Below are 57,043 nucleotides of genomic sequence, written 5' to 3' on the forward strand. Positions count from 1 at the left end.
GCGACGAGCTGCTCTAGGAGGCGACGATGAGCACCTTACGTGGAGCCGGCACTGGCAGGGCCCTGGAACAAGCCTCAAAGAAGTCGTTAGGCCGAACGCTCAGCATAGGACCTGGAGGGTTGGCTAGACGGGAGGCCCTTACCGCCTACCTGGCACTGCTCCCCACCCTCCTTGGGATCGGAGTGCTGGTGTGGTACCCTTTCGTCAGCAGCTTCTACCATAGCTTCACCCATTGGGACGGCTACAACTCCAGCTGGGTGGGGCTCCACAACTACACCGATATCATCACCAACGGCGACCTGTGGATGCTGCTGCGGACCAACACCGTGTTCCTGCTGTCGGTGCCTGGCATACTGCTGATCTCACTGGTAGTGTCTGTGCTGCTGTACGAGCACGTCCCCGGCTGGTGGCTCTTCAGGTCGGTATACTACCTACCGACCATCCTGTCGGCCGTGGTGGTGGGCATCCTGATGAAGACCATGTTCTCTCCCATTGGCGCAGTGAACCAGTTGCTGAAGGCCCTTGGACTAGGCTTTCTAGCGACCGAGTGGCTTAGCTCCACGCCCACGGCCTTCATGGTGCTTATATTTGCCTTCTACTGGCAGACGCTTGGGCAGGGCGTGTTGATATTCCTCTCGGGCCTGGCCAATGTATCAACCGAGCTGTTTGAGGCCGCTAGGATCGATGGCGCCAGCTGGTGGCAGAGGTTCTGGAAGGTCACCCTGCCCCTGCTCGTGCCCACCATAGCTTACTTCGTGATCATCAACGTGATATGGATCTTCGTCGGCCTGTTCGCCCTGGTCTACACTGTCACGGGAGGCGGGCCTGGGTACTCCACTACGCCGATCGACTACATGATCTACCTGAAAGCTTTCCAGGCCGGGGACATGGGTTACGCCTCGGCGCTGGCGGTGATCCTGTTCGTGATCGTGGCGATCGTTTCAGGCGTGCAGCTAAGGATATTCGACAAACTCACTACGGAGTAGGTGGATGATCAGAGCAAGCGCTTTTCCCCGCGGGGAGAACTTCTGGAGATGGCTGATCTCCCTCGTGCTGGCAGCCGTGACGGTGATCGACCTGTACCCGATCTTCTTCATGGCGGTCAACACGGTCAAGACGAACGTCGAATACCTCACCGACCCCTTGGGGCTGCCAAGGCACTGGACCTATCTGGACAACTACGTGGGTATGTTCTACAGGTTCGATCTGCCGAGGCTGTTCTTCAACACCCTGATGTACATCCTGCTAGCCGCAGGACTGTCCTTGGCCATCTCCATCCCAGGCGCGTTCGCCCTGGCCAAGATGCGCTTCCCAGGGAGGGGGGCCTTGAGGATGGCGATCATCTCCACGCTCATAATCCCTACCATCACCTTCGTCATCCCCAACTACCTGCTGATGTCCAGGCTGGGGCTCGTGGATCACTACCTATCCGTCGTGTTGCTATGGGGGATCACTAGCGTGCCTGGGACGATCTTCCTGCTCAGCGCAACCATGCAGGGCATACCGAACGAGGTGCTGGAGGCGGCTAAAGTGGACGGCGCCGGCTTCCTGCAGACTATAACAAGATTGGTGGTACCCCTCAGCGTACCGGGCATCATCACCGTGCTCATATTCAACTGTACCGGCTGGTGGAACGACCTGCTCTTGCCGCTGATATTCCTACAGTCAGATAGCAAGATGACCATCACGGTTGCCGTGGCCACCATAGTTGGGAGGTACAGCAGCGACTACCCGCTGCTGATCACCGGCCTGCTGCTGGCGTCGGTCCCCCCGATGGTCATCTACATCTTGCTGCAGCGTTACATCAGGCAGGGGCTGGTGATAGGATCCATCAAGTAGGAGCTGAGATGGTAGCTGTAGATGTAAGAGTGGATCTGGAGTCCCAATATCAGGAGATAGATGGTTTCGGGGTCAACATCAACCCCGTCTCCCACTGGAGGAATGGCGAGCTGGCTCCTGTGCTAGATACTCTAGTGGAAGACCTGGGTGTTAGCATCTTCCGGCTAGACCCATACGGTACGACTGATTGGATAGATCCCACAGGTCAGACCGGCAAACGCGCGCTTGCACAGGCCAGCTACGAGAAGGCCTACACGTCGCCAGCCTTCAGTGACGCTTGGGAGACGGCCCGCTACCTAGCGCACAAGGGCGCGACGATCCTCTTGAACGTCAGTGGCAGGACACCCAGTTGGATGTGCGATGAGCGCGGCCGTCTTACGGACGTTGAGGCTTACTGCGACCTGCTGGTGTCGTTGGTGGATTGGGCTCGCAATAGGGAGAGACTGCCTATAAGTCTCTTCGGGCCCTTCAACGAGACGGACCTCGGCCTCCCAGAGGGCCCCAGCGCCGACCCACAGATCGTGGCAGAGGCAACTTCGCTCCTTGCCGTCAAGCTGCAGGATGCGGGACTGAGAGATGTCAAGCTGGTGGTGGCCGATCAAGGTAGGTACGACCTCGATTACCTTCAGGCCATAGCTCGGACGCCGACCGCATCCTACGCGGTCGGCGTGGCTGGCATGCACTGCTACTCCGATATACAGCTGGACGCGGTGGCGAGCTTCATCCAGGCCCAGGGCCTGCCGTGGAGGTACTGGTTGACCGAGTACGGGGATCTGGACCAGACTGGGGATAGGGAGTGGGAGGTGGCAGTTGCCTCCACTCGCCGCCTCCTACGAGGGCTTCAAGACGGCGTGCAGGCAGGGCTGGTGTGGGATGCCTACGACAACTACCACCGCCACGACGAGGCTTGGAGCATCTACGGGCTGCTGCGCACCGCCATGGGCAGGTACCTGCCCAAGAAGAGATACTACGCTGCCAAACAGGTCTACAGGTTCGTGCGCCCGGGGGCTCGCAGGGTGGCAACACACGTAGGTCATCCAGACCTAACCTGCCTGGCGTTCGTCAGCAAGGAAGACCTCACCCTGGTCGGCCTGAACGAGACGCGGGAGCACATATCGTTATGCCTCGAGGTCGAGGGCGCCGATGCCCCATCAACGCCCTGTGGGCGCTGCTCTGCCTTGGTGACCACCAGGGAGCTGAACTGCGAGACGCTGTACGAGTTCCCCTTCTCCGGGCAGCTGCGGCTGCACGTGCTGCCTGAGAGCATCTTCACCGTCACCTCCTGTGCCATATGAGGAAGCACTACTGGTAGTGCTTCCTCATGGCCTCGTGCTCCGGCATGGCCAGGATCTCCTCGACCAGCCTCACAGCCTGCTCTTCGGATCGGGTCCATGGATCCATGAGCACCAGCTGGCGCAACATCTCTAGGCTACCGATCTCATAGGCCGTAAGCTCCGTGTTGACCGGAGCCACCCGGTCGCGAGTTATGTGGTCGACGACGGGGCCTGGGAGGCCCTGGGTGGGCACGGGCTCCACGCCCCGCCTGCTGACGAGCAGTGGCACTTCCACGGCGAAATCCGTTGGTATACCCGGCACGAATTGGTGGGTGTTGGGCACGTTGCCTATGAGCACCCTGGGCACGTCAAAATATAGCGACTCCATCATCGGTACCATGACCTCGCCCGAATGTTGGGGAGGGAAGTGCTCAGTTAGCTTGGCGTCGGGGTTATTCGCCAGCAGGGACATCTGCCGGACCTTGCTCTCTCCCCATTGGAAATGGCGCTGCCACCAAGCTGCCGGATCCTCCCGCCAGCGCCTCTCGGTATCATCGCTTGTGTGGTACCACCAAGGCCAGGCTCCCCCTCCCGGGGTGCACGTGTCCCCTATAGGGAACACCCCGAACCTGCGGTAGAGGTCGATGGCCTTGGGCCCCAGATCATCGCTCCAGCCACAGGTCTCCCAATAGGTGGGAGCTTCCTGCGCTATCCAGTCCTCAAGGAGGGGGAACACGTCTCGACCTTCGTGATAGATATGCGTCAGCCAGACGTGGTGGTTCACTCCGGGCACCTGGAAGGTCAGCTTGTCCCTGTCAAGGTGGAGCACATCCGCCAAGTGGTACACGCCGGAGAACCCGTGACAAAGGCCGACCAGCTTCAATCTGGGGTACTTGCGTGCCAGGTAGGTTACGCCCGCGAGGACTGGATTGGCCACCAGCAAGCACCAGGCGTTGGGACAGAGGTCCAGGATATCTTCCGCCAACTCTTCGAAAAGCCTTAGCTGGTAGAAGTTGATCCAGAAGGCCTCGTCGTGCATCACATGGAGGCTGCCTCCAAAGCGGTAGCCTAGCTTGCGGGCGATCTCCCAGCCCGCGCGCAACCTGTGATGTCCAGCGGCCAGCGCGGTGTTCACCACGAAGTCCGCATCTGCGAGCGCCTGCCTGCGATCCGTGGTCTTCTCCAGTTGTAGCTGCGTGCCCACCTCCGCAGCGTACCTTCGGCAGAGGCTGTGCACCGTATCCAATCTTTCTTGATCAATATCCATGAACACGACAGTGCTACCGCTCAACCTGGGGGTCAAGCAGAGGTCGCGTATGAGGCTGAGGGAGAACACAGCACTACCCGCTCCTATGATAGTTATTCTCAGCGCCATCTCTCTCTCCTTCCGAGTATTCTTCTTATGATCTACCCACCACCGGCTCGACTATGCCCGGATAGTCCTGCGGAGCAAGCCTCAGGAAATCGAAATCGCAGCCCTCATCCGCCTGCAGGACGTGCTGCACGTAGAGCGAGGGGTACCCGCGCCGGTATCTAGGAGGAGGGGGCCTCCATTCCAGCCTGCGACGCTCCATCTCCTCGTCATCCAACAGCACAGACAGGCGGCGCGAGGAGACATCTATCTCGACTACGTCTCCGTCTCTCAGCAGCCCTAGTGGTCCACCTACCGCGGCCTCGGGACAGGCGTGTAACACTATCGTGCCCGAGCTGGTGCCGCTCATGCGCGCGTCGCTGATGCGCAGCATGTCCTTTATACCCCTCGATAGTATCTTGCGCGGTATGGGGATGGCCCCCCACTCGGGCATGCCTGGCCCACCGACCGGACCGGCATTACGTAGCACGAGCACGGAGGAAGGAGTTACTGGTAGGTTAGGATCATCTATCCTCTGGAGCATGTCCTCATAGCTCTCGAAGACCAGTGCAGGTCCAGTGTGTCGTAGCAGATCGGGCGACGCCGTACTGGTACGTAGGATAGCTCCCCTTGGTACGAGGTTACCATGGAGCACCGCTATACTGCCATCCTCATAGCGAGCAGATGCCAACGACCTAATAGTGTCTCCCTGCGGCTCTGGAGCTGACTCTAGGTTCTTGCCCAGAGTCTCACCGGTGACCGTCAGACAGTCCAACGAGAGCATGTGTTGGAGCTCGCGCATTAGCGCTGGCACTCCGCCCGCAGTATCAAAGTCGTCCATCAGCTTCTCGCCGGACGGCTCCACATCCACTAGCATTGGGATCCTACGAGCCACACTATCGAAATCTGCAACTTGCAGGTCGATCCCCAGCCTGCCAGCCAATGCTAGAAGGTGGATCACCGCGTTCGTGGAGCCCCCTATCGCCGAGTAGACGATCAATGCGTTCTCGAAAGCCTCCCGGGTCATGATGTCTGAGGGTTTTATCTGCCTTTTGACCAGATTCACGATCGCAAAGCCGCTCTTCTCGGCAGCCGCAAGCCTTCTGGCATCCACCGCTGGGATGGTGGAGGTACCAGGTAACATCATGCCCAACGCCTCGGACAGCACAGCCATCGTAGATGCGGTCCCCATAGTATTGCAGGTGCCGATGCTGGCCGAGTAGCGTGCTTCCAGCTCCTCGGAACTCGAACCGTCCACCTGCCCGAGCCTGTACTTATCCATGTACTCCCACAGGGCAACCCCAGATCCTAGCCTGTGCCCTCGCCAGCAGCCAGGGGTCTTAGGACCAGCGCATACCTGAATCGCCGGAAGGTTAGCGCTCGCAGCCGCCATCAGCTGAGCTGGTATGGTCTTGTCACAGCCTCCAAGCAGTACCACGCCATCTATCGGGTAGGACCTCAAGATCTCCTCGACCTCCATGGCTAGCAGGTTCCTGTAGAGCATGGCTGTGGGCTTCATCAGCTCCTCGCCCAAAGACATGGAGTTAAACTCCAGGGGGACCCCTCCAGCAGCTATCACTCCCCTCTTGACGGCTGCAGCCACTGCTCGTAATCCCAGATTGCAGTTGTTCAGCTCGCTCCAGGTGTTGGCGATGCCTATTATGGGCTTACCCTGAAAGAATTCTGGAGTCATCCCCAAAGTACGCAATACTGATCGGTGCTGTAGTCCTAACTCCCCCCGCACAGCAAACCAACGTTGGCTTCTTAGGCTCACTTCCCTCTCCATCCTGCGTGCCTGCATATTTGTATACAATTATACAAATATGCAGAAGGGATATCTACTGTTTGCCCGCGCAACAAGCGCTCGTGTGGGGCCTGAATTCAGCGGTCGTCACCCCGAGGACCTCGATGTCACGCAGAGCTACCTGCGCCCGATATACAGCGGGATCGTTGCGGGTCTTGTATTTATGTAAATCAGGCAGCTCGCAGGAGTGCTGTGGGATTGACCCCAATCGGCACGTACCCTAGAGCTGCCAAGGCGTGGCCGGGGCGAAAGCTGGTCGCGTGGGTTCACGTGCGACTTCATGAGGATGATAGTCCTCGGCTAGATCCCAGGGCTTGGCCCGTCGTGTGAGTATCTGGTTTGTTGCCTACCTAAGATGGTGATGTTTGACCTCGTGCCTGCTGACAAGCCCGAATTCGTCAGCAGGCAACCACGACATGCCGAACGGCCTCTCTTAGTCCGGGGGCTCCTTCGTCGTAGACGCTACAATCCTTTCCTCCAGGAGGTGTTATCCACGTGCGGCCAATGGTGGTTGCTGCGGCAACTATGCTGCTAGGTTTGCAGGGGCCTCCGAGATACCCACGTGAGGGCGCGATCGTGTCGGAGTTTCACACAGTAGCCGCCAGAGGCTACAATAGTCTTATTCATCATCCAAGTACTGGTGGTTTGGCTATCTCCGAAGAACTCTGGATGTCTACAGAGGTACCATGACGGTTGAGATGGGTGCTACAAGATTAGCTGCAGCGACTAGAGGAACATACGTTTCGTTCATCGTCAACGGTTTTGCTATAGCTAGCTGGGCTGCCCGCATCCCACAGGTAAGGGATCACTTCCACCTACGACCTGTGCAGCTTGGGCTGGTGTTGCTAGCTATTTCCCTGGGAACGTTCGTCACCCTCCCGTTGTCAGGTATGATCGTGCACCGATTTACCTCTAGGGCTACTGTGATCTTCATGAGCTTGCTAGCAGGAGCGGCACTAATTATCGTGTCTGCTGGCTATCTGGTAGGCCTGGTGCCCATGGTAGCGGGGTTGGTCCTCTTCGGTGTGGCTGTGGGAGCCTGGGATCCGGCTCAGAACGTGCAGGGTGCGGTCGTGGAGAGGCGACTGGGACGCGCTATCATGCCTCGCTTTCACGCCGCGTTCAGCGTGGGCACAGTCATAGGAGCCCTGGCTGGAGTAGCTGCGGTAGCCTTGAGCGTTCCTGTCCCCATACACCTCTTGCTCGTTGCTGTCGTGGTGGGCATGGTGGTCCCCATCGAGGCTAGGCATTTCCTCCAGGATATCGAGGAAGAGCCCAGTGTGCTCGATGGGGGGGCTGGCAGTCCTCTCGGGCGATGGCTCGAGCCTCGAACGCTCGCTATCGGTATGTTCGTGCTGGCCTTCGCGTTCACCGAGGGCGTGGGCACGGACTGGATTGCTGTGTCCCTGATCGATGGGTACGGGGCTCCCGCAGTTGTGGGCACCCTGGCCTACTCTGTCTTTCTAGCCGGTATGATGAACGCGCGCTGGTTCGGGGGGCTGCTCCTGGATCGCTACGGGCGGGTGGCCACGGTCAGGATCCTCGCCGTGGTGGCTATCGTTGGTGTGCTGTTGTGCGTGTCAAAGATCCACATCGGACTGGCTGTGTTCGGAGCCCTGTTATGGGGAGTGGGAGCTTCTCTGGGGTTCCCCACGGGCATGAGCGCGGCTGCAGACGAGCCGGCCGCAGCCGCAGGCAGAGTCAGCGTCGTGGCATCAGTGGGGTACCTGGCTTTCCTGGGAGGGCCCCCTACTATAGGCTTTCTGGGAGAACATCTCACGATATTGGGAGCTCTCGTGGCCGTCGTAGTTATGCTGGCAGCATCTATGTTGCTATCCGGTGCCCTTGCCCCAACCCCTTCTGACACCACAAAAGTTGTATTTCAGCACCCCGTCGACACGCCCTAGGGGTTGGCTCACACGTACGGCCATCCCGTGCTAATAACTGATGCCTTGGTGGAAGCTCACGCTTACCGGACTCCCCATGCGACATGACTCTAGCACGGCGTGTACTACCTCTACCTGCCGAAGACCGTCCAGGTGATTGGGCAGTGGTCCGTTGCCTCGCCAGGATACGGGCTCGTAGGTGTCTTCTGCAACGGCATCCAGGATGTATCTGACCAGCGCCATCAGGTCTCCCTCTCTAAAGTCCTCGCTTGCCAATGCCAACTCAGAGCCCTCTCCGGCCTCCAACCTCAGCTCTATGCCCTTGCTAGCCAGCTCTTGTTGGTACCTCTGGACTTCCTCCAAACGCGCTCCAGACAGTCGTACCCGCCAGATAGCTCTACACCCCTCTCCCGGCAGCTTGTGGTAGATCAAGGTCCCGTTGGTCCCTGTAAGGCAGAGCTCGAACTGTACCTGCCTGCCCAACCTCTTGACCCAGCTCCCGACCATCCTGGCGGTGACGCCTCCCTCCCAAGTGGCCAGCACATCGTAGAGGTCTGGGGTATATCGCAGCACTCGCTGCTGCTTCACCGCGTACACCACATCTGCTTCCCGTGGCGAGAGGTACCAGCGTAGCAGATCCACCACATGGCTCAACAGGAAGTGAGCTGGAGAGGAGCTACTAGCCCAATCTCTGGATCTGTCTCCCCACAGGCCAAGGGGCACGCTGATGTCGTCCTCCAGCGCCACCTCCACATGTACCACTTCCCCCAATAGCCCGCTCTCCACCAGCCTCTTGGTAGCTATATCCAAGGGTGATGCCCTGTTGGCGTAGTTCACGAACAGCTTAGGACCGTGCAACTCCACAGCCCTGTATATGGTGGCGGCATCCTCCAATGTGGTGGTCAGAGGCTTCTCCACGATAACATGCTTTACACCCGCCTCCACCGCCGCCAGCACGGGCCCGGTGTGCTGGGCGTCCGGAGTGGCTATGATCAACAGATCCAAAGGCATCTCCTCCAACATTCGCTGGTAGTCGGTGAAGGCCCTGGCCCCCACTCGTGCCGCGACCGGCTGCACTACGTCTCCCCGCACGTCACAGACGGCCACCACCTCCGTGCGAGGATCCACCTCCAACAACTCAAGATACCTTCTCCCTAGTATACCCAGGCCCACGATACCCACCGCTAGCACCAGTCATCACCTCGAAGTTAGCTAGAAGCAATATGAAGCATCAGGACCTGAGGTGTCAACACAGGTCCTGCAGAAGACTTAGCTGATTCGGCCTTGCGCTTCACATGTTCTGCCCTTCCAGTTACCATACTAGCTATAACGTTCGCGAAATCTGGAGGAGATGTCATGGGAGTGGAGGAGATTTATCTGATCCACCACAGCCATACAGATGTGGGATACACGCACGATCAGCCCATCGTATGGGAGTTGCACATCAGGTTCTTGGAGAGGGCTCTGGAGCTGTGCGAGGAATGGAAGGGCAGCGACGAGCCCCACGCCTTCAGGTGGACGGTAGAGAACACCGGCGTGCTGTTGCGGTGGCTTGAGCAGGCCTCGGACGAGCAGGTCGACAGGTTCCTGCAGTTGGTGCGAGCGGGAAACATCGAGGTGACGGCTATGCCCTACAATATCACCCCCCTCTACGACACCGACGAGCTCGTCGAGGGACTATTGCCCTTGCGACGCCTGCGGGAGCTGGGCATCCCTATCAAGTGTGCCATGCAGTCGGATGTCAATGGCCAGAACTGGCCGTTGGTGGACGTGCTATTGGAGGCTGGCATAGAGGCCTTCTCGATGGCCACCAACATCCACTTCGGGGGCTCACCCCTGCAGTGGCCCAACGCCTTCTGGTGGCGGGGTCCGAGCGGCAGGAGCATCCTGGCGTGGAACGGCTGGGATTACGGCTTCGCACATGAGGCCGGAATAGACCGTAGCCTTAGGGATCTACGAGATGTGTGGTGGCCAAGGATAGACGCCTGGTTGCGCGAGAGGGAGTACCCCCTGCCCGCACTCATGCTCCAACTCTATGATGCCTTCGGGGACAATGGACCTCCCAGTCCTACCGTCAGCCAGTTCGTTGCCAGGTGGAATCAGGAGGTGGGACATCCCGTGCTTAGGTTGGCATTGCCCTCCCAATGGTGGATGGAGGTTGCCAAGCACTCAGAGCTGCTGCCCACGTACGAGGGAGATTGGACAGACTACTGGAACTTTGGATGCGGCTCTTCTGCAAGAGAAACCGCCATTAACAGGGAGTCCAGGTCGAGGTTGCGGGCTGCCGATGCTGCCATGGCTCCTTTGGAGAATCCTCCCAAGAGGTGGTGGTCTCTGCGAGGGGAGGCTTGGAGGGCGGTGATGGTCTGGGACGAGCACACCTGGGGAGCAGATATCAGCGTGCGCCATCCCCAATCCGCAGACACAATCTCCCAGTGGCATCACAAAGCCCATCACGCCTACCAGGCTCGCAGTCTCTCGCTGTTGTTGGCCAGGGATGCCGTGGCCGAGCTCGCTCGTAAGGTTGCCAGAGACCAGGAGGATCTACTGTTGCTGTTCAACCCCTTGTCTTGGCCTAGGAAAGTGAGCGGCCCTCTCATGGGAACTCACCTCATGGCCAGGGGGAGGCCCGACGATCCCACCGCCGCTCGCCACTGGGCGGACAGGAACCTCCCTGACCAACAGGTAGTGCTCACCGGCCAAGTGGAGGTGCCTGCCTACGGCTACACGCTGGTGTCCGGTCGGCTGCTGAGTACCGAGTCGCCGGAGCAGACCTCAGAGGCGGTGGTGGAGACAGCAAGCCACAGGGTGGAGCTCGATCTCGACCGTGGAGGCATTCGCTCTTGGCAAGTCACTGGAGGGGGGCGTGAGATCGTCGACCAGCGCTCTTCCATGACGTTGGGTGGGTGGATACACGAGGTCCCCCTTATACCCCCAGAGCACAGTACCAACCCCCGCAGGGCGTTGTGGGCGCCTGTGGAGCGCAGGCTAGGGCTGGACAGAGGTTGGCAGCGTGGTTGGCGTGCAAAGCGCTCCGGGCCTGCGAAGTTGCTGGGGCACGAGGTGAGACGTTGGCCATCTGGAGTGATGGTTACCCAACGCTGGATGACTCCCTATGGAGGCGAATTGGTCTGGAGGCTATGGGTGCCGGAGTGGGAGGACTGGATCGAGCTAGCTGCCTACTGGGAGATGGGTATGGGGAGCGATCCCGAGGCCACGTACCTAGCGTTTCCCCTAGGGCTGACACATCCCATAGCCAGGGTCGACTTGGGGGGACAGGCAATAGAAGTAGATAGCATGCAGCTGCCTAGAGCATGCAGGGACTACTATACGGTTCAGGGTTGGGTGGACGTTGCTGGAGACGGGCATGGGGTGACGATAGCTTGTCCCGATGCTCCCATGGTCCAGCTGGGAGGCTTCACGTTCGCTAAGGATCAACAGAGGGTAGAGCTGGAGACTCCACTGGTGCTTGGGTGGGTAACCAACAACTACTGGGAGACCAACTTCCGCGCCCATCAGCCCGGACTTGTGGGGAGCAGATACAGGCTGATGCCCTATGAAGGGAGCTTCAATGAAGCTAGGGCACACATGTTTGGGTTGGAAACCTCCTGTCAGCTGCTGGCGCAGCCGCTGCGGGAGCCCACCGCGGGCACACTGCCAAGCTCGGGCACCTTCCTGCAGCTACCATCCCCTCCAGTGACCCCATTGCGCATTTGGAGGGATGAAGATAACTTGATGATAAGGCTGCACAACGCCTCCGACTCCCCACAAGAGGCAATGCTGGAGCCGGGGTTGCTCGTTATCCTGGGAGCCTATAAGTGCGACCTGTGGGGGCAGCCTCAGCAGGAGCTGCCCGTGATCCAAGAAAGGGTATCACTCCAGCTGCCACCTAGAGCGCTGGCTACCCTATCTCTACAGGTAACGTGGGGATAGACACAAAGTAGTTACGCGGACTCAGAACCGATCAAGGTGCTGGGTCCGCGTTTTATATGACCGGGACGAACTACTAGCTTATATGTTATGTAAATTTAATAGCTGTGGCTGCTATGCTCAAAGACGAGCCTTTGGAGTCCACCGTCCTTCCCAGCGACCGATGCAGTACCGCCAGCTCCGTAAGCTAACTAGGAATAGTTAATATGTTGTAAAAATGATCTAAACGACCGCGATTCAATATGTTTCTTTGTTAAAATGATCACGCCTTGTCTCGATACTCATGATGTCTGAGACGCAGGAAGAAACGGCCGATCAAGGTTGAACAAGCAAGGAGGTTCTAGTGAGTCCAAAGAAGAGTTCGAAGGGCTTTACAGAGGAAGAGATCGCTGCCATGAAGGAGCTCGCCTTAGAAAGAAAGGCTCCCGAGAAGGTGACGGGTGAAGAAGCGGTACTAGCTAAGATCGCGGAGATGCCAGAGCCGGATCGTACCATGGCCCAGCGGATCCACGCCATTATCAGAAGCACAGCTCCGATCCTTGAGCCCAGGACCTGGTACGGTATGCCCGCATACTCCAAGAACGGTAAGGTGCTATGTTATTTCACGCCAGCTTCCAAGTTCAACAGCAGGTATGCTACTTTCGGCTTCAACGACGTAGCTAACCTAGATGAGGGACACATGTGGCCGACAGCCTTTGCCCTAAAGGAGCTGACCGACGCTGAGGAGCAAAGGATTGCTGAGCTTATCAAGAGGGCCATCAGCTAGACGAGCCAAGCGCGCTTATAAAGCACCGCAAAGCCTAGAGCACCCAGGGCAGCAGGGTTCTACACAGGCATCTTCCCAGGGGCTCGAATACTGGGCGTCAGCCTGGAGACACCGACGTGGTGACGTTCGAGCTGGCCGGGCAGGAGTTCCAAGCGATCAACGGTGGATTCTTGTTCAAGTTCAACCCCTCGGTATCCTTCTTCCTAAACTTCGATCCCTCCACTGACCCACAAGCTCAGGAGCATCTAGATGCTCTATGGGAGGCGCTAGCAGACGGTGGGTAGGTGCTGATGCCCTTGGACGAGTACCCATATAGCAAGCGCTATGGCTGGGTGCAGGACCGCTATGGTGTATCCTGGCAGCTGATCCCCCGAACCCAGAGGGCGATGCCAGGCCTTATATAGTGCCCTGCTTGCTGCCGACCGGCAGCTTGGCTGGCAGGCACGTAGGACAAAGATGCTTTCATGTTATGTCGATTCGTGCTATAATCCCTCTCACTTAGAGGTTCGTGGGGAGATACCACGACAAGGGGGTGTGCTATGCCAGCTTACGTAGTACTTCTCAGGTTTACCGAAGAGGGAAGAAGAGGGATCAGGGACTTATCTGGCTTGGATACCGCCAAGCAAGCCTGCCAGCAGATGGGAGTGCAGTGGAAGGGTTGGTACATGACCTTTGGCCAATATGACGCAGTGCTCATACTGGAGGCCCCGGATGACGAGACGATCGCGAGGCTAGCTCTAGCACAGGCCACGCAAGGTACCACAGTCAGCGAGACTCTGAGGGCCTTCACCGAGGAAGAGTTCCGAGAGCTGGTAGGTGCCATCACATCTTGAACCCTCAGTAGGCTGCCAAGTTACAGCTGGCCTCCGTGGACGGGTGCCCTGGGTAGAGCCCAGATGTGCCCAAGGGAGAGCTCTGCCTTGGGATCGAACTCTTCGCCTGTGACGTACCCCAGGATCTGGTCCAGCAGGTAGACGGCCTCTGGATGGCACGGGTAGTCCGAGAGCAAGCGCAGGGTGGTCACGAAGAATTTACCTTTGCCCACCCGTGCTTCTATCATGTAGGCTAGCTTGCGGGCCCTATGCCAGTTGTCGATGACCTCCACGATCGGTTCCAGCTCCTGGGGCAACGACTCCAGCCCGAAGGCCTTGGCCCCCTCCACTAGGTGGTACCACTGCCAATCGGAGTGCCCCTCGTGGGGGAATTTGCGCATCAGGGGGTGGTCGGCCACGACTATGCCCATGGTAGTATTGGGCTGCGTTGGGAACCACAGGTACGTCCAGAAGAGAGATTCGAATCCTGTGGGGATCGCATCCTGTAGGTGGTCGTTCTCAGCAAGGTACAGGAGCGTGGCGCCGTTGTACATCTCCTCCACGTAGCGGACGTTGATCCTATCGGTGACGATGACCCCGGAGTGTTCTTGACGATGGGATATGGGCTCGAGTTGCTCGTAGTAGTCCGCAAGCCACTCTAGGCCGGGACTTAGACGTATCTTGGGACCTGTCCGCTGGGTGCGATGTGTGGGGAACACCCAAAAGTCCCACGAGTTGCTGACAGCAAAGTTGGAGGTCTTCAGGGTGGCCTGCAGCGTGAGCTTCCTAGGGCCGCCTTGCAGCTGCAAGGAGATTGTGCCTAACCTAGACAACGTGCCGGCAGGTACGTCCCCCACCGGCATCTGCCCAGCTGCGATTACCTCTTCCCCCGCAGCTAGGCGCCACAGCAGGTCGCCCGAGAGGTCTCCCCTCCCGTAGTGCGATACCATCAGCTCTGCTTGCAGCCAAGCGCCGTCGATGAAAGTGCGCCGAGGACAGGCACACAATAGCACGGTTTCAGCATTGAACTGCCGGAATTCCTCGGCGCTGAGATGCCCCTTAGGTTCCCAGAACACGTCCAACACGCCGTTGAGGGCGGTGCCCTGCCCGGGGAAGTCGGTGAGGTTGAGCATCTGTAGGCCGCATAGCTCGGGAGTCCTACGTATGCGCTCGAACTGCTCCTTGATACATATCGCCTGCAGATCGGCCGATGCTCGGTAGTAGGTCTCGGCCTTGTGAAGCAAGCCCTTAGATCGCAGGCTCTCTGCTGCCTGCAGCTCCCAGGAAGGCTCTATGACCCCAGTGTACATGGTGGCGCTGTCGAGCCGGGTGTACATGTCCATCTGGGTGTGCTCATGGGCTATGACAGGTAGCCTGCCCCCCGAGGAGCGAGCTGACCATGTGGTGGTGCTATCGGGAGAGGTACCTCGGAAGGACCGATAGGAGTTGATGTCGGTCTCACGCTCCGGCTCCTCCGGCAGGTGGCCGAAGCCGCTCTGGTCGAGGTAAAGCCTGGAAGGATCCAACTGCCTGCCCACCCTCACCAGCTCGTTGAGGAAGGGACTGTGTCTCTGGCTGGAGCCATGGGGTGACCTCTGGAGCAGCTCGTTGCCCATGCAGTGAATCACCAACGATGGGTGCCTCTGAAGGTGTAGCACGACTCGTTCTAGCTCCCGCCTGAGGAAGTCGCCGGCTCCCTCTAGGTAGCGGGGGTCGTTGCAGTTACCCCAGTTGGGCAGCTCATTCTGCACGAGCATCCCTACTTCGTCAGCGGCATCGTAGAAGGCATCGGATGGAGTCCAAGAGTGCAGCCTGACGTGGTTGAAGCCGTACTCCTTAGCGCGGCGAAATTGGTTTAGATATATCTCCTTGTCCTCGGGCGGATAGCCCGTGAGCGGGAATATACAGCAGTCCACGTAGCCCCTTAAGTACAGCGGCTCGCCGTTGAGGTACAACTGCTTGCCCCTTGCCTCAAGGCTGCGTAGGCCGAAGCGGGTGTGCACGGCATCTGCCCCCAGATCGGTCTCTAGCCGTATCTCTAGGTCGTACAAGAAAGGGTCGCGGTCGGACCACAGCTTGGCATCGGGGCCGAGTTGCAGCTGTAGCTCCACCCAGGACCCGCCAGCAGTTACCTCTACAGGCGACTCCGAGCGTGCGACCTCCTTCCCCTCAGCGGAAGCGCTCATCGACATCCTGCCCCGGGAGGGCCGCCGCGTAGCTAGATGAATCCTGCAGGTAACGGACCTGGCTGCGACATCAGGCAGTATCTGCAGAGCCTCTATCCAGCAGGAAGGTGTGGCTACAAGCCTCACGTTCCCCGTTATCCCTCCCCAGTTGGTGGCTGTGTGCCGTGAGTGGATGTGGCCTTCGTAGTTGAGGACGCCCTCCACCTTGTTGTTTACGCGGATCGCCACCAGGTTCGACTCCCCAGGCGATACGTGCTCGGTGACATCGAAGCGATGGGGGACACTCAGGGAGTCGCCCGAGCCCACCCAGCGACCGTTGACCCATAGATCCGTGATCCAGTTGACGCGATCCACCTGCAGCCAGAGAGTACTGCCCTGCCAGCTGCTAGGTACTTCCACCTCACGCACGTACCAAGCAGGGCCCTCGTAGCTCCGGCGCTTCGTCCATCCAACTATCTGCTCGGGAGGACGCTCACCGTAGCCTTGCTCCTCCCAGGAGCCGGGTATCCGGATGTTCCCTGGCCGGAGGGCTCGGTACCACTCCTGCTGCACCCCAACGCCATCTGGGTCGAGCGCAAAGCTCCACTCTCCATCCAGATCCAGCTTCTCGCGCGTGCGGGATGGTAGAAGCCCGGTCTTGGCAGCTCTACTCATACCAGCATCACCTCTATTCCTAGGTCTCTGAAGGGTTGTACGGCCTCTTCGGTGGCCGCCGTGTCGGTGATGAGGACGTCAACCCATTGGGTGGGACACATCAGCGCCGTGGCCACCACGCCCAGCTTGGTGTGGTCCGCGACCACGATGCGCTGTTTGGCATGCTCGATCAGAGCTCTGTTTACCGCGGCCTCTTCGGGATTCCAACAGGTGAGGCCCTTCTCGGCGTGGATGCCGTTGACTCCTATGAACACCTTGTCCACGAAGAACTCGCTGACCGCCTTGATCGTGAAGCTGCCCACGAGGGAGAACCAGCTACCTCGGAGGAAGCCGCCCGCCACGAACACCGTGAGGTCGTCGCGGTTAGCTAGCTCCATGGCGACGTTCACGGTCGTGGTGATCACCGTGATGCCCTTGCGGTGGCGCAGGCTGCGTGCCACCTGGGTGGTGGTCGTGCCCGGCGTGAGGGATATGGTCTCGTTGTCTGCTATAAGAGAGGCCGCTGCCAGGCCTATACGCCTCTTAGCCTCGCCCTCCTTGCGCACTTGCTCCTCGAAGGAGGAGTCGTGCAGGAAGGGTTCGTACAGCATGCGCTCGGCAAGCGATGCCCCGCCGTGCGTGCGGCGCAGCAGTCCTTCTCGCTCCAGCTCCGCCAGGTCACGACGGATCGTGGCCGGGGAAGCCCCCAACTCCTCCACCAACTCCTCTACGGTCACTTCAGACCTCTCAAGTAGCCGTTGCAGGATCTGCTCCTTGCGTAGCTGCGAGCCCTTGACCTTTATATCAGCCATCGTAACCTCCCATCACTAGCGCCACCGCCCCCAACAGCGCGGCATCATCTCCAAGCTCTGCACCCCTCACCTCCACCCTGCCCTTGGGATAGGTCCAAGCATGCCTGGCCACGTACTCCCTCACCTTGGGCAGTACCAGCTCTCCTCTCCCCATCACCCCTCCTCCCAGCACCACCACCTGGGGATCATAGGCGTGCACCAGGGTCACCACCCCACTTGCTAGGTACCTCACCCACCTTTCAAACACCCAGCAGGCCAACTCGTCTCCTCCCTCCACGGCTCCAAGCACACCCTCCACATCTACTTGCCTGCCCACAAGCCCTGATCCACAACCCCTCTCCAGATGCCTCCTCACCATCCCCACCAGCGCCGTGGCCGAGGCATACACCTCCCAGCAGCCCACGTTTCCGCACGAGCACAACTCCCCATCTACCTCTACCGTGAAGTGCCCTCCAAGGATCCCTGCCAGCCTACCGGAGCTCCTAAGCAGCTTGCCTCCACTTATCACCCCGGTGCCCACTCCCGTGCCTATCGTCACGCACACCACGTCCTCATACCCCTTCCCAGCCCCGTACACCCACTCCCCAAGGGCGTACACTCGAGCATCGTTGTCCACCTTGGTCGGTACCCCAAACACCTCCTGTAGGTAACCTCCCACACTGACCCCCTCTATGTCAGGGATCTTGCCGTTGAGCTGGAGGACGGTGCCCGTGGAGGTGTCTATCACCCCGGTAAAGCCCACCCCTATCCCCTCCAGGACCTCATCCCCCACAAGCTCCCTGCCTAGCTCCACGAGCCTCTCAAGCACGTGCTGGGCCCCAAGGTGCCCCTGAGTGGGCACAACTAGCCTCCTTATCACCTTACCCTCCCGACTGACCAACCCACTCTTGATCCTAGTACCCCCCACATCATACGCTAGGTACATCTCTCCATCACCCCCTCTTGCCTCGTCACCTCCCTCCACTCCACCAACGGCAGCATCGCCTCCACTTCGGCCAGCGGGCACGAGGGCACCTCGTACTTCCCAAGGTTCACGTGCGCCGCAGCTACCCCCCAACGGGCAGCTAACACTAAGTCCCCCGTACGTTCGTAGGCCCAGGCAAAAGCTCCCACCATGGCATCGCCACAGCCCACTGGGTTGATACCTTTGCCCCCAGGCAAGCATCTGGGCACCTGGGGCACGGGGATGTGCCAGGCCCGCCCCCCACAGACCAACAGCGCACCTCCTGCCGCCATGGATAGCAACAGCACCTCGACCCCATGCTGAGCCGCAAAAAGGGTGGCTTCGGTAACCCTATCCTGCATGTCGCCAGTGGATCTGCCCAGGAGCGCCTCGAATTCCTCGAGGTTGACTTTCACCATCCATGGCCTGCCGGCGAGCGCTATCTCCATAGGCCGGGAGTGGGAGTCGATGATCACCTTCTTGCCCATGGCGCGTGCCATCTCTATCGCCCGCAGGTACAGGTCCGGTGGCATCCCAGGGGGGAGGCTGCCCGAGAGCACCACCAGGGATGCTCGTGGGAGTTCCCTCTCCAACAGCTCCAGCAGCAGTACGTGCTCATGTCCCTTCAGTTGTGGTCCCTCATCGATTATCTCGGCGACTAGCCCAAGCTGCTTATCCACTACAACCACGGATGACCTGTTCTCGGCCTCTATCTCCACCGCCCGGTAGTCGATACCCTGTCGAGATGCCGCCCGCCGCCATCGCAGGCCGTTACCACCCCCTAGGACCACGATCGCGGTGCTGCTACCCCCCAGCTGCACGACCACGCCGCTGACGTGGGCTCCGGAGCCGCCAGCCTGATCGAAGCTTAGATGGCTGCGCAGAGTGGCCCCCGACTTGAATCCCGACACGACGTACACCCTATCGGTTGAGGTGTTGGGGGATACCGTCAGGATCATGCCTTCCAGGCCTCCATCAACCAGTCCCATAGCTCCCTGTGCTCCTGAGGCTTGGATACGTAGTCGTAGCATTTAGGGTGGGCCAACAGCGCCCTTACCATCGGCATCTCGGGGTCCAGGCAGGCTTGTCGTCTCCTGGGCACCTGTACCCTTCTGGGTGCGGGCGCCCGCAGGTAGCTCGGGTTGCGCTCGAAGGAGCCGTCGGCGAGGACGTAGTACGCAGTGCCACCCAGCTGCCTAAGAGGCTCGTAGATCAGGGTGGTATCCAGGGCATACACCGCCCCAAGCACCAAAGGACCGTTCCCCACGTTCACCACCACGTGTACCCATCCAGGCGGGATAGGTACCTTGTCGCCGGGTCCTACAGGTACCAATATCACCTGCGACACCTCCGGAGATGCTGTATCCTGTAGGTACATCAGCCCGCTACCGTACCAGAACTCGTACACCTCGGAGTAAGCCAGGTCGGTGCCCGGAGGGCAAGAGTGAACGTGCCCCTGGCTGCGCACCCACTCTCGCCCCACCTTACCAGCGTTGTACACCACCGCCCCCAGCCCGAGGCCGTGCTCCTCGAGGGCGCGCTGTCCCACCTGAATGTTCATATAAATGGTGTATAGGTGTTCTGGTCCCTCAGCATCAGGATCTAGCAGCATCTGTCGGATATCGTCTGTGCGGCGTACCTCCGCAGGATCACTTGTTATCCCCTCGCCGAAGGTCAGTCTCAGGCTCAGTGGGTCCAGGGATACCGGAAAACCCGCCATATGGGAAAGATCTATCAAAGACATGTCTCACCTCACACTTGCATGTTAGCTAGCACCTCTTCTGGGCTCATCCCCTCGTGCACTACCTGCTGGAAGGCCTCCAGGGCACGTCCCGGGTCCTCTGCCTGGTAGATGTTGCGGCCGAACATGATCCCGCCACAGCCAGCTAGCAATGACTCGTGGGCCACCTCGAGGGCCTCGCGAAAGGTCTCCTTTCTCACACCACCGGCCACCAGCACCGGTACCGGACATCCTCGCACCACCTCCGCCATGGACTCGCGACTGCCAGGGTATATGCACTTGACCACGTCCGCCCCCACCTCAGCAGCGATGCGCGCGTACATCGCAAGGACTTGGGTGTCAGTTTTGTCCTCGGGATGAGCCTTCTCACGGGCGCTGCGCGGCTCTATTATCAAGGGTAAGCCCAGCCTCTCACACTCCCTGGAGATGGCCGCGTTGCGGGCGATCTCGGCCTGCTCGTCGTGGGGATCGGCGTGTCCCACGAACATGTAGGTCATCACCGCCGATGCCCCCGCAGCGAGCACCTGCTCGATGGATGCCAGCGCCACAGATACGCCTTCTGGGTATGGCAAGATACCCCGACTGAAGTTCTGCCAATCCAGGTGCACCACCAGCGCCGGGGCGTCGGGCCCGATGAACACTTCCTCAAGGTGGCTCACCATGCCTGGTGAGACCATCAGCCCCTCGGCTCCCCGCAGCGCGCGCGCCGTCTGCCGCATCTCCTCCAGAGTGACCATGCCCTCCACAGGCCCCATCAACAGACCATGCGAGTAAGCTACCACGATCGCACGCCCACTGGAGGGACGGAAGAGTTTGCCTAACCTTAGCTTCTTGCCTGTGCGCGCATCCATCTGCTCACCTCTCAACACAATCTTGCAAGAACTCTACCAGATCCAGTACATGTATCCCATGCGTCCCCGCCGGAGCTCTGAGGTTGCGGCGGGCGTAGACCGAAGTGGTGATCACCACCTCCGCCCCGGACTCCAACACCTCCACCAATCTGCGCCGCGCGATCTCCTCCGCGACCGCCGGGTAGGGGTACCCAACGGTGGGGCCGGAGGGCAACGCCTGCTCGCGACGGTAGCGCATCTCGCGCAGCTGGGCTCCCGTCCGGGATATGAGCTCGCGAGGGGATTCGTATACTCCCAGGCCTCGGCCTAGGCGTGAGGAGTCGTGGTAAGTGACCAATTCCCCCTGCTTGCGAGGGTGCCAACTGCCCTCGACCTCGCACAGCCATTGCGAGACGTGCACCACACGGCATCCCAACTCCACCCCGAGCAGAGGGTAGAGCCGTCCCAAGGCGTAGGCCGTCTCGGCAGCATCAGCTATCACCAGCTTAGCCCCAAGGGATTCCAGCTGTCTCCCCACCTCCCGCGCAGCAGCCTTGGCCTCGGCCCACAGCCCGAGGTCGTACAGCTCGTATCCAGCTGTGACCCCCACGAGCTCACCGGCCTGCGTGCACAACCTGTGGACCACGCGCCTACAGGCCTCCGCCACCTCTGGCGCCAGCGCCACGGTAGAGGCGTCCACCAGGAGCACGGCCTCTCCTGGGCGAGCGTGCACCTCCTGCTGCCCCCAGGGCGTGCCCTCCGTCAGGTAAGCCTCCCTGATGGCCAGCACGTACTCGGGAGCGCATCCCGCGGCCACGGCCTCGGCCCTAGCCGCTCGTAGGTATGCCGTCTCGTCGGGAGGAGCATCGCCCCCGTGGCCGTACACCGAGAAAGCAGCCGCCGCGCCGTCGGTAAGCGCCGAGTAGATCACGTCGGCCAGCTCCCTGGACCAGCCTATGTGGCCTTCAAGCAGGAGCCGCAGCAGGAGAGCCCTGCGGGATACGGCAAGGGCGTGATCACCTAGGGCCCACACCTCAGGCGTGGCGAACAGGTCCTGCTCGTGCGCCGCGGCGTTGCGTAGGATCGCGTCCTTGTATTTATCTAGCATCTCCGGCCTCCCAGCTAGCGTGCAGCCCCTTCCCAGGGTTCATTATCCCTGCGGGATCTAGCGCCTTCTGGACGGCGTGCAACACCTGCAGCCCGGTCGATCCCCACTCTTGCTCGAGCCATCGCGCCTTGCCCAGCCCCACGCCGTGGTGATGGGATAAGCTCCCTCCCAAGGACAGACATGCCTCGAAGGCCGCTGCCAACACTTCGTAGTACTTCTGCTCCACCAAGGACTCATTCCTCGCCCTGGCCGAGAATATCATATACAGGTTGGCTCCGGAGCGATAGGCGTGCGAGAGGTGGCCGTAGACCGAGCCTCCCTCGCCGGCGGCCTCCAGCATCGCCGCACGCATGGCCCCGTAGATCTGTCCGATGCGGCTCCAACTGGCCGACACCTCTAGCGCATCCGCCACTCCCAGCGGGTCCAGGAGTGGGCGGATAAGTCCCAAGGTGTTGAACCTCCTGCTCCACCAGAGCTCGGCGGGGCCGCTTCCCAGCGCCATCGCCCCCACAGATCCACAGCTGGCCTCTATGTGCGCCAGCTCCAACCTCACCTGGTCATCAAATCCCTCGCAACCCCAAAGGAGCAGGCAGCTGCCTGCCTGCCCCCAGGGTTCCAGAAATGGGCTGGCCTCCGTCGCGTCGTACAACCTCACGATTGCCGGCCGGAGATCGCGCTGCAGCACTAGCCGCACGGCCTCAAGGCCCCTCTCGAAATCCTCCACGACGTAGCTGCACCAGCGACGGACCTCGGGGGCCGCGTACACCTGCAGAGTGGCCTCGGTAACTATCCCAAAGCAGCCCTCCGAGCCCACGAACAGTTGGTCAAGATCCGGGCCCGTAGAGGCCCTAGGTACCTGGCGGGTGCGCACCACCTCGCCGGAGGGAAGCACGACCTCCAGCGCTATCACCATATCCTCGATCTTGCCATAGCGGGTTGAGGTCACGCCCGCGGCCCTGTGGGCAAGCCATCCCCCCAGCGTGGAGGCCATGATGGATTGGGGGAAGTGCCCCAGCGTCAAGCCCTGGGCGCTCAGCCTGTCCTCTAGGTACTGTCCGCTGATACCGGCCTGGGCGCGCACGAGCATCGATCTTCTATCTACCTCCAACAACCTACCCATGCGCTTGAGGTCCACAACAACCGCCGACTCGTTCGCCAGGGCACCTCCGACTATGCCGGAGCCTCCTCCGTAGGGCACCACCGGCACGCCATGGGCGCTGGCCCAGCGTAGCAGCACGGACACCTGCTGCGTGCTCTCGGGCCAAGCCACCGCCCTCGGTACCCAGGAGGGATACCCCGTCACGGCCTGCTTGAGCCCCAGAGGCCAAGCATCATGGGAATAAGCCAGCCTGTGCACCATGGAGTCGGAGATGGCGATCCCGGCGCTTCTTAGATCTTCCAAGGTAACCTCCAACGATGGTGATGTCTAGGCTTCACATTACTACATATACCCTGCCTTGTCAATCGATTAGGATAAATATAATCATAAATATGATTGTTTTTGAGATAAAAAATCATAAAGTATTGACATGTCGATCAGACTGTGCTAGATTCTAGCCAAAATGTAGTGCAGGAAGAGTTTACAGATGGCAGGAGCTACAGCTAGATATGGTGTGTTACGGCCCTTCAGGGGGCTGCGCGGCAGGGAGAGCATAGATGGCCTACTTTTTGCGGGGCCGGCGATTCTGGGGTTGCTGATTTTCACGGCCTACCCGATCATCTACTCTTTCTACCTAAGCTTCACCGAGTACAACATCATCAATCCCCCGCACTTCGTGGGGTTGGGCAACTATCGGCAGATGCTGTTTGAGGACCAGCTGTTTCGCACCTCGCTGAAGGCGACGGTCTACTACAGCTTGTTCAGCATACCGGTCACGCTTGTCTTAAGCTTCCTGGTGGCCGTCCTCATGAACCAGAAGGTGAGGGGAATAGCCGTCTACCGCACGGTGTGGTACTTGCCCAGCTTGGTGCCCGCTGCCGCAGGGGCGGCGCTGTGGAGGTGGATCCTCAACCGCGACTTCGGTTTGCTCAATATAATGCTGGGCAACCTGGGCCTGCCCACTCCTGGCTGGCTCATCGACCCCACGTGGACGATCCCCGCGCTGGTGATGATCGGCCTGTGGATGAGCCTGGGGAGCACGATGTTGGTGTTTCTGGCGGGATTACAGGGGGTACCCAGCCACTTATATGAGGCCGCGGAGATAGATGGCGCCAACTTCTGGCACAAGTTCCGGCATATAACCGTGCCGATGATGTCCCCCATCATATTCTTCAATCTGATACTAGGTATCATAAACTCTTTCCAGGTGTTCACGATCGTGTACCTCATCTACACTCCCACGGGCAGCGGCAGCGCGGGGCCCAGCGACTCGGCGCTGTTCTACATGGTGTATCTCTACCGAAACGCCTTCCAATACTTCAAGGTGGGGTACGCGGCAGCTCTATCTTGGGTGCTGTTCCTGATCATCGTCGTGCTGACCTGGTTGATGTTCAGGCTGCAGCACAGATGGGTGTACTACGAAGCGGAGAGAGCGGGGTGATGCTATGAGCACAGCTAGAACAAGCACAGCAGATTCCTATGCCCAAGCCCAGCGCGGCGTGCGCCTCGGCAAGAGGGCCCGCCACGCCATCAGCCAAGCTGTGGCCTACTTCTGCCTAACCGTGGGCGGCGTGCTGATGATGCTGCCGTTTGCCTGGCTGGTTAGCAGCTCGCTCAAGGGTCCCAACGAGATATTCGTGCTGCCCCCAGAATGGATACCTAACCCTCCAAGGTGGGAGAATTACACAGAGGTGCTGTCGGCCCTGCCGTTCCTGCAGTACCTGCGCAACACCCTGACGATCACCTTCCTGGCGATGATCGGGCAGGTAGTTACGTCGGCGATGAGCGCCTATGCCTTCGCTCGCCTAAGGTGGCCTGGCGGAGACCTAGTGTTCGCGGTGATCTTAGCCACCATCATGGTGCCCTACACGGTCACGCTCATCCCCACGTTCATCTTGTTCAAGGCCCTGCACTGGCTGGATACCTTCCTGCCGCTGATCGTGCCCTACTGGTTCGGGGGAGGAGCCTTCTTTATCTTCTTGCTGCGACAGTTCTTCCGAACCATCCCGCTGGAGCTAGATGAGTCCGCCAGGATCGATGGTGCCAGCTCCTGGGTGATCTTCACCCGCATTATCCTACCCCTATCCAAACCCGCGTTGGCTGTGGTAACTATCTTCTCCTTCCTGTCGCACTGGAACGACTTCTTTGGCCCCCTGGTGTACCTCTCCTCAGCCGACAAGCGGACCCTGGCGCTCGGCCTGGCGGCCCTGCAGGGGTTGCAGTGGGGCCGCGACATGACTCATCTGGTGATGGCCGTCTCCGTGATCATGATAGCTCCCATCATCTTGTTGTTCTTCCTGGCACAGCGCACCTTCATTGAAGGCATAGTCCTAACGGGCATCAAAGCATAACATAGGAGGCATATGATGACAGTTAGCTACGGTCGCAGACATTTCCTTAGGCAGGTGGGCGCTCTTGGTGCGGCCCTGGTGTTCAGCGCCTGCGGGGGATCTGGAGGTCAAGGGAATACTAGACCCACGGCCCCTGCAGGCAGCTCCCCAGCCGCTTCCGCGGCCCCCAGCGGAGGGTCCGCCAGCGGCACGGTAAACTTCTTCGCCCGGGGCGACGAGGCGATCTTCAAGGTGTTCCGCAGGCTGCGTGATGAGTTCCAAAAGCGCGAGCCTAGCATCACCGTCCAGATAGAGGAGGTACCGGGAGACTTCTACCAGAAGTTTCAGCTGAAGCTCGCCAGCGGCACCCCACCCGACTGCCTGTTCGAGTGCGACTGCACCATCACGTCCTCGATCAGGGCTGGAGCGCTCGAGCCGCTGGACAGCTTCATTGCCAACGACAGCAGGTTCGACAAGGAGGACTACCTGCCCATAGCATGGTACACCTCGGAGTACGAGGGCAAGACCTACGGCCTACCGTACGACGGGGGCTCTATGGCGATGTTCTACAACAAGGACCTCTTCAAGCAGGCCGGCATTCCACCTCTGAGCCCCGAGGAGCCCATAACCTGGGACCAGCTGCTGGAGTACGGCCGCAAGCTCACATTGGATCGCAACGGCAAGCACCCAGGGGATCCAGGCTTTGACCCCAGACGCATCAAGCAGTACGCCTTCGACCCTCAAGCCTCTTGGGTGCCGTGGCTGTGGGTTTGGGGCAACGGTGGAGAGGTGATCACCAAAGATGGTAAGGTCCCCCTCGACGAGCCCGCGGCTGCTGAGGGCCTGCAGTTCGTGGCCGACTTGGGTGTGAAGCACTACATATCTCCTAGCCCGCAGTTCCAGCAGCAGGGGCAGATATCCTTCCTGAGCGGCAACGTAGCCATGGTGTTCGACGGTGTGTGGGCGATGGTGCGCTACCGGGATGCCAAGTTCGAGTGGGACGTCGCGCCTTTCCCCAAGGGTAAAGTCAGGGTGTCCACTGGCTGGTATTCCCCCCTTGCCATGACATCCGCGGCTAAGAACAAAGAAGCCGCTTGGAAGTGGATATCCTTCTGCTGCTCCGAGGACGGTCAGAAGATCGTCGCCGAGCTTGGGCAGAGCGTGCCCCCGCTAAAGAAGCTGGCCAACAGCGAGGTGTTTCTCAACCCCAAGGTGCCGCCCGAGCACAAGCAGGTGTTCCTCGACCAGCTCGATCAAAGCATCCTACGCACCCCAGGCGACAAGATGGGTAAGTACTTTGGAGGGTACGTCGTGGAGTTTCGAGACGTGTTCAATCCTGCCTGGGACGCCGTCCTCCGAGGCGACAAGACCGCGGCCGACGCCATGAAGGAGGTTAGACCCAAGCTGGAGAACCTCCTGAAGACCGGCAAGGTCTCCTGAGGAGATGCTGATGCCTGCAGACGCACGTGCCAAGATATGGGCCAGGGCTGACGATGATCATGGGAGCTACGAGATAGGCAACGACCACCTGACCTTTGGACTGGATACAGACGCAGGCGGCTTGCTCCGCCTCACGCGCTTGACCTGTGCTACCCAGGGCTGGGATCCCCATCCCAGCCCTGTCTTTGGAAGCTCTGATGGTGCCCTGTCCTACGAGATATGCCAGGTGCAGGGACAGACGCTGGTCGAGCCCTCTGGTGAGCAGGCCCTCAGGCTGTTGGGTCGCATCGCCGACACTACCCTCATGGTGGATATAACATTGAGGCTGTACCCAGGTACTGCGGTCGTGGCCTGGGAGACGCGGTTACGAAACTTCGGCGACGGGCCGGTGTCGATCAGCAACCCTGCCTCCCTATATATCACCTGCAGGCCCTCGTCGGAGGCTACGTTCAGCGTGCTCCGAGGAGGCGCCTACGATGACGGTCTTCCCCCAAGGGGGTACGCGCTATGGACGTTAGATGACCTGGGACGTGCCCTATCGCGCCCGAGAGCCTACACATCTGCCGAAGATGGTAGGTCCACCGGGGACTTCATACCCTGGTTCGCGCTGCAGGCAGGTGACCGCGGCATAGCGGGAGCGATGCTTTGGTCTGGTCACTGGCAAATGACTGCGGCTCACGTCGCCGGGGGCGTGCGGGTGGTCCTGGGATTGCGCAACTTCGAGCATGTCCTGCCTCCCGGGGGGACTCTGCACCTCCCGGTTGCCATCCTGTGGGGTTTCACCGGTGGCTTGGACGACGCTTCCCATGAGCTGCATGAGTGGCAACGCCATCACCTAGCGCCGTCCGTGCCTGAGGATTGGCCCTGGGTGCAGTACAACCACTGGTACGCCTACGAGGGGGACATAGATGAGGGCAGGCTGATGGCTGAGGCCGAGCTAGCAGCGAAGGTTGGGTGCGAGGTGTTCGTCATCGATGACGGCTGGTTCGCCGGACGCCGTCCCGAATCCTACGTCTCCGGCTGGGGCAATTGGGTCGAAGATCGCAGCAAGTTCCCTTCGGGGCTGCGATCCTTCGGCGACCGCGTTAGGTCTATGGGGATGCGCTTCGGCCTTTGGGTGGAGCCGGAGAGGGTGGACATGCAGGGCAGTTTGGCCTCTCAGCACCCGGACTGGCTGGCCACCCGCGACGGGATCCCCATAACACGCACCTGGGGAGATGAGGTGGCCGGCCATCTCTGCCTGGGCAACCCCGATGCTCAAGAATGGATGTCGCGCGAGATCATCAGGGTGGTACAGGAGTACGGTGTGGATTGGCTCAAATGGGACTACAACATGGGCTATGGGCCCGGCTGCAATAACCCGGACCACGGCCACCAATCCGGCGACGGCCATTACGCCCACACGCTCGGTCTCTATCGCGTGCTATCAGAGATACGCCGCGTTTGCCCCGGGTTGGTTATCGAGAACTGCGCCAGCGGAGGGCATCGGGCAGATCTCGGGATGCTGCGGTATACCCACGCACAGTGGCTCTCGGACTATACTTACAGGGCCGCAAGCTGCCGCCAACACGCGCAGGGGGCGGGGTACTTCCTGCCGCTCCGGTGGCTGAACACCTGGGTCCTCGACCGCGGAGGTGCCTACGAGTGCCGCAGCAGGATGTGCGGGGCCTTCGGCGTGTCCACACATCTAGGTAGTTGGGATGCGGAGGAGATCGAGCAGCTCTCCCGAGCTGTGTCGGAGTACAAGGCGGTCATAAGGCCCCTGCTCGCCGGCCGTAGGTACCTGTTGACCTCTCCTTGGCACGAGGAGTGGGACGTCTGGCAGCTCTCTGCCCCGGATGCGAGCAGGTTCGCCCTGCTGGCTTTTCGAGCCTCAGGGCAAACCTGCAGCCTCAGGGTGATACCACAAGGCCTATCTCGTGATCAGAGGTACTTGCTGCACGATGTAGATGGCGATCGAGCTTGGGAGGCAAGCGGCGAGGATCTAAGCAGGCACGGAGTCGAGCTCGTCGTGCCGGCTCACGGCAGCCTGCTTATAAGCGGTGTTGCTGTAAGCACTTAGATGCGTTGGGAGGCATGTAGGTTCATCACGGAGCCGTTCTTATATATAATATATGCATACCCTGCGGCGCGGCCTGCAATTCCCATAGGAGGAAAGCATGCAAGTCCAGCACAGGTTCTCGAGACGTTTATTCCTACGCTCTTCTGCTGCCGCGGCGGTAGCCTTCATGGCGTTGCCAAGGCTTATGTTTAGAACAAGCCAGGCCGATAGCCCACGAGAGCCAATGGATACTCACATAAGACGCATCGATGGCACGAGCGTGCTGTTTCAGTATGGTCTTCCAGTGCCCTCGTTCGATACCTGGCAGCATCGGGAGGCTAGTAGAGGCTATATCGATCTCAACGGCACTTGGAGGTTCCGGTTCGATCCTGAAGATGAGGGCATGGCACATAGGTGGTACTCTCCCTGTTATGACGACTCCGATTGGAGGCAGGTAGAGGTCCCGTTGCCGTGGGATCTGTACGATACTCCCGACTTCGGTACCTACGATGGCCGTAGATACGGTCAAGGGACTGCGTTCTACGATGGATACGCTTGGTACAGAAAGCGCGTGCATGTACCTGCGGGCTGGAAGCACAAGGCTGTTCGGATACATTTTCTTGGCGTGAGCTACAGGGCATGGGTGTACGTCAACGGACACCTAATAGGTGTGCATGAAGGAGGTCACACACCTTTTGCTCTTGATATCTCCAGGTACGTCCGGCCCGGACGGACCGCGCTCATAGCCGTGCGTGTGTTTCGTCGCAGGTGGTGGAGTTCATACGATCCTGTGGTTACCAATCCTACTCCGGTGACCGATGACAGGGAACTACCCTACAAGCCCGTGGATTACTGGCCATATGCTGGCATTACCAGGGATGTCTACATCGAGGCTGTTGCCCCTCTCAGTATCGTGAAGTTGCTCGCCGCCGCATCAGACTTCAAGCTTGATGTAAGGGTCGTCCTCCATAACTACGGTTGCCACCCTATTACCAGGCTGTTGTGCGTCAGCCCAGGCCCAGCCACAGGGGCTGCTCCTAAATCAAAGGAGGTAAAGGTGGCCCCAGGTCAGACCCGAGTCGTCGCTTTTGAGTTCGATATCCCGAGTGCGAGATGGTGGAAGCCTAGTGATCCAGTGCTATATCGCCTGGAAGCTTGGTTATTGAACAACTTACACTCACACCATAAGTTGGAAGACAGCCTCACGGTCAACTACGGCATGCGCAGGGTGGATGTGGTCGATGCCCAACTTCGTGTGAATCATCACCCAGTGTTCCTCAAGGGAGTCAACTGGCATGAGGAGACCGCTGAGCGAGGTAGATCCATGACCATGGCTGATTACGACCGCGAGCTCCAGCTAGTGCTAGATGCTGGGGCCAACTTCGTGCGCAACTGCGTGTACAATCGACACCCTTATGTGTACGCATTTGCCGATTCCAGAGGATTGTTCGTATTAGATGATATAGACAACATGTGGCTGGATACAGCCCAGGAGGCCCTGCAGTTGGAATACGGCCTTTCCAGGGCCCTCGCGATGATGATGGTTTGGAACCAGATGAACAACCCCTCCGTGATCATATGGTGTCTGCAGAACGAGTCGCAGATATGGCAGGACACTCAGGTATACCGTAGCTGGATCAAGGACATGAAGGACGCTGTCAAGGCGCTAGATATACAAGGCAGGCCAGTGACGTGGGCCTCCTCCAGTAGTTGGGATCCTGCATTTGATCTTGCAGACGTCATAGGCTTCAATGAATACTTCGGGTACTTCTACGGACAGGATTCGGATCTCGGTCCAGTGTTGGATGCTGTGCATTCAACTTATCCTGAGAAGCCCATCCTGATAACTGAGAACGGCACGTGGTCCATATACGGCAACCATGGATCCGCCGACGAGGCTGGTACCGAGGAGTGGCATGCCGCCAAGTTCCGAGCCCACTGGCAGCAGGTAACGGATACCTGTCGACTGAGCTACATGGCGGGCTACACCTTCTGGCTGCTCAAGGACTACAAGGAGCGCATGACGTACAATCGAGATCTAAACGGCATCTCCACCATGGGTCTGGTCACATTTGATACAGAAGCACGTAGGCTAGTGTACGATGAGTTCAAGCAAGCCACCGTACCATCAGGCTGAGTCCGCTACACCCGCCAGCGCACGGATGGGCTCGGCCCGCACGTTATCTAGGCGTATGGCCTAGGGGGCGTGTCAGGGACTTCTCGCCCCACTTCTCCAACGGGAGTTGGCCCTAAAGGGATCTCAGCTCCTCACCGGCAGCACCTCGCCCTCCGTGATGCCCACCTCGTTGAAAGCGTCCACGCGCACGTACACGGGCTGTCCTTTGACGAGCGCACCTATCTTGACCTCGTTCTTCCCCAATACCATACAGCTATGGTACAGCTTGTGGGGGGCATGCCCCCACAGCACGTTGTGCCCCACCGCGCCGTCCTCTTCCCAGCTCACTAGCAGGTCTAGGTCTCCTTCGATCTTGGCTCGCACTGCCGGAGTTACAGCTGGAGGGGTCCCCTGCCCTCTGCCGAACACTCTCAGGCCAGAGATGCAAGCTTGTTGCTGGTGCGGCAGCTCGACGACCGTGCATCGGATGTAGCGTGCTCTCAGGCCCTCTTCGCTCACCACGAGGTCGTGGGGCAAGTCGGTTTTCGCCTGCCTCTTGTCCTCGATCACGAAGTACTGCTGGCCATCTAATGATCCTTCCAACAGCCAGCGTGTGTGGTGACTGCGATCGTCCAACCACCTATCGTAACCTTCAGGTACATGGGCGCTCTCGGGCAGGGGCAACATCAGGTGGTCATCTGCGAAATTGATCTGGATAGCGTGCACGTCGCACACCTCCATCAGGCCGACCTCCAGCCATTCTCCGGGATCATTGGAGGCCGCTCGCCACCAGGTCTGTACGTTCTCATCGGTAGCATTGGCAGGTTCCTTCCCCACCTCAAAAGATGACGCCCTGGCTGGCTTGCGGTACGACAGCAGCATCCACTCCGGGGCACGCCAGGGATCCATCCTACCCTGCTCCATCCTCATAGGCCAGTCGCCGTACCTCTGATTGCAGAACAGCTCGCCATCCTCGTCTATGCCGGCAGGCCATAGCCCCAGGCGCCTCTCAAAGGGGTGATTAACGCTGATGCGCATGGTGGCAGCATGCCAGAGGTTCCCGTGCTTATCCCTGAGTGTCGAGCCATGACCAGCACCGGGGATGAACCCGCCAGGCTTGTACGAGAATGGGTTGTTATCTGCCAATGTGAACGGGCCTAAAGGGTGATCCGACACGTAGACGGCATCGGAGTATATGTTGTACTCGGTGCCAGGAGAGGCGTACTGGAGGTAATATCTACCATCGAACTTGTCCATCCAAGCGCCCTCTATAAAAGGGTCGTTGCCCATGAACTTGCGCAGCCCCTCGACGCTTGCCGCTGGGAGGTCGGGCATCGTGCTCAGCAGCCTCTGCACTGCCGCTTCTATCTCCTCAGGGGTCAGTAGCCTGTGATCCTCTCCCTTCCTCTCGTAGCCCTTGGTGGCGTAGTCTCCGAATATGAGCTCCACCGGCTCCCCCTTGGGCCTCATGGTAGCTGGGTCGAGCTCCACCCCGTATATAGGTGTCTGGTTGGAGCAGCCCCAGTAGAAATAGATCCTGCCGTCGTCGTCCACGAAGAGGTTAGGATCCCAAAAGGGGAACGAGCCCTGGATCTCTTCGAAGCCCTCGTTTATGGGGTCCTTAGTCCTATAGAAAGAGCAGGGTTTGGTGCGGTGGGAGGCTGAGAAGTACAGGTATTCCCCGATGACCCGCACGTCAGGGGCATAGTCGTAGACGGGCATGCCTTCGAGGCGATGGAATTCCCAGTGCACCAGATCGTCGCTCACCAAGAAACCCATGGTCATGGAGGGGAAAAGGTAGTAGCGCCCCTGAAAGAGCACTAGCGAGGGGTCGGCGGCCTCCCTGCACACCGTGCATAGCTCACTGTTGGGCACTCTGTGGAACTGGTACCTATAGCTGATATTGATGGGATTACAGACGTACAAGCTGCTGCCTCCTTGCGACTTTACTCGAGATTATAGATCCACGCAACGGCTCGTGGCTAGATATAACTCTAGTCTCGCACGCGAGTTAAATATCTATCACTTAGATAGCAGTTGCTTGTACGCTGCCCGCATTATTTGTACGTGCGTGCGCTGTACACCTCGCAAGCACGTGGTGGTTCTAGATGAGCTCAGCCAGCGAGGCGCCCTCCGACATCACGGCCCGTCATCCAAGAGGTTTTCTGGCCTCCGATGCACCGCATGCAGGCGGCATCGAGTACGGCCCTGCGGCCGCACGACGGCGGTAGGGTGAGAAGACAGATCTAACCTTCAGATCGAAAGCTTGCGAGATATCCTAATCTATGGCCTAGGCTGCGCTCGAACGTGAAGCCCGTTGCTGCTGCAAGCTCGCGCAAAGTACTTAGGCCAACCATGTGGGGATCAGGTATGCTTTCCCCCACCACCAGTCTGCCTCCGGGTCTAAGCACTCTCCGCAGCTCCCTTATAGCCATTGCCTTATCGCCCACTTCTCCTAGAGTGGCTACTAGGTAAGCTCCATCGAAGCTGTCGTCGGGATAGGGCAGCTTCTGAGCATCCCCCTGAGTGGGTAAGATGTTGCTAACTTTGTGCTCCTCAGCTCGGCGCATCAGCAGATCAAGCATCTCCTGTTGGATGTCCAGCACGTGAAGCACACCTTCGGGTTGTATCAGCTGAGCGACGCTTAGGGAGTAGTAGCCAGTACCCGCTCCCACCTCGAGCAGCTGCTGTCCTGGAGCAGGATCCAGTAGGTGTTGTAGCCTGCTGCGCGAGATGAACGGTCTGGGAAGATCCAGGACAAACCGCTGGTTATAAGGGCAGGCTGATGGGTTGCTACGTACCTTCAACGCAGCTACCGCAACCGCTCCAGCCGTGATTGCTATCCCCGTGGTAACATACAACTTCTTCATGCTATTGAATCCTCGACTCTTGATGTATCGATGCCCTAGGGACCACGCCCAACATATCTCAAGGTTGAGTGCCATGATAGCCATCCGTGACATCCAGGTCAAGTTAGTATTTGGGCGCCGTCTAAGCTTGACGCTCTACAGCCTTACGGCGAACAGTGGGCGATCCTAACACACGTGATCTTGATCTGCTATCCTGTGTGAGTATCATCTCTCCTTGGAGGTGGAAAAGATGGCAAGCTCTTGGGACGCCATGGCCGCTTGGTACGACGAGAAGCAGGGGGATAAAGGCGACCTGTGGCATCGCGAATTGATAGATCCCACGCTGCTCGGGGTGGTGGGGGATGTGGCGGGGTTGGATGTCCTGGATCTGTGTTGTGGCAACGGCTACATAAGTTGTAAGTTGGCACGCGCTGGGGCGAAGGTAACTGGAGTGGATGCCTCCGCAGCTATGGTCAAACGAGCCCGCTGGCATGAGGAGGTATCAGCTCTGGGCGTCGTCTACCACGTGGCAGATGCCAGCAACCTTTCTATCTTGAACTCAAACAGCTTCGACCTCGTCGTGAGCAACATGGCGCTAATGGATATAGAGCGCGCCGATGTAGCTATACACGAGGCCGCTCGTGTGCTGCGATCTGGTGGTAGGTTCGTGGCAAGCCTATCTCACCCCTGTTTCGACATCTGGGGCCGCTCTGGTTGGCAGATAGAGTTGGTGGGCGCTGAGCAGATCGTGTGGCGCAAGGTCAGGAGTTATAGGCAGCTGCAGACCTCGATGGTGCCCTGGCACGGCCCCAACGGAGAGCTGTGGGAGACTGAAGCTTACCATCGTCCACTATCTTGGTACTTCCGCGCTATACGAGCTGCTGGACTGGCTGTAACAGCTTTGGAGGAGCCAGAGCCTAGCGAGGTGTTTGTGAAGACAGCTTCTCAGCCATGGATCAAGGACATACCTCTGCACTGCGTGCTTGAGGCTATCAAGCTCTAGGCACTTAGCCTAACGCATCGCACGCACACCTTTGTATGATGCTCCAGGGGATCGAGCGTACGACCACGATATGTCGTACACCTCTTACAAGCCCACGACGACATCCATCTGCTAATAGCTAACTGGTCTAAGGTCCAGTTTGCCCTATGACAGCTAGACCTCGGGGGCCTACCAGCCGCTGATCGCCCACTGCTAGCGGAGAGCTACCACGACGCGGCACGTGCGTACATCTACCAGGCGTCTATGCGGAGGTAGCCATCTCCACAGCAGCGACTCTCTAGTCAGCCGTCTATGGCAGCGGCCGGAGCACTACACGCTCGCCGTTAGGAGGGGCCATCCAGGATTGGGGGTAGCACATACTAGGGTTCACCAGGGCTTGCGCGCCAGTACAAGCTCGATTACTCCGAGGGCCCTACGTTCCACACTTTCCACGACGAAGCTTCCTAGGTGATCCAGGGGATCCCGTAGCAGGTGGTCGTCCCACAAGCGCACCGCAAACGGCTCAAGTAGCGTTTGAACAACACGTACGATGATGACCCGGCTGCGCACGTGCTCCAGGAGGAGTAGAAGCCCACCAGGACGAAGCACCCTCCCTGATTCTGCTAGTGCCTTGACAGGGTCAGGAATAGTGCAGAGGGCCAGCGAGAAGACGACGGCATCGTACGACTCATCGGGGAAATCAAGATGTTGGGCATCACCCAATCGCAGGTCCACGCTTCTACCCAGTTCATGCGCTCGTTGCTGAGCTATATCTAGCATGCTTGGGCTGCGTGTATCAGTGGGATAGTACTGCAGGTTCAGCCCTGTGCCTACCGCCACCTCTAGCACGTCAACATGGCCCACGCGCATAGCTCCCGCCTAGCGCCGCGTAATAACCACCTTTCCAGCCACAGCATGAACCTATCGTAACTTGGGGCCATGCGTTCGTAGACCCGTTTTACACGTGATGTCTTATCGTTTCCGTCATCTCCAGGAAAGCACTACCACATCTTCAGCTCGCACGAAGGCGATCCTATGGTTGAACGATATAAGGTAGAACCGTTCTCCACCACTTTATAGTCCTGCGGGGAGTTGAACGTCACGGCGTAGTAGTCCTGAGCGCGCACCTGCCCCCAAGCTACGTAGACCTGTCCAGCGGAATAGTGGTGGCATAAGGGTAGAGCCACAGGCACTCCATCGGCCGCGTAGTCCGCAGGAGATGGGTAAGCTGCCCCATATACTTGGATAGAGGTCTTACCACTCCTAGGTGTTATCAAGGCACCATGACTAGGCACAGCCACGGGATGGCTTCTGGGATTATACAACCAGGCCTTGATGCCTCTGTAGTAGACCGCGCTCCAATCTCCCCTCTGCTCAGCTAGATAGAACTGCTGGCCTATCACTGCCTTGTCGCCCCCCAGTCGTATGCGAGTGCAGTACCAGGAGAACCGTCAGGATGTAGGGCTGGATCGCTGATTAGGGGAGCATCGAAACTAGGCGCTGTGTGCAGGTACACGAAGTTGGCCGCTTGCCAGGTAACATCCTTTGTGCGCACCAGCTGGGTGACGAAGCCATCAGAGGGTCTGATGAGGTAGTGAGCGCTAACGTAGCTCGGCGTGGTGAATGTCCCTAAAGCGCTTTCGTAGGAGCCTTCTGTATCGTGGATGATGTACCGTATCTTGAGACCATCGGCCGGTCGGTTGGCCAGATCGTAGTTGCCTTAGTCCGATGGATCATCTGAGAACTGCTGGTACAAAGCTGGCACGAACTGACATGCCGGACCAGGAGGGCACTCTACGCCGCCGGTGTGGGTTACGTAGTCCAAGCCCTCGTAATGTGCTGCGGTCGGGCGCTGCGTGTTTGGCGTGCAGGTAAACCACTTGGCCGTTGGTGAGGATGTGCCCGGCTCCTTGATTGATCGTAGCGTAGACTTCATCAGCAGATGCCTTCGCAGCCTGCAGCACGTCCGAGCCGCTGTACTTGGCCACGGCCCCGTACCACTTGGAGGGACCGGATGGTGTTGCTCCCACCAAATGCCGCTCATACATAGCTAGAAGGGCCGCCCCGCTTCGAATGTTCTGAGCGGGATCATGTATGAGTGTCCTTGGTTTTACGCCCAGCGACCTCGCCGCTATATCTAGGGTGTGGTGGAAGGGATCATTGGCCACAGAATGTTGATTCGACTTAACATAGAGAACCCTCATTTGCGTTACCGCCCATAGACGTCTATGATAGCACCGCCATCGTATATGAGAGTCAACGCGCGGGAGCCAAGTAAGCTATGTTATAGGAATAGGATTCCTTTACGAGCGGCTATGGCCACGGCCTCGGCACGACTAGAGGCACCGAGCTTGGCGAGGATGGAGCCCACATGAAACTTGACGGTGTGTTCGCTTATCCCCAATCGGGCGGCTATGGCCTTGTTCGGCAGGCCATCGGCCATGAGAGCTAGCACCTCGATCTCGCGCGCCGTGAGGGGGACTTCCTCCACTTCACGGCGCGCTATCTGAGTGGCCAACGCGGGGGAGAGCACGGAGAGCCCGCTGGCGACCGCTCTGACGGCGGCGGCCAACTCCTCAGCAGAGGCATCGCGCAGCAGAAACCCTACTGGCATGCCAGTTCCCAACAGGGCGTGCTCCAGCCTGTCGCTCAAGATCACCAGTGCTCCAGCGCCTTCCGGCGGACTACCCCCCTCTGGTGAGTCCAACAGGAGCACATCCACCCCCACGGATAGAACGCTCGCCAGGCTCTCCCCTTCGGCTACCACCTCTAGGTCGGCCTCGCTGGCCAGCATGGCTCTTATCCCGGCACGAAGGGCTGGATAAGGAGACACTATGCCCACCCTGACCATGTGGCACCTCAGGCTGCAGATCGCAGGTCGGGAACGAGCTCGATCGTCAACACCTGCCCATCTCGGAGGATGCGTAGCTCAATTGGCGAGGCCCCCGCACTCCCAAGCACGCTTGCGACGTCCTCCAAGCTGTCCACCTTGCGGTTGTTGATAGCAAGTAGCACATCGTATCGCCTTATCCCAGCGCGCTCAGCCGAGCTCCCGCTTTCCACCCCTACTACCATGCCACCTCCAATCGGTGTCTCCACCAGGCGTACACCTATCACTGCCCTGGGCCTAAAGGTGCTTGCCAAGAAGGCTTGCGCCTCGGCGGAGGGGATCGCGAGGGACAACCCCGGGCTGATCACCATCGAGTTTATGCCTATCACACGCCCTCTGGCATCGGCCAGAGGGCCACCCGAGTTGCCAGGCACGAGCGAGACGTCTGACTGGATGAAGGGTCTGCGGCTGCGGAACATGCTCACCGGCCCCACGGAGGTAACTATTCCTGCGGTTACGACGTCTTTTACACCCAGGGGAAACCCTGCGGCCAGGACTAGCTGCCCTACCCTGACTTGGCTTGAGTCGCCCACTGGAGCGCTCGGCAGGTCCCTGGAGGGGATCGCCAGCGCTGCCAGATCCAGCGACTCGTCTCGTGCTACCACGCTGGCCTTTAGTCTATCGCCGGACCGTAGTTGTACCTCCACCTCGGCTTGAGGCACGACGTGGCTATTGGTCAAGATCAGGCCATTGGGGCGCCAAACGACTCCGGAGCCTACCCCATGATGGGATCTGATGAGCACGATCGATTCGAGTAACTGTCTTGCCACGTTGGCGGCATCCACGGATGCCGCCAACGCTCTTGGACTCACGTTCTCCTCCATGGCTAGCTCCTTTCCCCTGGCGTGACGGATACCTCCATCAGCTGGCCCCCGCGCAGCAGCTTGGTGGGCACCGGGCGCCCTATCCTGTCAGCGGTCAACAGCGCTTGCAGATCTTCGGGACCGTGCAGCTCGACGCCATCGAACGACAGTAGCACGTCACCCATCACGAGGCCGGCTGCGTCTGCAGGTGATCCTGGCTCCACGTTCACCAGCATGAGCGCCGAGCGCTGGCCTATACCTAGGCGGGAGCGCAGCACATCGGCGATGGGTACCGGCTGCGTGGCTATGCCAAGGTAACCCCTCTTGATGCCCCCGGTGGCCAAGGCTTCTATCAGCTTGCTGGCCACGAAAGCTGGCACTGCAAAGCCCGCTCCCCGGCTGATCGTCCAGCTGTTGATCGCCACTAATCTCCCCCTGACATCCACCAACGGCCCCCCTGAGAAGCCGGAGTACAGCATGGCGTCGCTGCGTACGTAAGCGTCCAGCATGCCCCCAGTGGCCGTGCGCCACCTGCCGCCCACGGCGCTCACCACGCCAAAGGAGGCCATCAGGCCACCGGGCCTCCCCAGCGCGAGCACTATGTTGCCCACATGGACGTCGGTGCGTTGGGCGATCTCCGGAGTGGGCAGCCCATTGACGTCCACCGTCAGCAACGCCAGGTCCGAGCCGGGATCGCGCGCCACCACCCTGGCCCTGTGGGTAGCGCCGTCGGCCAGCGTCACGCTGATGTCCTCCTCACGCTGGATGGCGTGATCGGCGGTGACTATCCTGCCATCGCCGGACCATATAATACCGGAAGCTGGGTGGCCTGAACGTGCGTCCACCTTCACCACCCAGCCTCCAGCGAACTCCACCAGGTCCGCAAGCTGGTCGGAGAGCTCTACGAGAGCTCCTGTCCTGCTTTCCATAGCTTATTACCTCCTTCTTATCTCTGTCCTAGGATACGTCCTGGGGCAGATAGGAGGTATCGGTCGTTCTTCTAGGTGTGCACCTAGAAGAACGGCTAGGGGCTTTGGTCGTCCTCCAACAGCTCGAGGATGGTCCCCAACGCCTCTCTGGCATCCAGGTAGGCGTATCTCCCGCCGGTGTAGTCCCCGCGTTGTAGCAACCTTATCCCCTGAGAGCTCAGGCGTTCCATCGCATCCCTCATGCCCTGCACCCTGAAGGCAACGTGATGGAGGCTATCGCCGTGTTCTCCCAGCTGGTCCTGCCATGTGCTGGGGCCGCCCATTGGCTCTATCAGCTCTATAGACACCTGCCCTAAGTGGAAGAACGCCAGTTTGGCGCGCGCGGGAGTCGAAGCTCCCATGTATTCGGTGTGAGACACCTCCACTGGGTCCGTGGTGATCACCTCTGGACGTGGTAGACCCAACACCTCTGCCCATCTATCTGCTGCCGTCTCTATATCCCTCACGACTATACCTACCTGCACCAGGGGGCCTAACTGGCTCTGTGAATCCTCCAACGCTGTCACCTCCCAAACGTCGTCTCGACAGATACTCGTCGTTGATCGTTATTGTCCCATCTGGGAAGGTCGAGGTCAAATCAGCTATGCTAGGTTCTCTCCAAGAGGTACTATACGGTCTATCTCCTCCAGCTCCTCGTCGGATAGCTGCCACCTAGAGGCCTCGACGTTACGTCTAACCTGCTCTGGGCTGGTAGCGCCTGCTATCACGGAGCTTACCACCGCACGGGATAGCAGCCAAGATACCGCCAGGTCCAATACGTCGTGCCCACGTGATTCCGCAAAGGCTATGAGAGCCTCCACACGGTCTAATAGATCTTCACGCAGCGCGTCTGCTCGGGAAGCTAGTCTGGTGCCCTCGGGAGGGGGCTGTCCCTTGCGGTACTTGCCCGTCAGCAGGCCGCTAGCGAGCGGAAAGTAAGGTAGGAAAGCTATCCCTAACCGCTCGCACTCCCCAAGGACCTCACGTTCCGGCTCCCTATGGAGCAGGTTGTAGTGGTTCTGCACGCTCACAAAGCGCGCTGTGTTAGCGCTTCTGGCAGCATCCTCGGCCTCCCGCAGCTGCTCAGCAGAGAAGTTGGAACAGCCTATCTCGCGCACCTTGCCCTCGCGCACGAGTTCGTTCAAGGCGCCCAGCGTCTCCTCGATCGGTACGCTTGGATCCGGCCTATGTAGCTGATAGAGGTCGATGTAGTCAGTGCGCAGACGGCGCAAGCTGGCTTCAGCAGCCACCCGCACGTACTTAGCGCTCGCGCCCTGCCCCTGCCCCTCCATCGGATTACCGAACTTCGTGGCGATCACCACCTGGTCGCGTCTCCCCTCCAGCGCCCTGCCGATGAACTCCTCGCTCAGGCCTCCACCGTACACGTCGGCGGTGTCCAGGAAGTTGATGCCAGCCTCCAGCGCCGCATCGATCACCCTCTTGGTGCCCTCGTAGTCCAGCCTGCGGCCGAAGTTGTTGCAGCCCAAGCCTACCACCGACACCTCCAGCGAACCTATCCTCCGCGTCTCCATACGCCCTCCCTCATGTAAAAGCTACCAAAGCATAGCGAGTCTCGTGCCAACCATGCAAGCCAATAACGGCTTGCGCCAGGTCACATCGATGGAAGACCGTCAGATACATCTCCATCGCTAGATAGCTATATCATTACTTGGCGGTATTGGACTACAGGTGTTTATGGTAGTAGTGCTCGGATGTCACGATGGGGTGATGTTCGCAACTAGCGAGCTTTACGCAGGGCATGATGCCTAGCTAAAATGCCCGTGATCGCAGGCTATTGGAGATACCCGAATGCAAGAATGCGTGGTGGCCAAAGGGCTGGTCAAACGTTTTGGGAACAAGATAGCTGTGAACGGCATAGATCTAACTCTGTACGCCGGCGAGGTGTTCGGTTTGTTGGGCCTAATGGTGCTGGTAAGACCACCACGGTGGGCATGCTCACTGGGTTGCTGCGCCCCGATGCTGGATGCATATCGGTCTGCGGCCATAACCTGAGTAGCGAGCCCTTGGAGGTGAAGAGGGTTATAGGCTACGTGCCCGATGATCCCTTCCTTTACGATAAGCTCACCGGTAGGGAGTTCGTCACCCTCCTGGCAGAGCTGTACTCGGTGTCGGGTAGCGTGCACTCTAAGGTCGATGACCTGTTGCACAGGTTTGGGCTTGAGGAGGTCGCGGATGCCCAGATAGGCAGCTACTCCAGGGGTATGCGCGAGAAGACGGCTCTGTGTGGGCAGCTAGTGCACGATCCCCAGGTGTTGTACCTAGACGAACCCACCGTAGGCCTTGATCCCCGCAGCGCACGCCTGCTAAAGGACGTCCTCCGTGATATGGCCGATGAGGGCAAAACTGTTCTGATATGTACCCATATCTTGGAGATGGCCCAGGGGATATGCGATCGCGTGGCCATAATCGATCGTGGGAACATAGTGGCTCAAGGATCGCTGGAGGAGCTCAGGGAGGCGGCCAGGGCTGGGGAGGACGCCACGCTCGAGGACGTCTTCCTACGGCTGACTCAGGAGGCGTAGAGCATGTGGCGCTACCTGTGGACCCTTCTGTCGGTAAGGATCAAGATGCTGTGCAGGCCATCGCCCGGGGGCAGATCCTGGACCTTTTGGGCAGGGTCGGCGGGCGCGGCCGTGGCTCTGCTGTGCGTGGCCGCCGCGATGCTGCTGGCCTTGGCCCCGCTTGTTAGTGGGACGCGGAGCGAGAGCTATCTGCGACCTACCCTCCTATGGCTCTCAACGGCCGGGGTGACCTTCTTGTTCCTCCTGACGGTGCCTGGGATGCTGAGGTCGCTGACCTCCAGGGGGGATCTGAGGCTGCTCCTCCTGGCCCCCGTGCCCTCCTGGTGGGTGGTGCTGGAGAAGCTGATCTCCTCGTACCTTGGCGCGCTGGGCATGGCATTACTGCCTACTGCGACCGTCGTCCTCCTCTTCGGGCTACGCTCCCACACCTCATGGAGCTACTGGCTTCTGGGGGTTATGACGGCCATATTGTTGCCCGCAGTGCCGCTATCTCTGGCGACGCTCCTGACGGTGGCCGTGCTCCGCTGGGTCCCGCCCGCTAGGGCCCGCACGCTGGCGTCTATCCTGGGAGCTGGGCTGGGGCTAGCGTACTATGTGGGATCGCAGCTGCTGGCGTCCTCTCAGACCTATGGCGCCCTGGGGTCCGCTCGCGTGGTCGGGCTGCTGGGCAACCTGCCCACGAGCTGGCCAGGGCAGGTGCTACTGCTAGCCCTAGAAGGCGACGAACTGCGGGCAGTCGCCTACCTGCTGGGAATGGCTGGCGTGGCGCTCGTGGCGGGAGCGCTGGGGATGTGGCTCTCCGTGAGGGCATTCGAGACTGGCTGGGCCTCCTTCCAGGAGGCGACCTCGGGCAGACGGGGAGTTAGCGTCAGGCCCCTGCGGCCCATGGGCGTCCGTCGACCGCGCTGGTGGGCCTTGGCGTCCAAGGACTGGAAGGAGCTGCGACGGGACCCGCAGGAGCTGGTGAGGCTGATCTACCCGCTCGTGATCTTTGGCTTCGGCATCTACCGCAGCCTATCGAGCGCCTCCAGCACGGAGAGCTGGCTCGTCTTCGGGACTATAGACCTTGGCCTGTACTTCTTGGTGATGACGCTTGCGCTGCCGGCGATCAACCGGGAGGGCAGAGCGCTCTACCTGCTCGCGCTCTGCCCCATCTCCTCGCGCGAGGTCTTCCTAGGCAAGTGGCTCTACGCAGCCCTCCCCCCGCTGGCGCTTGCCGTGGGGCTGGACCTCGCGTACGGGCTGTGGGCAGGAGTGCATCCGTTGACGGTGGTCTACGTTGCCGCGGACACCGCTTTGCTGGCGGTGGTGCTCTCCGGTGCGCTGCTGTGGGTGAGCGCGACATGGCCCCGCCTCGAGGGGCAGGACAACAGGGTGCAGGCGAGCTTCACGGCCAGCACAGTGGGCGGTGCGGTGAACCTCCTGCTCCTGGCGACCGTGGCGCTACCCGCCCTGAGCGCCATCTGGCTCTGGAGCAAGCACCCGCTGGTCGCTCTCCCCCTGGGGGCGCTGCCCATGGCAGTGGGCGGAGCGGCGGTCATGTCGATACTAGCGCTCGCGCCGCTGCAGGTCGAGCGCCTGCTCAGATCCTCCTGAGCCACAGCAGCTCGCTCGCCCAATCCCCCCAAAGCGGTAGCTCTAGACCGTGGTGCATGAGCACGTCACCCCTCAACCTCACACCCAGCGGCTCCACCTCGTAGGTGGCGTCGGGATCGAGCGCGCGCAGGCGCACCCTCGGCATAGGCGCCATCAGCCGGTGCACCGGCCGCAGCACGAAGCAGGCCGACTCCCGGCGGTCGGGAGAGATGTACTGCACGGCCGTCACATCGCTGCTGCGCGGGGAAGACAGCCGGTACTGGTCTCCGAACTGCACGACGTGCCTGATCTCCTTGTACCTAGCCACCAACTTGCGAGCCTCCTCCAGCTCCTGCTGGGACCACTTCAAGAGGTTACCGCCGATGCCCAGCCCGCCCATCATCGCGCAGTGGAAGCGAAACCTCAAGGGCACCGCGCGGTTGGAGAAGTGTGATGGGGAATCGGTGACCCAGCACATCATCGTGCGCGCGCAGTAGGCTATGCAGTAGCCTTCCTGGATCCACAGTCGATCGTAGGCATCGGTGTTGTCGCTGGTCCACACTTGGTCGGTCAGCGCCATGATCCCTAGGTCCGCCCTAGCACCTCCCCCCGAACAGGACTCGAACGCCACGTTCGGGTGCCTCCGTCTGAGGGTGCGCAATATCCTGTATACCGCTTGCACGTGTCGCACCCAGATCTCGCGCTGTCGCTCGGTGGGTAGCCCCGGCCAGCCAGGCTCGGAGAACGGCCGATTCATGTCCCACTTGATGAAGTCGATGGCGTTCTCCGTCAGGAGGTCGTCCAGCACTCGGGTGATGTGTTCCTCCACCTCCGGTCGCGCTAGGTTGAGCACCAGCTGGTTGCGGCTCTCGCTGCGAGGTCTCTTGGGAAAGTGGTACACCCAGTCGGGATGGGCACGGTACAGGTCGCTGTCCGGGTTGACCATCTCCGGCTCGACCCACAATCCGAACTGCATACCCAGGGACTTGACCTTATCTATCAGAGGACCTAGTCCCTGGGGGAACTTCCTGGGGCTGGGGGTCCAGTCGCCGAGGCCCGCGCGGTCATTATCGCGGGCGCCGAACCAGCCATCGTCCACCACGAACAGCTCCACCCCCAGCGAGGCGGCTATCTCCGCCAGGCGCGACTGATTCTCCTGGTTGATATCAAAGCCTGTAGCCTCCCAGGAGTTGTAGAGGACAGGCCTAGGCCTATCAGCAAACTCTCTGGGCAGTACCCTCTCTCTTTCAAAGCGATGGAGGATGCGGCTAGCTTCCCCAATACCTTGGGAGGTGAAACTACCGAAGAAGGAAGGTGTTTGAAAACTTTGTCCAGGATCCAGCACCCACGAGAAGTCGAAGTCGTTGATGCCACCGGATACCTGCGTCCTACCAGCGGTATCGGCCTCGATCGCGAGCTTCCAATTGCCGCTCCAGGCCAGTGCGCCGAACCAGACCTCGCAGTCCTCCTCACGCGGCTCACCTCGAGTGACAGCGAACCAAGGGTTGGCGAAATGGCTCGTGTGCCCCCTGCGGCTCTCAAGCACCTTCTTGCCAGGCGTGATCGACTCCTCGATCACCTGGGTCTCTGCCCCCCAGCGACCCGCCAAGTGCACTAGGAAATAGTTCCCGCCCAGGGGTAAGTGCCAGGTGCCCGATAGCACTTCCTCCAGCACCACGGGCTCTTCCCCGATGTTCTCCACAACCGCGTATCGCTCGATGATGTCGTAGCCCTCGTGCATTCCATAACACAACCTTACTCTTAGAGGGTATTCGGGATCTCTGAGGGAGACCTCGAGCCAACTAACCCCGCTCTCCCGGCGCAAGTCGTGGGCTTCGTACTTGAGCAGGGCTCCCCTGCTGCCGTCCGCAAAGCGCAGCCGCAAGCATGGTTCCTCGAAGTACAGGCCCCCCATACGGGATACTCCAGACCCAAACCTCCCATGAAAGGGCCTGTGAACTTGGCAGCCTTGCCGAGCACTTCCTGTTGATCCTCCAGCGGTGGCCCGAAGTGGACGTTGCGCAGCTGACCGTCCTCATCCTTGCGCAGCACGTAGGCCAACCTGCCTCCTAGAATGTTCCAGGTGTCCCCTCTCTGGCTCTCAACTATCGGCATGTCATCCTCCTCATATCTCTATGCGTATTTACACCGGCCAACCTTCTAGACGGTAAGCCATCTCCCAGAACATGTACTCCATGCGGCAGCTCGTGAGGAAGTGCTTCTCCATTCTGCCCCTCTCCTCGCCACCGGCATCTTCAGCGAGCTTAGCTATTCTCCGGCCGAACTCCCCACATATCTCCCCTATAGCCGGGCTGGCGTAGAACTCTATCCACTCCTTGAAGGGGTGAGTATCGTCCGGGCGCACCTCTTCAAGGAGCCTTCTACCTATCTCCCAATAGGTTAGGGGGCAAGGATAGAGTGCGCACAGCAGCTCCCCCAGCGTCCCACTGTGAGCGACGTAGAGCATATGGCGGGTGTAATTGTGTGCCGTCGGGGCGAGCACATCTGCTCTTGACAGCTCCTCAACGGTGCGCCCCGCTACTCTCGCGAAGTTGCGGTGTGGATGGTGCTCGCTATCTAGGATGAAGCCTATCTGGCTGTTAAAGAAGGCTATATCCTCCCGCCGAGTGCTTTTGGAGATCGCCAACCCGTATACTTGGCAGAAAACGGTCAGGTACTGGAAGTCCTGCTGCACGTAGTGAGCCAGTTGATCGCTAGCTAGCCTGCCGGTAGCTATGCCTCGCACGAACGGATGGGCAAAGATCGCCTCGAACAAAGGATCGGCCTTGCATCTTAGCTCGCCAGCAAAACCCAGGTAGGCGTCCTCCAGCATCAGCAATCTCCTTTCCTTGCACAACTCCTTGGAGATATTACCCCGAGCACGCACCCTGGCTCAAGTCCCGGGTGACAAGACTTGGAGAATTAGCTTACCGTTAGGATCACACTTGGCAATGTCCAGAGGCTTACATCGATCCTGCAGCCATCTTGCTCCAAGGGGCACACGGGCCTCAAAGGGACTGTTGAGGCCCGCCCTATCATGAATCACTTGCTGGCGGGATCGACCAGTTCTAAGCGGAGACGCCCCGCAGCCCATGGGGCTTACGATGTTCTAAACATCGACTGGACCTGTAACTAGATCGGAGGCTCCTGGCTGTTCCACCTCCAGATAGTTGGCTACTCCCTGTACCCCCGGCACCCTTCGAGCCACCTCTGCGGCTATCTCCCTCTCCTGCTCAGAAGCCACCTTACCCTCCAGGTCAACCGCGCCCAGAAGGGAGACCACGCGCAGGTCCCGTACGTTGAGCCTGCTATCGTGGGTGATCGCTGCGGTAACCGCTTGTACTATCTCCTCATCTGCCACCAGGCTGTTGTCTACACCCAGTACGCCTCGTACCCTCCAGGCTATCTCCTCAGCCGCCTGCTTCAGCTCCAGGGTACGTACGTGCCCTCTTAGCCTGACTATGCCCTCGTCCACATCCACGTGTAGGGCGTAGAAGTCGACGCCCTCAAACCTCTGATCGTCCCTCAGAGCCTGATAGATGTCTGCTAGGATCTCAACGTCGGTCCTGTACTCTGGGAGCAGGTCGACCTCCTCACAGCTTACTGCCAGCTCTATCTCCTCGGAAGTGATGCTCTTAGCCCAGCTAAGCGGCACGATAATATCCCTGGGAGCCAGCATGCCCGCGATACCTCTACGCACGACCACGTGCGTCACCCCACCGAAGGCTCTGTCGAACAGCACCAGGTCGACCCGTCCCAGGGTGCCACCCTGGCACCTCACGATGGTACTACGCCCGATCTCAACTCCTGGGGCACCGTTCATGGGGGGTGTAGTACCGTGATCGAAGGCCGGCAAGTGTTGTATCTCACTAGGTGCTGCGCCCAGCGAGTAGACAGCCTCTTCTGAGGAGTAGGCTGTGCGCTCCGAGCTCCAGCCTCCCATAGCGCTTACATAAGCTTGTGGGTTATAGGTCGCTAGGCTTCCTCCGGCGCAATCTTCCCTGAGATAGATGTAGCCTTCCTCTTCACGCTCTATCATCTCCACGGGCACTAGCTTGCTGCCATCTGACCGGCTACTTACTACCAGATGGCTGATCTTGCCGGCATTGGGGTCGATGACCACCTTAGAGAGCTTACCGATCACATCGGTGCCACAGACCACGTCCCGGCCGATCCGGAGTTCCAAGCGGCGCAGGGACTCCTCTGGGGGTTCGGGGTAGCGACTACCTGCTATGGACGGTACCTCTACCTTCAGCTCCCTAATCCTGGCACCATCCATTGACAGCACCTCTATTCTCACACCTGGCAGCTCAAGGACATCTCCCTCCTTAGGTACCCTGCCAAGCCTCTCGTACACTAGGCCACCCAACGACACGAAATCTGCGTGTGGCATCTTGATGCCAAGCGCCCTCTCCACGTCCGCTATCCCGGTGCTTGCGCGGACGATAGCCACACCGGGGCGCAGCACCCGTATCATCCTCTCGTCCTCCCTGGAGTACTCATCGGGCAGGGGGCCCGTGAGCTGCTCTAGCACATCTTCCTGGGTGGCTATACCAGCTAACTCCCCTCTCTCATCTACCACCACGACCAGCTGACTCCGCTGGCTCCGCATCACCTCTATCACCTCGGGCAAAGGCAGGGACTCGGGCAACGCGGGGCACGGCCGAGCGAGGTCGGCGGCGCGTACCTGCTTCCCGCTTACCAGCGCGGCAAGCACGTCAAGAGCGTGCACCACGCCCAATGGGGAATCTATGGTCTCGCGATACACCACCAACCTGCGCCTGCCGTGCTCGATCATCTTCGAGACCACCTCTCTCAGTCCTGCATCTTCCTCCACGGCCACTACGTCTATCCGCGGGACCATGGCGTTACGTAGCCGCATCTCACCCAGACTTAACGCGGCGATCAGCCAATCCAGCTCCCTCCTGGGGATCGCTCTACCCCGCATAGCCGCCTGGAGGGCCCAGAGCACCTCGGTGCGGCTGCGCGGGGGCATCACCTGCAGCAGCCTGTAAACCAGCCACTTCCTCAGCCTCTCCAGCTTCAACTGCCATCACCTCCAGTATCTCGAGCTTTACAGCTTATAGCATACCGTAGTATAAAAGCGGAGCTATCTAGCGTACTAGAGCGTAGTGGTACGGGCTGACCGCACGTAACACATCCCGACCGTTGCCGGGGAACACTGCTCTTATCCTGTAGCTTCCGACGGGCAGCGAGAAGCTTCTCCGATAGTTGGAGCTGGACGACAATGTTACCTGTGCGCTCTTATAACTCCTCCACACCACGCGACCGTTCTCGTAACTCCGGCGCTGCACATACAGCGTGACCTGCCAACCAGCATAGTTGCCGATCACCCTGCCCGATACTACCACGCTATGCTCGGGAGCGTACACGTACCACCCATCCACCCTATCTGAGTGGCCCGACAGAGTTGCGGTAGCGATCGTATCGCGCAGGCCTCCAAAATCGGTCGTCCAGAACCAGCCATAAGTGGAGCTATAGGCGCGACCTATCCCTATGGCTCTGAAGTATGAGCGCTCCATGTTCGCCCTGTGTCCTGAGGAGTTCATCCAAGCACGGAACACGGCCTCGGCAGAGTCGAATCCCAGCGCCAGGTTCTCGCCTTTGGGGGTGTTGTAAGAGTAGCCGAAGTCTGCCATGCGCTCGAAAGGATCCCTGCCCTTGGAGTCGGTGTGCGAGAAGTACCCCTTGTTGGCCATATCTTGGCTCATCCACTCTGCAGACCTGGTCAGCTTGGGAGATAGCTTGAGCTCAGGCAACCCCAGCTCGGCGCGATGGGCGTTGATCAACCTGAGGAACTCGACCTCCTGAGTGTCCAGCGCCCCGGAGGGGCGGACGGAGATCGCCGTCGAGAGCAGGAGGCACATGATCAGGAGAATGCCCTTCCAAAAAATGCGTCCTCTCAAAATGTCATCTCCTTTGCAAACGTGACTTAGGCTAGTATAGGGGGAGAGATCTCCCGGAGTCAGTGGCCAAAAGGTCCCGGGAGGGCGCGACCATCGGTCCCGCCTGCCCAGGCGTGCCGGTTACCAGGCTACCGCCCCAGGGAAAGTGGAGGGATCGGGCAGCTCCGACATCGACCACCCCGAGTTCCAGAGTAGCCTGACGGCGGGAGGGCTGCGCTGGAGCGCTCGCTGCATCAGCGAGCGCTCCAGCCGACGCGCGGAGCTCGAGCAGGTCTACACGCCCCACACCTCGTGCAAGAAGGGCCAGACGTCCCTTCCGTAGTAGCGGTGACCTCCAGGCTGTGCGCTCAGCCTGCACAGATCACCTGCCTTAAGAAGATCGTAGATCCGCCACAACTCCTCAAAGGCCCTCCTCGTGGCCTCTATCGGGAATATGGGATCCTCCTCGCCACACACGGCCATGAACGGGCGGGGTGCCACTAGTCCCGCTACGTCGGACATCTCCCCCAAGCCTAGCAACCCTGGCACATAGTTGCACGCGCAGTGCTCGATGAGCCCTATGGAATCGACAAATGTACAGAAGTAGCAGCTGGGCACACAAACGCCCACCCGCTCGTCCACCGCAGCGGTGAATAGTGAAACCGTACCACCACCTGAGTTGCCCGTGATTGCGATGCGCCTAGGGTCGACATCCTCCCTGCCGGTGGCCCAGTCAAGCAGCCGGATCATATCCCACACCCTCTCCCCCAGCAGCGTCCTCCCGAAGAGCAGTGCCCGGTACTGCAGGCGGGCGCAGGAGCTGAAGATCCCCTGCTGGAGGTCGTCGGGCAGGCGCATCTCCCAGAGGCCGCGCATCCCAGGAGCGATCGCCAGGTACCCTCGTCGCACGGCCTGGCGGGCCACGTCCTGCTCTAGCTCGTCCACGGCCCTCTGTATCTCCTCGGATTGGGCTATGCCCACGGCGGCCTGCCTGCCTCCCGGCTCGTGCCCGTGCGGGGTGATCACCAAGGGTAAAGGTCCATGCACCTCCAAGGGTCTCAGCAGATATAGCGGTAGCAAGACACCCGGCTCTGTCTCTAGCAGCCAATCTTCGCGCACGTGATCCTCCATCTGCTCTACGGAAAGGCGCTGGGCGCTCGGAGGGGCCGTTGGCACCCGCTGCCTTATGATCTCCAACCCCAGGGCGCGCCTCAGGGCATGTCGGAAGGCGTACTGCCACTCCACCGCCTCGCGCGTACCTCTGGCACTGAAGCGGTACCTGCGGGGTGTATCCACCTCCAGCCCCCGCACGTAGGATTCCAACGTGAACATATCGATACCTCCTTGCAGCAGTCAGCGACCATCTTACCGCAACTCGATGGTGTATTAAGTCGGCAATTCGGACAGGGGATCTGTGATATCGAGGTCTCGTTCCTAGCACATATCGACCAACCCAGCGCGCAGGTCTCTGCCCACGTGATGGCGAGAGCGCTCCAAATGCCCGAGCACGATCCTAGGCGTGCCCGTGCATCCTTATACACATATACATGTACATGTTGCATTTTTTATTGACATGCTACACTCCTCCTATCACGGCACAGGAGGAACCAAAATGTATAGGAAACTAGCGATAGTCCTGGCTTTGGGGCTACTGCTGGCCGCCTTCGGAGCGGCCTACGCTGAGGGGTACTGGCACTCCTACATCTCCATGGCCTCCACGGGCTTTGATTCCCGGACTTGGGAGAAGAGGCTAGATGATAACAACAAGACCACCGTCGCCTTCACCAACTGCACCGAGCACAGCGCCCCCTACCTATCGGGGGAGAACGCTACCGTGCAGCTCACCCGCGAGCGCTCGCTCCTGCCCGACCAGAACAAGGGTCAGCGCACGCTGTACTGCTATCACAGCAGGGCTCTAGGCGACTACGGGGTACAGGGCACTGGCAACTACCACTTTACCATCGTCCAGATCAACGGCGTGACGTTTGGGCACCAAATAGACGTGGAGTACGTCGAGGTCAGGTACTAGGCTGTAACGAATAGATAGCGCGTGCATTCTATATATAGATTATAGTTTCGGCCGGGCGCTGGAGGTTCGATGTTGGAGTTGGAGGATGTGTCTTTCCGCTACGGTTGGAGATCACGCTGGGTTCTTAGAGAGCTGTCTTGGCAAGTACCCGAGGGGCGTACTGTGTTGCTCGGTCCCAACGGTGCTGGTAAAACCACCCTGCTGTCGCTGTGCGCCAGCGCCCTCAGGCCCTCTGCAGGCAGAGTAAGGCTGGGCGAGCTGGACACCAGGTCACGGAGGGACTTGCGCGGGTACAGGAGGCTGGTAGGCTGGATGCCCCAGCAGATCAGGGCTGTGCCGGGGCTGACGGCGCGCGAGCAGGTAGCCTACGCAGGCTGGCTCAAGGGTCTCTCCAGAACCGAGGCGTGGCAGAGGGCGGGGGAGGCGCTGGAGGCTGTGGGCCTATCATCGAGGCTGCAAGACAAGACTAGCACCCTCTCTGGAGGTCAGCTGCGCAGGTTAGGATTGGCACAGGTACTGGTGCACTCCCCTCAGGTGGCGATCCTGGACGAACCTACGGCTGGGCTGGACCCAGCTCAGAGGGCCAGGTTCGGAGAGGTGCTGGCCGCGCTGTCGCTAGGGTCCCACGTGATAGTGTCCACGCACCAGGTGGACGACCTCTCACAGCTGTACGACACCGTTGCCGTAATGGCTTCTGGCAAGATCGTGTTTGAGGGTGCTGTAGGTGATTTCCTACGGCTAGGAGAGGGTAACGACAGGGAGGCGGAGGCCGCGTACTCCCTTTTGGTCAGGGAGGAGGACTGATGCGGCTCTCGGCGCGCCTACGCACCTGCCCCCTGGTCTGGCTGCTACCACTGCTGCTAGCGTTTGCCGCGACGGCGTACCGCCTGGATACGGACTCCCTCGACGCGCTACCTCCGTACTCCGTGGCCATCACAGGTCTCTCCACTATAGCCATGCCCTTCATCGCCCCGCTGTGCGCTGCCGCGGCTGCCTGGGAAGCTGGCCGGCTGCGAAGGACTGGGTGGTGGAAACTACCTTTGGCGAGGCCACGCCTCTGGGTGGTGGTAGACGCCCTCCTACCCGTGTGGCTGGTTGGGGTTCTGTGCGTGTTCGTGGCCGCTATGTGGCCGGGGCTGCTCAAGGGTTCTCCCATGCCCTTTTGGGGGATACTTCTGCCGGAGACCCTGGTGCTTGCTGCTCACACGCTGGTAGGTTTCGCTCTTGGGCTGCTACTGCCCGCCGTGGTGGTCGTACCGAGCCTGATCGTGCTGGATTACGTCTGGATGGCCATGCCCGCATCGCTTGAGCCCTTGTGGCTGCGACACCTCACTGGGGTGTGGGATAGCTGTTGCAGCTTGAGCAGCACCATCGACTTCCATGCTGTGGCAGGGGCCCTGTTCCTGGCGCTGGGATCAGCAGCGGCGGCAGCCTGCATGATAGTCATCGGGTCGCGTGCTCTTGCCGCCGTGCTGGCGGTCGTCTGTCTGCTGGTCGGGGCGTCGGCGGGAGTCGCCAGCGTGCGTAGCCTGAATGCCGATCCTGTGGTGGCCAGGGATGTGGAGGTGCAGGTGTGTGCCGGGACGAATCCACGAATATGCCTCTGGCCCGAGCACCGCCAACTTATCTCCAGGGTAGCTCCCATCGCACACCGTGCCTATGTCAGGTGGTGGAATGCAGGTCTTTCCCCACGATCTAGTTGGCAGGAGGGCTACTTGCCGTCTGATCTGCCAGTGGTTTACCGTCGAGGATTCGCGTTAGATCCTAAGATGAAGAGCTGGGACATCGTCTATGCAATGACCAACCTGTTGTTGCCCCCGCCCCCAGCTTGTGTGACCGCCTCAAGAGGCTGGATATGGGCCGGAGCGGACGCCGAGGAGAGCGCGCAGGCCTGGCTAGCTGCTACGGCGGGTATGCCGAGGACGGAGCTGTTGCAGCGGTTCAATCCACGTACAGTGGAGAAGGTCGAGCTAGTCAGGCAACGGACGCAAGAGCAACAACTGGAATGGTTCCGGAGCGCTGCCAAGCATATCGAGGATTGTCAGGCGGTGACACCTCCTGTTGGAAGCATGCGATGAAGTACTGGGCCCGCACACGGCACATCTGGGGATCCCTGCCCTGCTTAGCCGCGATCAGGATGGCTTGCCTACTGTTTGGGAACACTCCTGTGCCGGCCCTCAGCCTGCTGGGCAGCTATGGCCTGACCATACCGCTTGCGCTCTGGTTGCCGTTGGCCATCTGCGTGTACGTGTCCTGGGGATGGGTTTCAGGCGATGCCCGGCAAGAGTGGGTGGCCTCACGTCCCATCTGGCTGCTGGACCTGGTCTACGGAACGAGCGTGGTCGGCCTGTTCTGCCTGGCCTGTCTATGGCCACCAAGTCACGTTGATGGAGGGCTCGGGATAGCCACGGCGCGCAACCTCGTAGGCTACATGGGGTTATGTCTAATAGCCCGCGGGCTGCTCGGATCTGTAGTTGCCCCCGTCCTTCCTGCCGCCTATATGCTGCTCTGTACTATAGTTGGTATGGGGCCGGATAGAAGACCATATTTATGGGGCTGGCCGCTGGCCGATGGCCACACCCTTTGGGCCTGGGCACCGGCTCTGACCCTCATGATTCTGGGGGTAGTCGTGATCTACATGCGTGCCGCTCTTGGCCACCTCAATGAACTTAACCTACCCTAGCTATAGGAAGTTGCCCTCCTCACGACGGGGGGTGCCCAGCTCCTCCACCCGCATGTACTGGGTGGTGCGCAGGACGTAGAAGCGCACGGAGTCCGTGTCCTCGCGGATCACCCTGCGCACCTCCGACAGCAGCGCTCTGTACTGTGCCTGCGACAGCTCTCCCTCTAGCACGGAGTTCTGGATGTGCACGAGGTACTTCCTACCCACCTTGAGCACCTTGCTCACCCTCTCCACGCCCACGTCGTAGGCCATGATCACGAACATACCTACCACCTGCTAACGTACGGCACGTAGGGCTCGTCGCCCAGGAGGTGCTTCTCGAGCTTGTAAAGCTCCAGGCGTATCAACCTACGATAGGAGACCGCTCGCCCCAGGCGGGGGTGCTGGAAAGTGTCCTTAAGCCGCTCCTCGTAGGCCTCCACAAAGGTACGCCGCCCATGGTCGTTGAGGAACACCCCGGAGGAGTCTGCTCGGAAGTCGCTCGCCTTGATCTCCCCTCGGTTGACGAGGCTGAATATCACCCGATCGACTATTACAGGCTTGAAGATCTCAGCGACGTCAAGGTTGAGGGTATACCTGCGGTGGTTGGTAGTGTGCAGGAAGCCTATGCGTGGGTCAAGGTGGGTGCGGTAGATCTCGCTCAGTACCGTCACGTACAGCAGGCTGTTGCCGAAGGACAGCAGGGCGTTCACCCTGTTCTCCGGCGGCCTGCGCGTCCTACTACCAAATCTGAACTCGTCGCCGCGGAAGATCTCATCCCAGCAGCCGTAGTAGGCTTCTCGGCAGCGTCCTTCCACGGCCATCAGCTCGTTCGTGGTGCGGCACGTCTCCAGGAGCGGCACCGCTATCTCAAGCTCGGCGATGCCCTCCTCAAGATCAGCCCCACGTCGTGCATAGTAAGTCAACACCTTCCGCATGTTCTCTAGGGCCCCTCCGACGAACGCCCTGGCAAGCTGCATACGCTTGGCCTCATCCAGGTAGTGGGCCGCCTGCTGGAGGGTCATGTAGCCCGAGACGTACTGCTCCCGCGGCATGTACGAGCCCGCCCAGTAACCGTAGTAGTTGTAGATGTGTAGGGGTATGCCATGCTGGCTAAGGAAGTTCAGCAGCTTGGCGTTGACCGTCACCTCGCCAAACACGTGGATCTCGCTCGTGGTCTCCACGGGCACGAAGCGCTTGGCTTCGGCCGTGACGAAGCGCAGGGTGTTCTGCTCCCTCTCGAGCGTGCCAGCGTTGAAGATGTAGACCGGCTTCTTCATGCCCAGCAGAACTCCTCGTAAGCACAGCTTCGGCAGTAGCGGATCTTCTGAGCATCCGGGGGACGATCGGCCTGCATTACTTCCTGGATACCTCGCATGACCTCCTCGAGCTCTCCCTCTGCTTCTGGTGTAAGTTCGACGAACTCACGCTTGCGTTCTTCAGGTACCAGCACCTCTCCCTTGGCCTCCACACCTTCCTGGCGCAGACGCCACAGGTAGTAGCATACCTGGAGTCTGGCAGCATGCATGTAACGAGAGGACTTCTTCACCTCCGAGATCACCAGCTGTCCCCTCTCCCTCCTGATGCGGTCAATGCGCATGCCTGGCAGTGATATTTCTTTGGCCGACCTTTGATAGTATTCTTCCTGTATTTGCCTCCCCTCTGCCAGCAGGTCGTGTTCTTGCTCTCCCTCTATTGCATGCGACATGAACCACACTTGCCTAGGACATACCAAATACTGCCAGACCAAGGTTCCAGTGACTTGCTCATTCATAGCATCACTGCCTCATTCCCCAATTTGTCTAGCCTAAAACCCGTCTCTAGGTCGTAGTACTCCGCCAGGTCGTCGGTGCTGATGTAGAAGTGGTCCTCCAACTCCGGGTGCCTTGGGGGTGTGTTGGCCAGAATCCTGTAGGCGTATGGCGTGATGACGAACTCGCCGAGACGGCTGTAGGCATCTCTCAGTAGCGTACGTGCCTGAAACCTCTCATCCATGCTCCCCGAGCCAGCTCTGGCGTAAGCCTTGCGCGCCTCCAGCAGCTCCTCCAGCGCCCTGCGGCCGATCTCCCCTAATTCGACGATCACCGGGTAGGAGTCGCCCGCCTCCTCGATGTGCCGGTACTGCGAGACACAGACCTCATTATCTTTGCCACGGAAGTTGAGCTTGCGCATGGCCCATATGTACGCCCTGTATTCATCGTCCGTCAGGAGATCGGGCAGCAGCGCGAAGTACTGTTCTATGTCCGCGTACAGCTCAGACTCGTCCTTTGGCGAGGAGACCACCGCCTCCATCTTCCTGGTGAGCACCTTCCCGTAGATGCGCTCGGCTAGGTGGCGCTCCCGCTCATCGCGCAGCCCAACAACGTAGACTGGGCGCTGGTCATCGGCAGCCCAGGAGCGGTTGCAGCGTCCCGCTGCCTGCACTATCGAGTCCAGCGGTGCGTGATCCCGGATGACGACATCGAAGTCCAGATCCACCCCAGCTTCCACCACCTGAGTGGATATGACTATAGGACGAAGTTCTTCCTTGCGTCGCCGTAGGATCCTTGCGAGGCCATCTACCCTGTGTCGTCTCTGCCAAGGCACGATGTTGGTCGACAGGTGCACCAGCATGCGCCCCCTGGGGGAGTAGTCGTCCCAATAGCGATCCCATTCCTCCTCGGGCTTATCCAGCTCGGAAGGCTCTCTGTAGCCAGACAAGTCCTCCCGCGAGGCCAGGAGCTGGTAGAAGCTCACGGCGCTGGGTATGGTGTTGAGGATCACGAGCACCGAACGGTAGCTTTCACTAAGCTCAAACACCATGTCTCGCAGATCCTCAAGCGACCGCACGTCCGGTCTGGGCACGATCCGCGTACGGTTCAGGTGCTTGAAGTACCTGTCCGGGTTTGGCAGCAC

The 57,043-nt window shown here is 59.8% G+C and carries 57 protein-coding genes (2 of these 57 only partly in view); 25 read left to right on the plus strand and 32 right to left on the minus strand.

The features are described from left to right. The 4 genes in view from N2245_RS00755 to N2245_RS00770 are tightly spaced (at most 9 nt apart) and all read left to right on the plus strand, a layout consistent with a single transcriptional unit that may run on beyond the window. Positions 1 to 17, plus strand: the end of a protein-coding gene (locus N2245_RS00755; RefSeq protein ID WP_494534822.1) for an ABC transporter substrate-binding protein. The gene continues 1,333 nt to the left of window position 1, outside the view; the window shows 17 of its 1,350 coding nt (coding positions 1,334-1,350); its start codon lies beyond the left edge, outside the window; it ends in the stop codon at positions 15 to 17. A 9-nt stretch (positions 18 to 26) separates the two neighbouring features. After that, positions 27 to 986, plus strand: coding sequence for a carbohydrate ABC transporter permease (locus N2245_RS00760; protein WP_494534823.1), 960 nt, complete (start codon positions 27 to 29; stop codon positions 984 to 986). Between the two features lie 4 nt (positions 987 to 990). Then, positions 991 to 1,839 carry a carbohydrate ABC transporter permease gene (locus tag N2245_RS00765; RefSeq protein WP_494534824.1) on the plus strand — a complete coding sequence of 283 codons (849 nt, stop codon included), beginning with the start codon at positions 991 to 993 and terminating at the stop codon, positions 1,837 to 1,839. An 8-nt stretch (positions 1,840 to 1,847) separates the two neighbouring features. Continuing rightward, positions 1,848 to 3,134, plus strand: a complete 1,287-nt coding sequence (locus tag N2245_RS00770) for a glycoside hydrolase (protein WP_494534825.1) — start codon at positions 1,848 to 1,850, stop codon at positions 3,132 to 3,134. Positions 3,135 to 3,141: 7 nt separating this feature from the next. Here N2245_RS00770 and N2245_RS00775 read toward each other — a convergent pair whose 3' ends face one another. Together N2245_RS00775 and N2245_RS00780 are read right to left on the minus strand one after the other, a co-directional pair. Next, positions 3,142 to 4,488, minus strand: coding sequence for a family 4 glycosyl hydrolase (locus tag N2245_RS00775; RefSeq protein WP_494534826.1), 1,347 nt, complete (start codon positions 4,486 to 4,488; stop codon positions 3,142 to 3,144). Positions 4,489 to 4,513: 25 nt separating this feature from the next. Next, positions 4,514 to 6,250, minus strand: coding sequence for a dihydroxy-acid dehydratase (locus N2245_RS00780; RefSeq protein WP_494534827.1), 1,737 nt, complete (start codon positions 6,248 to 6,250; stop codon positions 4,514 to 4,516). Positions 6,251 to 6,763: 513 nt separating this feature from the next. On the opposite strand from N2245_RS00780, the gene N2245_RS00785 reads away from it, so the two are divergent. Together N2245_RS00785 and N2245_RS00790 are read left to right on the plus strand one after the other, a co-directional pair. Beyond that, the gene (locus N2245_RS00785) at positions 6,764 to 6,958 is read left to right on the plus strand and encodes a hypothetical protein (protein ID WP_494534828.1); all 195 of its coding nucleotides are present in this window, start codon (positions 6,764 to 6,766) and stop codon (positions 6,956 to 6,958) included. Next, positions 6,955 to 8,175, plus strand: a complete 1,221-nt coding sequence (locus N2245_RS00790) for an MFS transporter (RefSeq protein WP_494534829.1) — start codon at positions 6,955 to 6,957, stop codon at positions 8,173 to 8,175. The genes N2245_RS00785 and N2245_RS00790 overlap by 4 nt, the downstream gene beginning before the upstream one ends. Positions 8,176 to 8,205: 30 nt before the next feature. On the opposite strand, the gene N2245_RS00795 is transcribed toward N2245_RS00790, so the two are convergent. Further along, on the minus strand, positions 8,206 to 9,345 hold the full coding sequence (locus N2245_RS00795; protein WP_494534830.1) for a Gfo/Idh/MocA family protein: 1,140 nt from the start codon (positions 9,343 to 9,345) through the stop codon (positions 8,206 to 8,208). 165 nt (positions 9,346 to 9,510) lie between these two features. Between N2245_RS00795 and N2245_RS00800 the strand changes: the two genes are divergently transcribed. The 4 genes from N2245_RS00800 (at position 9,511) to N2245_RS00815 (ending at position 13,683) form a co-directional block, all read left to right on the plus strand. Further along, complete coding sequence (locus tag N2245_RS00800; RefSeq protein WP_494534831.1) at positions 9,511 to 12,087, plus strand: glycoside hydrolase family 38 N-terminal domain-containing protein; 2,577 nt, start codon at positions 9,511 to 9,513, stop codon at positions 12,085 to 12,087. 391 nt (positions 12,088 to 12,478) lie between these two features. Beyond that, entirely contained in the window at positions 12,479 to 12,850 is a 372-nt protein-coding gene (locus N2245_RS00805; RefSeq protein WP_494534915.1) for an iron chaperone, read from the plus strand. Positions 12,851 to 12,966: 116 nt separating this feature from the next. Then, positions 12,967 to 13,134: a VOC family protein gene (locus N2245_RS00810; RefSeq protein WP_494534832.1), complete on the plus strand. Its 168-nt coding sequence runs from the start codon at positions 12,967 to 12,969 to the stop codon at positions 13,132 to 13,134. Between the two features lie 255 nt (positions 13,135 to 13,389). Further along, the gene (locus tag N2245_RS00815) at positions 13,390 to 13,683 is read left to right on the plus strand and encodes a GYD domain-containing protein (RefSeq protein WP_494534833.1); all 294 of its coding nucleotides are present in this window, start codon (positions 13,390 to 13,392) and stop codon (positions 13,681 to 13,683) included. 20 nt (positions 13,684 to 13,703) lie between these two features. Here the strand turns inward: N2245_RS00815 and N2245_RS00820 are convergent, their stop codons facing one another. The 8 genes from N2245_RS00820 to N2245_RS00855 are packed head-to-tail and all read right to left on the minus strand — an operon-like array spanning position 13,704 to position 23,317. After that, on the minus strand, positions 13,704 to 16,502 hold the full coding sequence (locus N2245_RS00820) for a glycoside hydrolase family 2 protein (protein WP_494534834.1): 2,799 nt from the start codon (positions 16,500 to 16,502) through the stop codon (positions 13,704 to 13,706). Beyond that, positions 16,499 to 17,293: a DeoR/GlpR family DNA-binding transcription regulator gene (locus N2245_RS00825; protein WP_494534835.1), complete on the minus strand. Its 795-nt coding sequence runs from the start codon at positions 17,291 to 17,293 to the stop codon at positions 16,499 to 16,501. Before N2245_RS00825 ends, N2245_RS00820 begins: the two co-directional genes overlap by 4 nt. Further along, complete coding sequence (locus N2245_RS00830; RefSeq protein WP_494534836.1) at positions 17,286 to 18,218, minus strand: ROK family protein; 933 nt, start codon at positions 18,216 to 18,218, stop codon at positions 17,286 to 17,288. The genes N2245_RS00825 and N2245_RS00830 overlap by 8 nt, the downstream gene beginning before the upstream one ends. Next, the gene (locus tag N2245_RS00835; protein WP_494534837.1) at positions 18,209 to 19,225 is read right to left on the minus strand and encodes a 1-phosphofructokinase family hexose kinase; all 1,017 of its coding nucleotides are present in this window, start codon (positions 19,223 to 19,225) and stop codon (positions 18,209 to 18,211) included. Before N2245_RS00835 ends, N2245_RS00830 begins: the two co-directional genes overlap by 10 nt. After that, positions 19,192 to 19,980 (minus strand): glucose-6-phosphate isomerase family protein, encoded by a 789-nt coding sequence (locus N2245_RS00840; protein WP_494534838.1) that lies wholly within the window; start codon positions 19,978 to 19,980, stop codon positions 19,192 to 19,194. The genes N2245_RS00835 and N2245_RS00840 overlap by 34 nt, the downstream gene beginning before the upstream one ends. 8 nt (positions 19,981 to 19,988) lie before the next feature. After that, positions 19,989 to 20,828: a class I fructose-bisphosphate aldolase gene (locus N2245_RS00845; RefSeq protein ID WP_494534839.1), complete on the minus strand. Its 840-nt coding sequence runs from the start codon at positions 20,826 to 20,828 to the stop codon at positions 19,989 to 19,991. Between the two features lie 4 nt (positions 20,829 to 20,832). After that, positions 20,833 to 21,915, minus strand: coding sequence for a (Fe-S)-binding protein (locus N2245_RS00850; protein ID WP_494534840.1), 1,083 nt, complete (start codon positions 21,913 to 21,915; stop codon positions 20,833 to 20,835). Beyond that, positions 21,905 to 23,317 (minus strand): FAD-binding oxidoreductase, encoded by a 1,413-nt coding sequence (locus N2245_RS00855; RefSeq protein ID WP_494534841.1) that lies wholly within the window; start codon positions 23,315 to 23,317, stop codon positions 21,905 to 21,907. Before N2245_RS00855 ends, N2245_RS00850 begins: the two co-directional genes overlap by 11 nt. A 184-nt stretch (positions 23,318 to 23,501) precedes the next feature. On the opposite strand from N2245_RS00855, the gene N2245_RS00860 reads away from it, so the two are divergent. The 5 genes from N2245_RS00860 (at position 23,502) to N2245_RS00880 (ending at position 30,962) form a co-directional block, all read left to right on the plus strand. Beyond that, complete coding sequence (locus tag N2245_RS00860; protein WP_494534842.1) at positions 23,502 to 24,455, plus strand: carbohydrate ABC transporter permease; 954 nt, start codon at positions 23,502 to 23,504, stop codon at positions 24,453 to 24,455. Positions 24,456 to 24,459: 4 nt separating this feature from the next. Next, positions 24,460 to 25,365, plus strand: a complete 906-nt coding sequence (locus N2245_RS00865; RefSeq protein WP_494534843.1) for a carbohydrate ABC transporter permease — start codon at positions 24,460 to 24,462, stop codon at positions 25,363 to 25,365. A 15-nt stretch (positions 25,366 to 25,380) separates the two neighbouring features. Further along, positions 25,381 to 26,784, plus strand: a complete 1,404-nt coding sequence (locus N2245_RS00870; RefSeq protein WP_494534844.1) for an ABC transporter substrate-binding protein — start codon at positions 25,381 to 25,383, stop codon at positions 26,782 to 26,784. A 10-nt stretch (positions 26,785 to 26,794) separates the two neighbouring features. Then, positions 26,795 to 28,846, plus strand: coding sequence for a glycoside hydrolase family 36 protein (locus N2245_RS00875; protein WP_494534845.1), 2,052 nt, complete (start codon positions 26,795 to 26,797; stop codon positions 28,844 to 28,846). Positions 28,847 to 28,943: 97 nt separating this feature from the next. After that, entirely contained in the window at positions 28,944 to 30,962 is a 2,019-nt protein-coding gene (locus tag N2245_RS00880; RefSeq protein WP_494534846.1) for a glycoside hydrolase family 2 protein, read from the plus strand. Positions 30,963 to 31,085: 123 nt separating this feature from the next. Here the strand turns inward: N2245_RS00880 and N2245_RS00885 are convergent, their stop codons facing one another. Further along, on the minus strand, positions 31,086 to 32,867 hold the full coding sequence (locus tag N2245_RS00885; protein ID WP_494534847.1) for a family 43 glycosylhydrolase: 1,782 nt from the start codon (positions 32,865 to 32,867) through the stop codon (positions 31,086 to 31,088). 182 nt (positions 32,868 to 33,049) lie between these two features. Here N2245_RS00885 and N2245_RS00890 point away from each other — a divergent pair, with 182 nt between their 5' ends. Then, entirely contained in the window at positions 33,050 to 33,172 is a 123-nt protein-coding gene (locus N2245_RS00890; RefSeq protein WP_494534848.1) for a hypothetical protein, read from the plus strand. Between the two features lie 15 nt (positions 33,173 to 33,187). Here N2245_RS00890 and N2245_RS00895 read toward each other — a convergent pair whose 3' ends face one another. Then, positions 33,188 to 33,811 (minus strand): class I SAM-dependent methyltransferase, encoded by a 624-nt coding sequence (locus tag N2245_RS00895; RefSeq protein WP_494534849.1) that lies wholly within the window; start codon positions 33,809 to 33,811, stop codon positions 33,188 to 33,190. 229 nt (positions 33,812 to 34,040) lie between these two features. On the opposite strand from N2245_RS00895, the gene N2245_RS00900 reads away from it, so the two are divergent. Next, entirely contained in the window at positions 34,041 to 34,793 is a 753-nt protein-coding gene (locus tag N2245_RS00900; RefSeq protein ID WP_494534850.1) for a class I SAM-dependent methyltransferase, read from the plus strand. Between the two features lie 366 nt (positions 34,794 to 35,159). Here the strand turns inward: N2245_RS00900 and N2245_RS00905 are convergent, their stop codons facing one another. The 9 genes from N2245_RS00905 to N2245_RS00945 form a co-directional block, all read right to left on the minus strand. After that, positions 35,160 to 35,642 carry a class I SAM-dependent methyltransferase gene (locus N2245_RS00905; RefSeq protein ID WP_494534851.1) on the minus strand — a complete coding sequence of 161 codons (483 nt, stop codon included), beginning with the start codon at positions 35,640 to 35,642 and terminating at the stop codon, positions 35,160 to 35,162. Between the two features lie 131 nt (positions 35,643 to 35,773). Continuing rightward, a complete protein-coding gene (locus N2245_RS00910; RefSeq protein ID WP_494534852.1) occupies positions 35,774 to 36,175 on the minus strand; it encodes a hypothetical protein in 402 nt (133 codons plus the stop codon). Next, positions 36,172 to 36,480, minus strand: a complete 309-nt coding sequence (locus N2245_RS00915) for an N-acetylmuramoyl-L-alanine amidase (protein ID WP_494534916.1) — start codon at positions 36,478 to 36,480, stop codon at positions 36,172 to 36,174. The genes N2245_RS00910 and N2245_RS00915 overlap by 4 nt, the downstream gene beginning before the upstream one ends. 25 nt (positions 36,481 to 36,505) lie before the next feature. Further along, positions 36,506 to 36,976, minus strand: a complete 471-nt coding sequence (locus N2245_RS00920; protein WP_494534853.1) for a lysozyme family protein — start codon at positions 36,974 to 36,976, stop codon at positions 36,506 to 36,508. 80 nt (positions 36,977 to 37,056) lie between these two features. Then, positions 37,057 to 37,623: a response regulator transcription factor gene (locus N2245_RS00925; protein ID WP_494534854.1), complete on the minus strand. Its 567-nt coding sequence runs from the start codon at positions 37,621 to 37,623 to the stop codon at positions 37,057 to 37,059. 8 nt (positions 37,624 to 37,631) lie between these two features. Next, a complete protein-coding gene (locus N2245_RS00930; RefSeq protein WP_494534855.1) occupies positions 37,632 to 38,486 on the minus strand; it encodes a S1C family serine protease in 855 nt (284 codons plus the stop codon). A gap of 2 nt (positions 38,487 to 38,488) precedes the next feature. Further along, positions 38,489 to 39,394, minus strand: coding sequence for a S1C family serine protease (locus tag N2245_RS00935; protein WP_494534856.1), 906 nt, complete (start codon positions 39,392 to 39,394; stop codon positions 38,489 to 38,491). A gap of 95 nt (positions 39,395 to 39,489) precedes the next feature. Further along, positions 39,490 to 39,951, minus strand: a complete 462-nt coding sequence (locus tag N2245_RS00940; protein WP_494534857.1) for a VOC family protein — start codon at positions 39,949 to 39,951, stop codon at positions 39,490 to 39,492. Positions 39,952 to 40,035: 84 nt separating this feature from the next. Next, positions 40,036 to 40,965 carry an aldo/keto reductase gene (locus tag N2245_RS00945; RefSeq protein WP_494534858.1) on the minus strand — a complete coding sequence of 310 codons (930 nt, stop codon included), beginning with the start codon at positions 40,963 to 40,965 and terminating at the stop codon, positions 40,036 to 40,038. 277 nt (positions 40,966 to 41,242) lie between these two features. On the opposite strand from N2245_RS00945, the gene N2245_RS00950 reads away from it, so the two are divergent. Genes N2245_RS00950 through N2245_RS00965 form a run of 4 tightly spaced genes read left to right on the plus strand, consistent with a single transcriptional unit; the run spans position 41,243 to position 43,572 of the window. Next, positions 41,243 to 41,446, plus strand: a complete 204-nt coding sequence (locus N2245_RS00950; RefSeq protein ID WP_494534921.1) for a hypothetical protein — start codon at positions 41,243 to 41,245, stop codon at positions 41,444 to 41,446. After that, the gene (locus tag N2245_RS00955) at positions 41,386 to 41,976 is read left to right on the plus strand and encodes an ABC transporter ATP-binding protein (protein ID WP_494534917.1); all 591 of its coding nucleotides are present in this window, start codon (positions 41,386 to 41,388) and stop codon (positions 41,974 to 41,976) included. The genes N2245_RS00950 and N2245_RS00955 overlap by 61 nt, the downstream gene beginning before the upstream one ends. Positions 41,977 to 41,981: 5 nt before the next feature. Beyond that, a complete protein-coding gene (locus N2245_RS00960) occupies positions 41,982 to 42,143 on the plus strand; it encodes a hypothetical protein (RefSeq protein WP_494534859.1) in 162 nt (53 codons plus the stop codon). Continuing rightward, positions 42,115 to 43,572 (plus strand): putative ABC transporter permease subunit, encoded by a 1,458-nt coding sequence (locus N2245_RS00965; protein ID WP_494534860.1) that lies wholly within the window; start codon positions 42,115 to 42,117, stop codon positions 43,570 to 43,572. The genes N2245_RS00960 and N2245_RS00965 overlap by 29 nt, the downstream gene beginning before the upstream one ends. Here the strand turns inward: N2245_RS00965 and N2245_RS00970 are convergent. The 6 genes from N2245_RS00970 to N2245_RS00995 form a co-directional block, all read right to left on the minus strand. Continuing rightward, positions 43,559 to 45,430, minus strand: coding sequence for an alpha-galactosidase (locus N2245_RS00970; protein ID WP_494534918.1), 1,872 nt, complete (start codon positions 45,428 to 45,430; stop codon positions 43,559 to 43,561). The two genes, N2245_RS00965 and N2245_RS00970, sit on opposite strands and share 14 nt — an antisense overlap. Beyond that, on the minus strand, positions 45,313 to 45,666 hold the full coding sequence (locus N2245_RS00975) for a hypothetical protein (protein WP_494534861.1): 354 nt from the start codon (positions 45,664 to 45,666) through the stop codon (positions 45,313 to 45,315). Before N2245_RS00975 ends, N2245_RS00970 begins: the two co-directional genes overlap by 118 nt. A 28-nt stretch (positions 45,667 to 45,694) precedes the next feature. After that, positions 45,695 to 46,366 carry a thiaminase II gene (gene tenA, locus N2245_RS00980; protein WP_494534919.1) on the minus strand — a complete coding sequence of 224 codons (672 nt, stop codon included), beginning with the start codon at positions 46,364 to 46,366 and terminating at the stop codon, positions 45,695 to 45,697. Positions 46,367 to 46,660: 294 nt separating this feature from the next. Further along, on the minus strand, positions 46,661 to 48,598 hold the full coding sequence (locus tag N2245_RS00985) for a BON domain-containing protein (protein ID WP_494534862.1): 1,938 nt from the start codon (positions 48,596 to 48,598) through the stop codon (positions 46,661 to 46,663). Positions 48,599 to 48,665: 67 nt separating this feature from the next. Continuing rightward, positions 48,666 to 49,478, minus strand: a complete 813-nt coding sequence (locus tag N2245_RS00990) for a CAP domain-containing protein (protein WP_494534863.1) — start codon at positions 49,476 to 49,478, stop codon at positions 48,666 to 48,668. A gap of 273 nt (positions 49,479 to 49,751) precedes the next feature. Beyond that, complete coding sequence (locus tag N2245_RS00995; protein WP_494534864.1) at positions 49,752 to 50,789, minus strand: alpha/beta hydrolase family protein; 1,038 nt, start codon at positions 50,787 to 50,789, stop codon at positions 49,752 to 49,754. A gap of 280 nt (positions 50,790 to 51,069) precedes the next feature. Between N2245_RS00995 and N2245_RS01000 the strand changes: the two genes are divergently transcribed. The 4 genes from N2245_RS01000 (at position 51,070) to N2245_RS01015 (ending at position 54,169) form a co-directional block, all read left to right on the plus strand. Next, positions 51,070 to 51,486, plus strand: a complete 417-nt coding sequence (locus N2245_RS01000; protein ID WP_494534865.1) for a hypothetical protein — start codon at positions 51,070 to 51,072, stop codon at positions 51,484 to 51,486. A 69-nt stretch (positions 51,487 to 51,555) separates the two neighbouring features. Continuing rightward, on the plus strand, positions 51,556 to 52,290 hold the full coding sequence (locus tag N2245_RS01005; RefSeq protein WP_494534866.1) for an ATP-binding cassette domain-containing protein: 735 nt from the start codon (positions 51,556 to 51,558) through the stop codon (positions 52,288 to 52,290). Beyond that, complete coding sequence (locus N2245_RS01010; protein WP_494534867.1) at positions 52,290 to 53,564, plus strand: DUF7224 domain-containing protein; 1,275 nt, start codon at positions 52,290 to 52,292, stop codon at positions 53,562 to 53,564. Before N2245_RS01005 ends, N2245_RS01010 begins: the two co-directional genes overlap by 1 nt. Beyond that, on the plus strand, positions 53,561 to 54,169 hold the full coding sequence (locus N2245_RS01015) for a hypothetical protein (protein ID WP_494534868.1): 609 nt from the start codon (positions 53,561 to 53,563) through the stop codon (positions 54,167 to 54,169). Before N2245_RS01010 ends, N2245_RS01015 begins: the two co-directional genes overlap by 4 nt. Here N2245_RS01015 and cas2 read toward each other — a convergent pair whose 3' ends face one another. The 4 genes in view from cas2 to N2245_RS01035 are tightly spaced (at most 2 nt apart) and all read right to left on the minus strand, a layout consistent with a single transcriptional unit that may run on beyond the window. Beyond that, positions 54,170 to 54,433, minus strand: a complete 264-nt coding sequence (cas2, locus tag N2245_RS01020) for a CRISPR-associated endonuclease Cas2 (RefSeq protein ID WP_494534869.1) — start codon at positions 54,431 to 54,433, stop codon at positions 54,170 to 54,172. Positions 54,434 to 54,435: 2 nt separating this feature from the next. Continuing rightward, positions 54,436 to 55,428, minus strand: a complete 993-nt coding sequence (cas1b, locus tag N2245_RS01025) for a type I-B CRISPR-associated endonuclease Cas1b (protein ID WP_494534870.1) — start codon at positions 55,426 to 55,428, stop codon at positions 54,436 to 54,438. Beyond that, positions 55,425 to 55,922 carry a CRISPR-associated protein Cas4 gene (cas4, locus tag N2245_RS01030; protein WP_494534871.1) on the minus strand — a complete coding sequence of 166 codons (498 nt, stop codon included), beginning with the start codon at positions 55,920 to 55,922 and terminating at the stop codon, positions 55,425 to 55,427. Before cas4 ends, cas1b begins: the two co-directional genes overlap by 4 nt. Next, a protein-coding gene (locus tag N2245_RS01035; protein WP_494534872.1) for a CRISPR-associated endonuclease Cas3'' crosses the window boundary here: on the minus strand, positions 55,919 to 57,043 show its 3' portion. Its footprint extends 1,452 nt past the window's final position; the window shows 1,125 of its 2,577 coding nt (coding positions 1,453-2,577); its start codon lies off the right edge, out of view — the gene reads right to left on this strand; the stop codon is at positions 55,919 to 55,921. The genes cas4 and N2245_RS01035 overlap by 4 nt, the downstream gene beginning before the upstream one ends.

Source organism: Thermobaculum sp. T2p, assembly GCF_059335935.1.

Coding starts and splice junctions, on each gene's coding strand:
- N2245_RS00760 (WP_494534823.1), top strand. CDS start 27: ATGAGCACCTTACGTGGAGCCGGCACTGGCAGGGCCCTGGAACAAGCC.
- N2245_RS00765 (WP_494534824.1), top strand. CDS start 991: ATGATCAGAGCAAGCGCTTTTCCCCGCGGGGAGAACTTCTGGAGATGG.
- N2245_RS00770 (WP_494534825.1), top strand. CDS start 1,848: ATGGTAGCTGTAGATGTAAGAGTGGATCTGGAGTCCCAATATCAGGAG.
- N2245_RS00775 (WP_494534826.1), bottom strand. CDS start 4,488: ATGGCGCTGAGAATAACTATCATAGGAGCGGGTAGTGCTGTGTTCTCC.
- N2245_RS00780 (WP_494534827.1), bottom strand. CDS start 6,250: ATGGAGAGGGAAGTGAGCCTAAGAAGCCAACGTTGGTTTGCTGTGCGG.
- N2245_RS00790 (WP_494534829.1), top strand. CDS start 6,955: ATGACGGTTGAGATGGGTGCTACAAGATTAGCTGCAGCGACTAGAGGA.
- N2245_RS00800 (WP_494534831.1), top strand. CDS start 9,511: ATGGGAGTGGAGGAGATTTATCTGATCCACCACAGCCATACAGATGTG.
- N2245_RS00805 (WP_494534915.1), top strand. CDS start 12,479: ATGAAGGAGCTCGCCTTAGAAAGAAAGGCTCCCGAGAAGGTGACGGGT.
- N2245_RS00815 (WP_494534833.1), top strand. CDS start 13,390: ATGCCAGCTTACGTAGTACTTCTCAGGTTTACCGAAGAGGGAAGAAGA.
- N2245_RS00820 (WP_494534834.1), bottom strand. CDS start 16,502: ATGAGTAGAGCTGCCAAGACCGGGCTTCTACCATCCCGCACGCGCGAG.
- N2245_RS00825 (WP_494534835.1), bottom strand. CDS start 17,293: ATGGCTGATATAAAGGTCAAGGGCTCGCAGCTACGCAAGGAGCAGATC.
- N2245_RS00830 (WP_494534836.1), bottom strand. CDS start 18,218: ATGTACCTAGCGTATGATGTGGGGGGTACTAGGATCAAGAGTGGGTTG.
- N2245_RS00835 (WP_494534837.1), bottom strand. CDS start 19,225: ATGGGACTGGTTGATGGAGGCCTGGAAGGCATGATCCTGACGGTATCC.
- N2245_RS00840 (WP_494534838.1), bottom strand. CDS start 19,980: ATGTCTTTGATAGATCTTTCCCATATGGCGGGTTTTCCGGTATCCCTG.
- N2245_RS00845 (WP_494534839.1), bottom strand. CDS start 20,828: ATGGATGCGCGCACAGGCAAGAAGCTAAGGTTAGGCAAACTCTTCCGT.
- N2245_RS00850 (WP_494534840.1), bottom strand. CDS start 21,915: ATGCTAGATAAATACAAGGACGCGATCCTACGCAACGCCGCGGCGCAC.
- N2245_RS00860 (WP_494534842.1), top strand. CDS start 23,502: ATGGCAGGAGCTACAGCTAGATATGGTGTGTTACGGCCCTTCAGGGGG.
- N2245_RS00865 (WP_494534843.1), top strand. CDS start 24,460: ATGAGCACAGCTAGAACAAGCACAGCAGATTCCTATGCCCAAGCCCAG.
- N2245_RS00870 (WP_494534844.1), top strand. CDS start 25,381: ATGACAGTTAGCTACGGTCGCAGACATTTCCTTAGGCAGGTGGGCGCT.
- N2245_RS00875 (WP_494534845.1), top strand. CDS start 26,795: ATGCCTGCAGACGCACGTGCCAAGATATGGGCCAGGGCTGACGATGAT.
- N2245_RS00880 (WP_494534846.1), top strand. CDS start 28,944: ATGCAAGTCCAGCACAGGTTCTCGAGACGTTTATTCCTACGCTCTTCT.
- N2245_RS00890 (WP_494534848.1), top strand. CDS start 33,050: ATGAGCTCAGCCAGCGAGGCGCCCTCCGACATCACGGCCCGTCATCCA.
- N2245_RS00895 (WP_494534849.1), bottom strand. CDS start 33,811: ATGAAGAAGTTGTATGTTACCACGGGGATAGCAATCACGGCTGGAGCG.
- N2245_RS00900 (WP_494534850.1), top strand. CDS start 34,041: ATGGCAAGCTCTTGGGACGCCATGGCCGCTTGGTACGACGAGAAGCAG.
- N2245_RS00905 (WP_494534851.1), bottom strand. CDS start 35,642: ATGCGCGTGGGCCATGTTGACGTGCTAGAGGTGGCGGTAGGCACAGGG.
- N2245_RS00920 (WP_494534853.1), bottom strand. CDS start 36,976: ATGAGGGTTCTCTATGTTAAGTCGAATCAACATTCTGTGGCCAATGAT.
- N2245_RS00925 (WP_494534854.1), bottom strand. CDS start 37,623: ATGGTCAGGGTGGGCATAGTGTCTCCTTATCCAGCCCTTCGTGCCGGG.
- N2245_RS00930 (WP_494534855.1), bottom strand. CDS start 38,486: ATGGAGGAGAACGTGAGTCCAAGAGCGTTGGCGGCATCCGTGGATGCC.
- N2245_RS00935 (WP_494534856.1), bottom strand. CDS start 39,394: ATGGAAAGCAGGACAGGAGCTCTCGTAGAGCTCTCCGACCAGCTTGCG.
- N2245_RS00945 (WP_494534858.1), bottom strand. CDS start 40,965: ATGGAGACGCGGAGGATAGGTTCGCTGGAGGTGTCGGTGGTAGGCTTG.
- N2245_RS00950 (WP_494534921.1), top strand. CDS start 41,243: ATGCAAGAATGCGTGGTGGCCAAAGGGCTGGTCAAACGTTTTGGGAAC.
- N2245_RS00955 (WP_494534917.1), top strand. CDS start 41,386: ATGCTCACTGGGTTGCTGCGCCCCGATGCTGGATGCATATCGGTCTGC.
- N2245_RS00965 (WP_494534860.1), top strand. CDS start 42,115: ATGCTGCTGGCCTTGGCCCCGCTTGTTAGTGGGACGCGGAGCGAGAGC.
- N2245_RS00975 (WP_494534861.1), bottom strand. CDS start 45,666: ATGCCGATAGTTGAGAGCCAGAGAGGGGACACCTGGAACATTCTAGGA.
- N2245_RS00995 (WP_494534864.1), bottom strand. CDS start 50,789: ATGTTCACGTTGGAATCCTACGTGCGGGGGCTGGAGGTGGATACACCC.
- N2245_RS01000 (WP_494534865.1), top strand. CDS start 51,070: ATGTATAGGAAACTAGCGATAGTCCTGGCTTTGGGGCTACTGCTGGCC.
- N2245_RS01005 (WP_494534866.1), top strand. CDS start 51,556: ATGTTGGAGTTGGAGGATGTGTCTTTCCGCTACGGTTGGAGATCACGC.
- N2245_RS01010 (WP_494534867.1), top strand. CDS start 52,290: ATGCGGCTCTCGGCGCGCCTACGCACCTGCCCCCTGGTCTGGCTGCTA.
- N2245_RS01015 (WP_494534868.1), top strand. CDS start 53,561: ATGAAGTACTGGGCCCGCACACGGCACATCTGGGGATCCCTGCCCTGC.
- cas2 (WP_494534869.1), bottom strand. CDS start 54,433: ATGTTCGTGATCATGGCCTACGACGTGGGCGTGGAGAGGGTGAGCAAG.
- cas1b (WP_494534870.1), bottom strand. CDS start 55,428: ATGAAGAAGCCGGTCTACATCTTCAACGCTGGCACGCTCGAGAGGGAG.
- cas4 (WP_494534871.1), bottom strand. CDS start 55,922: ATGAATGAGCAAGTCACTGGAACCTTGGTCTGGCAGTATTTGGTATGT.